The following is a 57,671-nucleotide window of genomic DNA, read 5'->3' as shown; positions in this document are numbered from 1 at the left end:
TTACTGAAATTCGTGCATTAATTATGGATGGATATATTCCAGATATAAGATGTGTAATGCTTAATAATGGATTAATATGGAATGCTGAAGGGGATCAACATATAAACGAAGTGAAAAATGATCAAATCGAGTTTATTCATTATAATCATCATGATATTGTCAAACAATTTCAACGAAAGAATCAAATTAACGAAAAACTATACTTGTCAGGTAAAAGTGTTATAGAAGATTTTAATTTCAAACGTGTTGTTGTTGGAAAAATGAACATTAAAGAAATAGCTGATTTATTAGATAGACATGGAGAAGGATTGTTAGAAAAAAACATAAGAAGACACTTGGGCATTCACAAAAACCGCGTAAATTCAGATATTCAGCAAACATTAATATCTGAAAAAAGGTCTAACTTCTATTTTTTTAATAATGGTATTACTATGGTTTGTAGCCAATTTAATTACAATAATTTTACAGAAGAGAATAGATTAATAAATGTTAAAGATTTACAAATTATAAATGGTGGTCAAACTAGTAAAACAATTCTACAAACTATAAATGATCATCCAGACATTGATTTTTCTCAAAGTTTTATTTTAGTACGATTATACGAATTGCCAGGAGAAGAACATGACGAAATGCTAGCAGATATTACATTTGCTACGAATAGTCAAAACCCAGTCGATTTGCGTGATCTAAGGGCAAATCAGAAATACCAGCAGCAACTTGAAATAGCAGTTGGGCAATTAGGCTATACGTATAAAAGGAAAAGAGATAGTGGTCTAGGTGACTCCATTCCATCTTCTGTAGCAGCAGAAGCTGTTTTTGCAATATGGAACAAAAAACCTCATATTGCAAAATATAAGCGTAATGAGTTGTTTGGTAAATTTTATCACGAAATATTTAGTGATCTTAATGCGGCTCAACTGCTCATAGCTGTTTTCATTTATAGGTATTGTGATAGTCAAAGAAAACGTAATACACTAATTCAAAAAATTCCGCATTTGCCCTATAGTAATTATTTCATGTCTACTATTATCGGAGATTTACTTTTGAAAGATCTTGGCATTACTCTAAAGCAATTGACGCATATCAACTTTGAGTTGGCTAAAAACCAATTTGAGTCCACAAAGGATGATTTATACAGACGAGCAAATGATAAAATGATTGCTGGGTTGAGAGAGATGTATCCGGAAGGGTATGAAGATATAGATCCACGAAGACTTTCTTCAACATTCAGAAGTAGTTTTTTACTAGAGAAAGTAACGTTATAAACTACAAAAAGTAAAATCCTTGACTATATTAATGTAGTCGAGGATTTTTGTTTACTATGTTTGGAAAAAAAGAATGTATAGCATACGATAAACTAGCTAATTTACATCCTGTCTTGTGATTTGGTGCGCGTATGAGTATCATTAGTGTGAGGTGAATTAACTATTATGGAACGATTGCAAAAAATATTAGCTCAGGCTGGCATTGCTTCACGCCGTAAAAGTGAGGAATTAATCCTTGCGGGTAAAGTAACCGTTAATGGTGAAGTGGTAACTGAGCTTGGAACAAAGGCTGATCCGACAGTGGATGAGATCACAGTGAACGGAAGATCGATTGCAGCCGAGAAAAAAGTATACTATATGTTGAACAAGCCAAAAGGTGTCATTACGAGTGCTTCCGATCCAGAAGGCCGTAAAATAGTACAGGATTATTTAAAAGGCGTCAAAGAACGCGTATATCCGGTTGGACGACTGGACTATGACTCTGAAGGATTGCTGATTTTAACGAATGATGGCGAGCTGGCGAATAAGCTGACGCATCCGAGACACCATGTACCGAAAACGTATCTCGTTACCGTTGAAGGCGTACCACATGGCGATGCGCTGGAGAAATTCCGTCGCGGCATTCAGCTGGAAGATGGAATGACCAAGCCGGCAGAAGCTGACTATTATGACGTGGACACGGATAAGAAACAAGCTACGATTCGTGTAACGATCTATGAAGGTAAAAACCGTCAGATTCGCCGTATGTTTGATGCGCTATCCCATAAGGTTATTAGATTGAAACGTATTTCGTTTGGCGAGCTGCTGATCGGCAATTTGAAGCGCGGTATTTATCGCCCGCTGACGAAGGAAGAAATCGATCAGCTGCATAAAGGAATTAAGCAATAATAAATGGGGTAAGCCAACTTGTATCGGTACAATCCTTCAAGTTGGCTTACGACCTGTTTAATCTATAACAGAACAGCTACATAGCTATGCGGATCACACACTTGCACCATCGTATGCGTATTATCATATCGTGTTAAAGCGGAGATCGCACAGCATTCTGCTTCTGTTTCCCTGTTTATTTTGATTAAAGACAATCCGATCTCAATCGGATATTTCGTCGCACAGCTAGGAGGCCTCATGTCATGAGTGAACCAATGAATCGTATTCTCGTAGTGGATGACGAAGAGCGTATTCGCCGTCTGCTGCGTATGTATTTGGAAAAAGAAGGCTATGAAATCGAAGAGGCTGAAGATGGCGAAACCGCGCTGCGTAAAGCGCTTGCCGATGACTACGGTCTGATTATGCTTGACTTGATGCTTCCAGGCATCGATGGCATTGAAGTGTGTAATCGGCTACGTCAGTCCAAATCAACACCTGTACTGATGCTAACTGCCAAAGGTGAAGAGGTCAACCGCGTCCAGGGCTTTGAAGTCGGTGCGGACGATTATGTCGTCAAACCGTTTAGCCCGCGTGAAGTGATTTACCGGGTGAAGGCGATTATGCGCCGTTCGTCAGCGACTGCCTATCTGTCCCAGGACAGCAATTCAAGCAACAATATCGTATTCCCGAACCTGATCATCGAGCATGATGCACACCGTGTGACGGCAAGTGGACATGAGATCAGCTTGACGCCGAAAGAATATGAGCTGCTGCATTTCCTGGCGACATCACCGGATAAAGTGTTTTCGCGTGAGGAATTGCTTAAAGACGTATGGAACTATGAATTTTTCGGCGATTTGCGTACAGTTGACACCCACGTAAAACGTTTGCGTGAAAAATTGAATAAAGTTTCTCCCGAGTCAGCCGCGATGATTACTACCGTCTGGGGCGTAGGCTACAAGCTTGAGGTACCGAAGTAACGTGGACTTTTGGAGAACACTTGTCGGTAAGCTATGGTTGACGATTATCGGGCTCGTTGCCTGTGTATTGCTGACACTGGGTCTATTTTTGCTGCCGTATATCGATACGAATTTTACCAATTCCGATGCGATCAAACGGCTATTTACGTACGTGTCGATTATCGGTTTTACGATGACGACGTTTTTTGCTCTGTTTTTGCTAACCAAAATTACACAGCCGATGCAGCAGCTCATTCAGGCGACCGACGCGATTCGTAAAGGAAAATACGATACGCGTGTTGCTCTGCATACGAGTGATGAGATCGGCCAGCTCGCCAGCGCCTTTAACCATATGGCAGAGGAGCTGGAGCGCAATATTCAAAGTTTGCAGCTGGAAAAAGAGCAGATGGCGAGCGTACTGCGCAGTATGGGCGACGCGGTCATTACGTTTGATAAGCAGGGCAATATGATTTTGCATAATCCGCTGGGCGAGATGATTATGGACAGCTGGCACAAAACAGGCTGGGAGCATGGAGAACAGGGTGAGGATGGGGCGGATGCGACAGCAGCATCACGTGTACCAGAGCCGCTTTATCCGCTGTTTGAGCGTGTCATTCGTGAGCGACAGGAAGAAAGCTCCAACATTCATGTGAAACAGCAGGTATGGGCAGTCAATATGACGCCACTCTATTCGGCTAACGATGTGCATGGCACCGTATCTGTACTGCGTAATGTGACCGAAGAAGTACGCACCGAGAAAATGCTGCGTGACTTCGTCGCGAATGCCTCGCACGAGATTCGTACCCCACTACAAATGATTCAAGGCTACAGTGAAGCATTGCTCGATGGCATGGCTTCTTCCAAAGAAGAGAGCGATGAGCTGGTACAGGTCATCTATGAAGAATCACTGCGGATGAGCCGCCTGGTGCAGGATCTACTGGATCTGTCGCGGATGGAAGCCGGGCATATGGATATGAGTTTTGGCGAAATGAAGCTGAATGAGTTAATTGAACGTATGTACCGCAAATTTTCCGTGCGAGCGAAGGAACGCGAGCTAAAGCTGGATGCAGGCTGTCAGCCGACACCGCTGCTGATTGAAGCAGATACGGATCGATTGGAGCAGGTATTTACGAATCTGCTTGATAATGCGTTTCGTCATACGCCGGCAGGCGGACAGGTGGCTGTACAGGCTGTATTGAAGGATGAACAGGTAAAGGTTACGTTTACCGATACTGGAGCCGGCATTCCACAGGAAGACTTGCCGCATATTTTCGAACGCTTTTACAAAGCGGACAAAGCACGGGTACGCGGTGAATCCGGCGGTACCGGACTCGGTCTTGCGATCGTGCGCAATATTGTCGAAGCGCATCATGGTACGATTCATGCGGATAGTGAGGTAGGGAAAGGTACAACCTTTACTTTAATGCTACCGCTGCGTCATACCGATCGTGTATAACGATTCGTTGAGAACTGGATTTGACTAGATGGATGGAGCTTCTATGGAAGTCTATTTAATCTATTTGAACGTTAAAGTGTATTGAATAAGCGTATGTTTGATGTAAAGTGAATTATATGTAAATTAAAATATAATGAAGAAGCCTCTGTCACAGCTTAGAGTGCCCTTTTAAAATGGACATTACAAACCCAAATGGGTCAATGAATGAACATTTAGGAAGGTACGCTAACTTTGTGACAGAGGCTTTTTGCTATGATATCCGTTTCGTTCAGATGTTCATGCTTATAAAATCATGCCCAGAATACCGCCTGCTATAAAAGCCAGCCCCATTTACACCGCTTGTAATGACGGCTTGTTGTGGACGCTGAGGATTGTACATAATGTCCATCCGCTTGCCGAGACGTTGAAAGGAAACACTGGTACTGTATGGATTCCAGAATGGAATGCGTTGACCGGAAGCGGTATAAAATTCAATCTTTAATTCACGTGTATACCGACTGTCAACCGGATCTTCACGATCAAATGGCGTAATGTCCACATCGATATCCAAATTTACATCGATCACTGTACCTGTCGTGCGTATCCAATGTTTTTTACGATACCGATGCTTTTTAAGCATATAAAAAGCGAGATACAGCATGAGCAAGCCTACACATGCAACTAAAGGTGCCAGTAAAGGCGAGCTGAAATGAAACCAGTATACATTAAAATCAATCGACATCGTTCTAAAACTCCTAGTATGTAGTGTGGGTAGGACTATAAGTATGCCATTTACATATGGGATTTCCATAACGTGCTTATTATATATATCGTTCACTGGTTTATACAACAATAGCCTGCTATCGCTACAAATCTGAAACGATGTTCGTCCCGTGCGATAGAGACGATACCATCTTGTTCCGATTTGAACGATAGCAGGCTTTGTTATAGCTAACGATAGCAAGTTTGTCATCGTTATGACTACACTCTCAATGGCTCGGTTCAAGCATGAGCCGCCATAACTTTAAAATACGAACTCCTCTATATTATACGAGTACAACAACCTTAGCAGTATTCAGGTTTGGCAGTTCAACCAATCCAACCAGTACATCCTTCGGTACATCTTTATCGACGGTCAGAATCATAATCGCTTCGCCGCCTTCGATTTTACGTCCGACTTGCATGGAGGCGATGTTGACGTTTTTCTGACCGAGCAGGGAACCGACATTACCGATAATCCCTGGTTTATCCGTATGCGATACGAGAATCTGGTGACCGGCTGGCAGTACGTCAACCGAGTAGTCGTTAATACGTACAATACGTTCGCCATAGCCGCTCAGCAATGTGCCGGCTACTTGCTGTGTGCTGCCGTCCTGTGCAGTCAATGTTACCGTGATCAGATTCGTAAAGCCGCGAGTGGAGGGAGCGCTCGTCACGATCACATTCAGATCACGCACCTTAGCCAGATGCAGGGAGTTCACGATATTCGCTTCCGAACCGAGATGACGGGACAGGATGCCTTTTAAAATGTAACGTGTCAGCGGCTGAGTATCCACCTCGGACAGCTCACCTGCATAGTCGATCCGAATTTCTTGAATCGCCTGCGCGGAAATTTGAGCCGCAAAGCTACCTAGCTTCTCGCCCAGACCGAAGTATGGCTGCAACTTGTTCATGACGCTGGCTGCCACTGGAGGCATGTTAACGGCATTTTTAAATGGCTCATCACGCAAAATGTGCAATACTTGCTCCGATACGTCAATCGCTACGTTTTCCTGTGCTTCGACAGTCGATGCACCCAGGTGAGGGGTAACGATAATGTGCGGATTGTGCAGGAAAGGGTGGTCTGCCTGTGGCGGTTCACTTTCAAATACGTCAAATGCCGCACCAGCTACGATACCGGCTTCAATCGCTTCGACCAGCGCCAGCTCATCCACAACGCCGCCACGCGCACAGTTGACGATCCGCATACCTTTTTTCATAATGGCAAATTGCGGCGTGGAGATCATATGCTTCGTTTCCGGTGTGAGTGGAGTATGCACAGTCATAAAGTCGGCATGTTGCAAAATATCATCAACGCTTGCCAGCTTCACGCCCATTTTCTCAGCGCGTTCTTGCGTCAGGAATGGATCATAACCGAGAATGTCCATACCGAACGCTTTAGCACGTTTGGCCACTTCGCTACCGATGCGACCCATACCGAGTACGCCGAGTGTTTTGTTACGCAGCTCCACGCCGAGGAATGATTTGCGATCCCATGTACCGCCAATCGTTTTCGCATATGCCTGTGGAATATGACGCGCCAGCGCCATCATCATCGCAAATGTATGCTCACACGTTGTAATCGTATTGCCGTCAGGAGCGTTAATAACGATAATGCCGCTCTGTGTAGCAGCTTCCAGATCAATATTATCAACACCGACGCCTGCGCGGCCAACAACTTTCAGCTTCGTTGCCGCTTGCATAATACGAGCGGTAACGGTCGTTTGACTGCGGACGAGCAGTGCATCATAATCGCCGATAATCGCAACAAGTTCATCTTCACTGAGACCTGTCTTTTTATCTACCTCAATATCGTTTGCTTCCACTAGCTGCTGAATTCCTAGATCGCTAATCGGATCGGATACCAGTACCTTAAACATGTTATTGTTCCTCCTCCAAAATGGTCATTCCTTCGTCATTGTACGTATCGTTGTCATCGTAACTTGCAAAGTGCAGCATAATTTATATGAACATCTGGTGCTGTCGCCAGCGCTGACACGCAGCAGCAAATGTTAATATTAAATCGGGTCTGTCTACAGCATGGAAGATCATTGTGTTGGGCGCATATGCCCTGTTCGAGGTTTTGATTAACTATGGTTGGTTAATGGATGAACGCAGTAACGCATCGAAGCAAAATTCATACAAAAAAAGCACTCACCCGCATACTACGATCGTAGCAAAGGGACGAGAGCTATCGTGGTACCACCCTAATTCGCTGCTCTCTCACAAGAGCAAGCCTTATGGTCAAGCTGAAACTTGACCGGATCGTTAACGGGATCATCCGACTGTACCTACTAATATGTTCAATACAGTGACTCCGGAGCGCTCAAAGCGACGACAGGCTTACCGGTTTGCACCAACCACCGGCTCTCTGAAAACCTGAACTGAAGCTTTTCTCCTTCATTGGCGTTCGTGTTGATTTAATTGTTTCATAATGTATCATGGGTTACATAGCATGTCAATAACGATTTTAAATTAAAAACACGAATATTAAACGACTAAAAACCCAATAACATACGTATTCGCTTCGTCTGGCTTTTATTGTAACGCAGGAATGTGAGATAATACAATCATAACTGCGTCGGATTGCAAAAATAGGCGTATCGGTCCCTGTTACATACTGCTCTTATGGGCACAGGGAACGATTTGCATCAAGGGGCTTCGACAGTTCAGGTGAACATGCTATAATACATGCTCGGAATGCTATATTGCTGTCTGGTTATCGGGTAACGTTTGTTGCTACTTATGTATACAACAGCATGACCGATAGGCGCGACTTCTTGCCATTCGGAGCGTAGTAGCCATCATTATCTCCAGACTAAACGGTCACCTCACCGTGTGCTCCGTCATCCAAAGGATCGTGATTATGAAAAAGAAGAAGTTCCGTTCATTCAAACTACAGCGGGTACAGCCCGGACAACTTACCGATCGGCTGTTGCTTGCTAATTTGTATTTAACACAGGGCATTACGTTAATTGCTGGCTTCATCTGGATCTGGTTGCAGGGACGTAATCCGTTTTCACTGCTCGTCTTACCGCCAGGTTTACAGTTTATCTGGTGGGGTCTTGGTCTGGCGGCTGCCATGCTGCTAGTCGATCTGTTAATTTCCCGTATCGTGCCGGAAAGCAGTATGGACGATGGCGGAATTAACGAGATGATTTTCAAAAATCGTCCGCTCTGGCATATTATCATCATCACGTTAATGGTTGGTATATGCGAGGAAATATTGTTCCGCGGTGCGATTCAATACGCCTTCGGACCGTATTGGACGAGCATTTTATTTGCGGCGATTCATTTTCGTTACTTGCGTCACTGGATTCCTACAGGCTGGGTGTTTGTCAGTAGTTACGCACTTGGGTATATTTATATTGAATCCGGTACATTATGGGCACCTATCTTATGTCATTTTATGATTGACCTGATATCCGGTCTGATTATTTCGTTGCGGAGGGAAAAATGAGCGAACGTCTAAGCCGGTTGAAACGCTATGGAACTCATCGAGATGAAGGTTTACTTACGAGCGGGCGAATTAAAATACCTGGAAGCCGTAGTAAACGGTCAACACGAACAGTAAGGAAAGCGTCGTATCAACCATTACAACCAAATGGGGAAGCAGCAGAACACGAGCTTGGGGAAGAGGGAGCAGAAGAGGACGATAAAGATTACGCACCTCGCAGTACCATCTATCCGTCTCGTAAAATTAAGCTGGCGAAGTTTTTCTACGGTTATTTGATTTTTATGTTTGTTGTGCTGACAGGGATGTTGCTCTGGTGGGGCTTTAAGCTGTCTGGCTTTACGCTCACGTGGAGCTGGTTCAAGCAGATTATGATGTGAGTGAGCATCGTTGTATGTGAACATAACCTATGAATGTAGCATTATGAACGCAGTATGTGAATGTAATATGTGAACGATAAACATAGCAAAAAGCGCAGAGTGCGGATGATCATCCGGCTCTGCGCTTTTTGTGTATTGTGCTTATTGGACTTGAGCATAAGGAGAGTATCTGCTCGTTACAGATATAGTTTTCTTTTATAAAAATCAAAGCGCCCGACTGCTTGTCTAGTTCAGAGCACTAGCAGTACGACTAAGGTCAATCATAGGATGAAGACCAACAGTATGAATACGGTCAACTGTAAGAATACTACAGTATGGACGAAACGACTTGTGATTTGTAAAACAATGTTTTATGGCGTTATGGCGTTTTCGTCGGATCAATTGCATTCGGATCGACGAAGCTATATCCTTTTTCCTCCAGTTTGGTCAGCAAGCGGTCAAGCGCTTCAACCGTCCACGGCAGCTCGTGCATCAAAATGATACTGCCGGAATGAAGCTGATCCATTACGTTAGTAATGACGGCATCTGGATCTTTCTGGTTTACCCAGTCCAGTGAGCCAACAGACCAGTTCATGTACAGCATATCATGCTTTTTGGCCAGTTCATGCACGGTATCGTTCGTAGCACCATTCGGTGCGCGCAAGAAGCGTGGAGACACGTTGATCGTTTTCTCGATCAATGTTTGTGTATCCTCGATTTGCTGCGTTACCTTCGCTTTGGATTCCTTTTTCAGCACGATATGATCGTAGGTATGATTGCCGATAATACCGCCGCGATCATGGATGAGCTTCAGCAGCTCTGGATGGCTTTTGATCCGATAGCCATTCACAAAGAAAATCGCTTTTGCATGGTGCTTATCGAGCGTATCCATCATACTGTTGATCATTTTCTCGTCTTTAGGACCATCGTCAAACGTAAGCAAAACGACTTTTTTCGGTGTTGCCTCGGATTCTTCGTTTGGCACGATGTTGTAGCTTTTGTTCATATGGTACGTATACGGTTGTTGAGTTTGCTCTGCATTCGTAGCTGTACTTTCAGCACTCGTGCCTGTCTGACCAGGGGAGGTTGCGGTTGCTTCACTAGCCCCTTCGCCGGTAGTTTCGCCCGTCGCAGCTGTATTCGTTTCCGTTGTTTCGGTGCCTGTGGATTCGGCAGATGGACTGCTTTCGCTCTGCTGACCTGTCGATTGTGCAGGCGCACTTCCATTCGTAGCGGGACTGCTACATGCGGACAGCATTAGCAGTGAAAGAAGCATGCAGGCTGCTGTTTTACTTTTCATCATATTCAGCTCTTTTCCGTTATGTATTGAGGTGCGTGTCGATCATCCTATACGCATCGCTATGTAAATTAAACCCATAAAAGGCACAGAAAATCAACCATTCCTCTTATTTTACATCTTGCGCACACACGGCATCCTATTAACCTTATGCCTTTCTAATTGAATCATCGAGTGGTTGATTTTCATGCGAATTGCGCGTCAAATCAACGAATTGCGACCGAAGCGTTTTATTACGTGCATTTACGGATAATAAATGGTAACATAGTGGATATAGCATCGCTATATTTATCATCAAATGAATAGGGAATAAATGACCGGTCATTCACCGTAGTCATAACCTATGTTTTTAAGGGGGATCCTATCATGAAAATAGAAAGATTAAGCTCAGACAAAATACGGATTTTCCTTACGTTTGACGATCTAACTGAGCGCGGGATTCAAAAGGAAGATATGTGGCAGGAGATTCCCAAGGTGCATGACCTGTTCACTGAAATGATGGATCAGGCCTATACAGAGCTTGGATTTGATGCTACTGGACCGCTTGCTGTTGAAGTATTTGCACTTCCAGCGCAGGGCATGGTAGTTATCGTTACTCGCGGTAAATATGATCAGCATCTCGGTACGATGAACGAAGATGATCTGGCAGATGAGATATACGAAATGGAAGTCACGCTGGAGGAAACGGATTTTATCGCTTATTCCTTCAAAGATTTTGAGACGTTAATCGAAGCAGCACATACATTATCGCAAAATGTAACCGAAGCAGGTCGACTGTATCATTACAGAGATCGGTGGGTATTCACGCTTGATCCCGCGGATGTGGATATGTCCAAGCATGCCGCGTTGATCGCCGTACTGGCAGAGTTTGGTGATGCGACATCGCTTACTGAAGCCGTGCTGGACGAATATGGAAAAGTCGTTATGTCTGAGAACGCCGTTCAGACGATTTGCGAACACTTTAAACGCAATGACTGATTGAAAAAGGCATCCAGGTAGTCCTTCACTCTAAATAGTCTTAGCTGACCGGAAGGAGTTCCTGTTCGCATGCTGCGGTTAGGTCTGCCGGTCGCGGGGCTATATTAATGAGGGGGTATACGGGTGTCTTTATTTTCGGTTCTCATGGCTGCAATTGCTCCAGGCATTGCGCTATTGATCTATTTTTACCTGAAGGATAAGTATGACACCGAGCCGCTGCATTTGGTCGCCCGCTTTTTTGTGTTTGGGATTGCAATCGTATTTCCGATCATGATTATTCAGCGTGCGCTTATTTTAGGACTGGGCGATAATCCATATGTGGATTCATTTATTATTTCCTCCGGTGTGGAGGAGACGATCAAATGGTTCATCCTGTATCATATTTTGTATAATCATACGGAGTTTGATGAACCGTATGACAGTATCGTGTATGCGGTAGCGATCGGGCTTGGTTTTGCTACTTTAGAAAATGTACTGTATGCCCTGTATAACTCGATGTCGATTATGTCGCTGCTCGGCCGCGGATTGCTACCTGTATCCGGACATGCCTTATTCGGCGTCATTATGGGTTATTATATGGGCAAAGCCAAATTCAACACCAATTCGCGTAAGCGGCGCTGGGTCATTATGCTTTCGCTCATCTTACCTATTTTCTGGCATGGTGTGTACGACTTTATTTTGAATACGGTCACCCAGAACTGGTTATGGTACATCGTACCATTGATGTTATTCCTATGGTACGGTGGTATGCTCAAAATCGCCCGTGCGAATAGCCGCTCACCGCTTCGTTTTGTAAAGCGTGAGGAAGAAATAAACACATGATACAGATCAGACGGATTTTACAGCCGATAACGGTATGTGAAATCCGTTTTTTTGTATAGAAGATGGGCAGTATAGATCATATGAAAGACTAGGCTAAGGAATCAAGTGTATAGGGATGATAGAATGGAATCAGCAAAAGCTCATCTGTTAGAGTCTGCTATTATATAATAAAGACAGTTGCATTTTTGAAATCCTTGAGTAATACGGGCTTTTGCATGTTAGTATCGACTGTGTTATAATTTGCTTGACGCAGGCCTTGCCTGTTTTTTTATTGAAATGGAGTATGAGGTTGAGGGGGAGTTCCCGCTTGGAACGCCAGGACTTACAAAACAACGGGAAGATCAACATTGCAATTGATGGACCCGCCGGCGCGGGGAAAAGTACAATTGCTCGGATGGTCGCTACGCGACTTGGCTACATTTATGTGGACACAGGGGCAATGTATCGCGCTGTAACATGGCATATGCTTCAATTAAATATTGAGCCTGAACATGCCGAAAACGTGCTTCAAGAAGCACAAAAACTGGTGATTGAATTAATACCCGATGAAAATGGGCAAAAAGTTCTGGTTAATGAGATCGATGTTACATCCGAGATCCGCACACTTGCGGTGAATCGTATTGTATCGCGATATGCACAAATTGAAGGCGTTCGCTCGCAGCTATCTACCATTCAGCGCCAACTTGCTACACGCAAAGGTGTTGTGATGGATGGACGCGATATCGGCTCTCATGTGCTTCCGGATGCCGAACTAAAAATATTTATGACGGCAACCGTTCAGGAGCGTGCAAGACGTCGTTTTGCCGAAATGGACGCTTCCGAAAGTATTACACTGGAGCAACTGGAACAGGAAATTGCACAGCGTGATCAGCTCGACGAGCAGCGTGAATTTTCACCGCTTGTATGTGCGGATGATGCGATTGTGCTGGATACAACGAAGATGGGCATTGAAGAGGTAGCAACGCGCATTTTGGAGCTTGCTCATACTGTAATGGTAGGGCAAACGAGATGACATTTTACCAATTCGCTTGCGCTGTCCTTCGTGTGATCTACAGGGTGTTATTCAGAGTCCGCATCATTGGAACCGAACATATTCCGGCTGAAGGTGGAGTGCTTCTGTGCTCTAACCATATCAGCAATCTGGACCCGCCGATTGTCGGTATTTTTATCAAGCGTCCGGTTCGCTTTATGGCGAAGGAAGAATTGTTCAACGTTCCTGTGCTCGGACCGATCATTAACAAGCTGGGTGCCTTTCCGGTGAAGCGTGGAGGAATCAGTAAAGATTCGATCCGTACAGCGCTAACCTTACTGCGTGAAGGAGGTATCATGGGGATTTTCCCTGAAGGTACTCGGAATTCGCAAAGTTCGGTCGCTAAAAAAGGTGCAGCGGTATTCGCTCTACGAAGCGATGCAGCAGTTATACCGGTCGCGATTATCGGACAGTATAAACTGTTCAGCAAAATCAAGGTTGTCTACGGACCACCTGTCGATCTGACTGCTTACAAAGGCAAGGAAGCGACAGGAACGGCTGAAGAAGCAACCGACAAAATCATGGCTGAGATTCGTCAGCTCATACAGCAACATCAATAATTAGTGTTTTGAACTCGGCAAATGCAGCATGGATTTGATTGCTATCATTTGTACAAGTTTAAATAAATGGGATTTGAATTGAGGAGGGTATTGACATGTCGGAAGAAAACAATAACCAAGAAACTACCGAAGTGACGAACCAGGAGGCACTGGAACAAGTGGTGTCTGTAAACAAAGGTGACACAGTTACTGGAACAATCGTCAAAATCGAAGATAATCAAGCTTATGTAAGTATTGGATATAAATATGACGGTATTATTCCAGTTCGCGAACTTTCCGCAGTACACGTAGACAGCGCTGCTGATGCGGTACAGGTTGGCCAAGAAGTAGAGTGCAAGGTTGTCAGCATCAACGACGACAAAGAAAGCCTCGTTCTGTCCAAACGTGCAATCGATAGCGAAAACGCTTGGGAAACACTGGAACAGCGCTTTGAAGCTGGCGAAGTATTCGAAGTTACCGTGTCTGACGTTGTAAAAGGCGGACTGGTAGCTGACGTGGGTGCGCGTGGATTCATTCCTGCATCGATGGTAGAGCGTCATTTTGTAGAAGATTTCAGCGATTACAAAGGCCGCACACTGCGCGTTAAAGTAAAAGAGCTGGATCGTGAAAACAACAAAGTGATCCTGTCCCAAAAAGACGTGCTGGAAGCTGAATACGAAACTAACAAACAATCCATCATGGAAAACCTGAAAGAAGGTCAAGAGCTGACTGGTACAGTACAGCGCCTGACTCAATTCGGTGCTTTTGTTGATGTAGGTGGCGTAGATGGTCTGGTACACGTATCCGAGATCGCTTGGACACATGTAGACAAACCAGCTGATGTACTGTCCGAAGGCGACGAAGTGAAAGTAAAAGTACTTCGCGTTGATCCGGAAAAAGGCAAAATCAGCCTGAGCATCAAAGCAGCTCAACCAGGTCCGTGGGAAAGTGCTGCTGACAAATTCCACACAGGCGATGTGGTGACTGGCGAAGTAAAACGCCTTGTAACTTTCGGTGCCTTCGTTGAGATTGCTCCAGGTGTAGAAGGTCTGGTTCACATTTCCCAGATCTCCCACAAACACATCGGTACTCCGCAAGAAGTGCTGGAAGAAGGTCAAACCGTTACTGTAAAAGTATTGGACGTGAACCCTTCCGAAAAACGTGTAAGCCTGAGCATCAAAGAAACCGAAGAAGCACCAGCTGAAGAGCAAAAAGCACCAAGAGAAAACAAATCCAGAGCGCCGAAGCAAGAAGAACTGAACAACCCTAACGTTTCCCTGAGCAATCAAGGCATGAACGTAACACTGGGCGACCTATTCGGCGACAAACTGAGCAAATTTAAGTAAGAAAGAGCAAGCGTATTCCTTGCTCGCCGCGAACCGAAGTGCTTTAATCCGGTTTGCCTTCTTTTAAGAGCAAGCGCAATCCTTGCTCGCCGTAAACCGGAACGCTTCAACCGGTTTACCAATCTTTTAAGAGCAAGCGATCTCCTTGCTCGACGCAAACCGGAGCGTTTTAATCCGGTTTGCCTTCTTTTAAGAGCAAGCGCAATCCTTGCTCGCCGTAAACCGGAACGCTTCAACTGGTTTACCATCTTTTAAAAGTCAGCAAGCGAAATCCCTGCTCACTCTTTCAAACAAACTGAGCAAGGAACCAACGCATCCCAGCTCAACAATCACAACCACACACCCTGCAATAATCGTCCACGCTCATCCGAGCACAGACTATCATTACAGGTGTTCAGCGTAATCGGCGAATCCGAAAATGGGTTCGCCGATTATGCGTTTATAAGCATATATTTCGGCAAAATATACGAATATCGCGATAAAACAGTAGATTTGTTAGCCAACACAGGCGTTTTTTGCTATGATGGTTAACGGAAAGAACGAACAGGAGGAATTATACCTATGGCAAGACCCGTAGTGGCAATCGTTGGCCGTCCCAATGTTGGGAAATCAACGATCTTTAACCGGATGATCGGTGACCGGTTGGCAATTGTAGAGGATCGACCGGGAGTGACCCGTGACCGGATATATGGTACATCCGAATGGAACGGTAAAGCGTTCAGCGTGATTGATACCGGCGGTATTGAAGTAGACGGAGAAGATACGATGCTTCAGTCGATTCGTGTACAGGCAGAACTGGCGATTGAAGAAGCTGATGTGATCGTATTTATGTGTGATGTAAAGTCCGGACTGACGCAGTCGGATGAAGAAGTAGCACAAATTTTGTATCGTTCAGGTAAACCCGTTATTGTCGCTGTGAACAAAGTCGACAATATGGATCGTATGAATGATATTTATGAATTTTACAATGTAGGTTTTGGCGATCCGATCGGTATTTCCGGTAGTCATGGTAGTGGTATGGGCGATCTGCTGGATGAGATTGTGAATAAGCTGCCTGAACTGGAAGACGATGAATACGACGAAGATGTGATCAAAGTAGCTTTGATCGGTCGTCCCAATGTTGGGAAATCGTCGCTCGTTAACGCCATTTTGGGTGAAGAACGCGTTATTGTAAGCAATGTAGCAGGTACGACCCGTGATGCGATTGATACCCCGTTTGAAAAAGACGGTCAGCGTTATGTTCTGATCGACACGGCGGGTATGCGTAAACGTGGTAAAGTGTATGAAAACACAGAAAAATACAGTGTAATGCGTGCGATGAAAGCGATCGAACGAGCTGACGTTGTATTGACAGTGATCAACGGTGAAGAAGGCATTATCGATCAGGATAAGCACATTGCCGGTTATGCGCATGAAGCGGGTAAAGCTGCTATTTTTGTTGTGAACAAATGGGATGTTGTTGAAAAAGATGATAAAACGATGCAGCGTTTCGAAACGACGATTCGCGATCATTTCCTCTTTATGTCCTATGCACCGATCGTATTCCTGTCTGCACTGACCAAACAGCGTATTCATAAGCTGTTGCCGGTTGTGAAGCAAGTCGCTGAACAGCACGCATTGCGTATTCCAACGCATTTGCTGAATGATGTAGTATCGGATGCGATTGCTATTAACCCACCACCAACAGATAAAGGGAAGCGTCTGCGCATCAACTATGTAACTCAGGTTGCCGTGAAGCCGCCAACCATTATCGTCTTCGTAAACGAGCCGGAAATGATGCACTTTTCCTATGAGCGTTATTTGGACAACAAAATCCGTGCTGCGTTTGACTTCACGGGTACACCGATTCGACTCTTTACTCGACGCAAATCCTCGGAGGAATAAGGAGAGAAGCTCGTGATCTTATCTGTGTTGGCTATCGTTATCAGTTATTTGCTCGGCTCGATTAGCTTTAGTGTTTTGATTGCTAAAGGTATCAAAGGGATCGATATTCGCGATCATGGCAGCGGTAATGCAGGTGCTACCAATACACTGCGCGTACTCGGTAAAGGCCCTGCCATTTGCGTACTGCTGCTGGATGCATTGAAAGGTGTAGCAGCAGTATGGATTGGTGTCGCACTGAATGCGTCGCCAGAGTACTGGGTGCCAGCGCTGTGTGGATTGGCAGCGATTTTGGGACATAACTGGCCGATTTATTTTAATTTCCGCGGTGGTAAAGGAATTGCAACGACCATTGGCGTACTGGCGACGTTATGTATCGTGCCAGCTTTGCTTGCGGGTGTGTTTGCGATTTTGTCGATCGTGTTCACGCGCTATGTATCGCTTGGTTCATTGATCTTTGTTACATTAACACCGATTGTGCTGTTAATTATGGGCTATACGACACCGATTGTTGTCGTTAGTATCGTGATCTGGGCACTCGGCGTATGGCGTCATCGCACGAATATTGGGCGTATTATGAATGGCACAGAAAGCAAACTCGGCTCCAAAGGGAGCAAGGGAGGAACTGGCGTTGTCTGATAAGGTGACTGTTCTGGTAGCTGGAAGTTGGGGAACCGCACTTGCCTGTGTGCTAGCGGATAACGGATTTCAGGTATCGCTATGGACACGTACATCCGAACAGGCGGCAGAGATCAATACGAATCATCGTAATGATCGTTACTTGCCGGATGCAATATTGCCTGAAACTATTACGGCGACCTCTGATCTGGAGGAAGCGATGAAAGGAACAGCTGCGGTCATTATCGTCGCGCCATCCAAAGCGATGCGTGACGTATGTAAGCAGTTGAAACCTCATTATCAGCATGACATGTTATGTGTGCATGCGACGAAGGGCTTTGAAGTAGGCACGCTGAAGCGTATGTCTACAGTCATTAGTGAAGAACTGGAAATGCCTGAGCAGGATGTGGTGGTATTATCCGGTCCAAGTCATGCGGAGGAAGTTGTCAAACGTATGCCAACGACAGTCGTTGTTGCTGCTGCGAATGAAAAAGCTGCTGCCGCTGCACAGACTCTATTTATGAATGAAGAGTATTTCCGTGTGTACACGAATCGCGATACGACTGGAGTCGAGCTTGCCGGTGCTCTGAAAAATATTATTGCACTGGGAGCAGGCCTGTCAGACGGTCTCGGCTTTGGCGATAATGCAAAGGCAGCGCTATTAACGCGCGGTCTTGCCGAAATGGTGCGTGTTGGTACGGTTTTAGGTGCGAATCCGTTGACGTTTTCCGGACTGGCAGGGATCGGCGATCTGGTCGTGACGGGTACGAGTAAGCATAGCCGTAACTGGCGTGCTGGTTATATGCTCGGTCAGGGCAAGTCGCTTGATGAGGTGATGAACTCGATGAATATGGTCGTGGAGGGTGTGCGCAGTACACAAGCCGCGCACGATATGTCACGTCATCATCATGTGCAAATGCCAATTGCTGAGCAATTGTATCGTGTACTATTCGAGCAGGCAGACCCGCGTACTGCCGTAGAAGCACTGATGGGACGCGATCCCAAAAATGAAATGGAATCCATGAAGCTTGAAACCTGGAAGCAGTGGCATGCTTAATTAAGTACACTGTTAACGGCTGCGGAAGGAGAGAGTATAATGACAGAGCCTCGTCATTCGCTGGCATTGCCATCATCATTGCAGCAGGCGCTGGAAAAGTTGACCACTGCACTCCATCAGTCTGCTCCGCAGACAGACTGGCTACTTGGTGGTAGCTGTAGCTTGTTGCTGCAAGGAATTGAACTGGAGCAATCGCCACGTGATATTGATCTGTATGCTGATGGCGCTGCTGTTACACTGTTACACGGCTCATTACAGCAGACGTTAAAGGTGCTGGATGCTCCTGAGCTGAATGAAACACGGATGTACCGTTCGACACTTGCCCATTATGAAGCATATGGTTGTACGGTTGAGCTGGTGGGTGACTTTGAAGTGAGAGCGCGCGAATCCTATTATCGTGTGCATGTGGACAAGTTGCTATATCCGGCTTCCATCGCTGTAGAGGTAGGTTCAGCATCGATTCGGCTCATGCCACTTCCGCACGAGCTTATGTTTAATTTACTACGTGATCGTCCTGACCGCTATCAAGCGATTGCCGGGCATATTCAGCAGCAGCCGGATGTGCATGAAGCGCTCATACGGCAATTAATCGATCACAATGGCTTCCATCCTAACATGACTCAGCGTATTTTACGTTTGAGCGGTTTGGAGTAAGGAGGAAGCATGAGTTCGACATCGAAGCAACAAGTTGTATTTTTGCCGGCGAACAAAACCGTTCTCGTTACCCGTGGAACAACAGTATTGCAAGCGGTTCGTATGGCAGGCTTATCTTTGCCTGTACGCTGTGATGGACGTGCAGCCTGTCTGATGTGCAAAGTACAGGTAGAACAGCCGCAAGCAGGACAGCAGGATGGTCTATCTGACCCTGGTGAAACGGAGTGTCGTAAACTGGGACTCCATGATGAACGTACACTACGACTCGGTTGTCAGGCACGGATCGTCGGCCCGGCGGTCATTCATTTACCAGAAGATCGGCTTAAACAGGCGATTCGGCGTCAATTGCAACAACAAGATGATGATTTGAGCGATTGGTAAGGGAAAATACGGCAAAACGCTTGAAATTAAAGGGTGGCTGTATTACTATAGTTTTGTTCTGTTTGCCGCAGTCTGTGGCACTTGAACTTTACTCGTACAATCCGCAACGGTTACGTATATTTTCGTATTCACGAAAACCATAGTCGTACGTGGCATTCGTTAACTTTACTTCAGGAGGTGACAACAAGATGAACAAAACGGATCTGATCACACAGGTTGTTGAAAAAACAGACCTGCAAAAGAAAGATGCAACAAAAGCAGTTGAAGCTGTTTTTGAAGCAATCTCCGATGCGCTGCAAAGCGGTGATAAAGTGCAACTGGTAGGTTTCGGTAACTTCGAAGTTCGTGAGCGTTCCGCTCGTAAAGGACGTAACCCACAAACAGGTGAAGAAATCGAAATCCCAGCAAGCAAAATCCCGGCTTTCAAGCCTGGTAAAGCGTTGAAAGATGGAATTAAATAAGTTTTACATATTCCATGTTGAAGAGAGGGACCGTGATCATATTGTTCACGGTCTTTTTGCATGTACTTTTTCATCGATCTTGCCTTGTATTTGCCGGAAATGGAAGCCGGCTGTATGATAGAAGGGAAGCAATAGACGATTACCAATCCCGCTACAGGCGGAAGGAGGAACATCATGGAGCCAACGAATAACTATACAAATAGCGAATATGTTGTGATCAAAGCAAAAGATAATGGCGTACAAGTGATCGGTCTCACTCGCGGACGCGACACACGCTTTCATCATACCGAAAAGCTAGATAAAGGCGAGATCTTAATCGTACAATTTACCGAAAACACATCCGCCATCAAAATCCGCGGCGATGCCGAAGTTCAGACGAAGCATGGCATCGTTAAGACAGAGGATTGAGTTCATATACAATATAGCAAGTGATTTCAACTAGCCACTGTTCGGCATGGATTGTTGAAAAAACGGTAAGTTTACCGATTGAGTCTACGTATGGATGATAAGAAGACTCCTAATACTGAAGGCTGGCTCCTATTTTTCGCTGTATCATACAGTTAAAGGTTGGGTAGCTAGTCTTTTGTTTGTGATGAAAATGAAAGCTCTAGCATCGTCTGAGCTGACATTTAGATTCAAACTACAATGCTAAAGTTGCTATACCAAAAAACTGAATATTATTTATGGTGTACGTGCATGTAAGTAGATTCCCGCGGCTCCACCCGAGTCTGTCGCCTTATTCTTTGACGGAATGGTGTTAGCTTCAAACATACAAGAACGTTACTCCACCCAGTCATTTACCATAGTGCCCTGTCTTGTGTCGACAACATATGATATAATGAACCGAAGTGGTTTAAATCTGAAGTATTTTCGTAGTTTGAAGTTTGTGAAAATAAAGACTTGCCTGGATAAGGCACGGAGGCTGAAATGAAACCGTATCGCTTGCTGGAAACATCCAAAAAATACACCGAATACGATATGATTCAAAAGCATACAGAGGTCGCTCCGTTTCCGGATGTACGTGCTCGCCTGTTGTTTCTGTTTTTAAGTCAGGCAGGCGATAGCCGATTGCAGGAAAATCGCGAAGAACTGTTTCCCCTTGTTACCGGGCTTGTACAAATGGCGCTGGATACGCATGATCGTATCGATACATCGTCTGCCTATCAACGGGAAGAACAAATGCGCTCACGCCAATTAAATGTACTTGCTGGCGATTACTTTAGTAGTCGATTTTATGAATTGCTGGCAAAAGCAGGCGAGATCGGAATGGTCGCACGGTTAAGCGAAGCGATCTGCGAAAATAATCGTCTCAAAATGGATTTGTATGTACAGTCGAACGAATCAGATGTAACGGCAGCGCACTATATGGAAGCAAGTATACAGCTGAAGATGCAGCTGTTTCTTTCGTTTACATCGTATATTGATCCATCTGCGCATCAGCTATGGGAGCAGATGCTATATTGGTTTAGTCGCTGCGAATGGCTCGCTACCGAGCTAAAAGCTGGTTCAAATGTACAGCCTTTCGGTGAATACGGACTGTACTATGTACTTGGGCAGTCGGCTCCAGCAGATCATAGCCGTTTGAAAATGGAAGCAAGTTCAGAAGATGTTGCTCGTTATCGTGGAGAATGGGAAGCGCGTTATGGCATTCAGGCTCATCTGGAGCAATTGCTTCAACATTCGCTTGTGGCGATTAACGAACGTTTGCAGCAGGAGAATCATACCGAGCTGGCTGCGGCAGTATCGGAGTTGACGAGCAGCTATGCTGCGCTTGTGCATCAGGTGTAAGATCATCAGAAGAGGTGAAGTTGCTTATGAGCAAACCGGAAATAGTAAAACCGGAAGGTGCAAAACCGAAGGAACAATTCGTGCAATCCGTATTTGAATCGATTGCGCCTAAATACGATATGATGAACGATCTGCTCAGTTTTCGTATGCACAAAACATGGCGGAAGTTTACGATGCAAAAAATGAATGTGCAGCAGGGTAATTCTGCGCTTGATGTATGTTGCGGCACCTGCGACTGGACGATTAGCATCGCAGAGGCGAGCCAAACTGGTTCGGTATATGGACTCGACTTTAGCCCAAATATGCTCAGTGTAGGTCAGACGAAGATTGATCGGGATGGCTGGCAGGACAATATTACACTCACGCAGGGTAATGCGATGGACTTGCCGTTTGAAGACAATACGTTTGATTATGCGACGATTGGCTTCGGACTGCGCAATGTGCCTGATCTGGAAAAAACGTTGCGCGAAATGCAGCGTGTCGTCAAGCCAGGCGGCATGGTCGTTTGTTTGGAACTGTCCAAACCGACATGGCAGCCGTTTAAAGGTATTTACTATTTTTATTTCCAAAACCTGCTTCCATTAATGGGCAGAGTTGTAGCCAAAAGCTATGAACAGTACAAATGGCTGCCGGATTCGTTGATCGCTTTCCCTGGTCGGGAAGAGCTTGCCGGTATTTTCCGGAACATCGGACTACAGCAAGTGCAGGCTTATCCATTAACAGGTGGTATTGCCGCACTTCATATTGGAATCAAGGAGAAGCAGCATGTTTAACAAAATCAAAATTTTTCTCGAAATGATCAAGGTCGAGCATACGCTCTTTGCCTTACCTTTTGCTTTTATGGGAGCGATGCTCGGCTCTTATGTTATATTTGGACATTTGCCAACATGGCAACAGATCGTCTGGATTCTAGTCGCGATGGTAGGCGCACGTAGTGCAGCGATGGGATTGAATCGTCTGATTGACCGGACATTTGATGGCAAAAATCCGCGCACGATGATGCGTGCGATCCCAGCGGGTCTGCTTCGTTCTGGCGAAGTGGTCATCTTTATTATTATCTCGCTGATCGTCTTTTTCTGGGCGGTATTGGAGTTGTCTCCGCTGGCGCTGCGTTTGTTGCCTGTAGCGGTATTTATGCTTATTTTTTATTCGTTCACGAAGCGGTTCACCTGGCTCTGTCATGTGGTGCTCGGCATGACGATCGCACTGGCTCCACTCGGCGGCTGGGTTGCGGTAACCGGCACGGTAACCTGGACGGCTATCGTGTTCTTTGTGGCGATTACGTTCTGGACTGCCGGTTTTGATGTGATCTATGCGTGTGATGATGCGGAGTTTGACCGTAAGGAAGGTCTGCATTCGATTCCGAGTCGCTTCGGTGTACCACGTGCGCTTAAAATCGCGCAAGGCTTCCATGTGATCACAGCGATTGGACTGATCAGCCTGTTCTTTATAGCCGACCTCGGCTGGTGGTATGCGGCTGGTGTTATTATCGCGATTGCAATTTTATTTTATGAGCATTATATCGTAACACCAAAGGATTTGAGCCGTTTGCAAACTGCCTTTTTCACGATGAATGGGGCACTTAGTATTATTATGTTTGCGTTCACGCTGGTTGATCTGGCGGTGAAGCAATGGTGGTAAACGAATCGTCTACAGATCCGCTGAACACTTCGGCCTCAGCCGAGGTGTTTGGCTTTCATCCGAATCATGCTGCTAAGCGCTATGTGATCGGCATTACCGGAGCAAGCGGTTCGATCTATGGGATTCGATTGGCCGAAGTATTGCTGTCGTATGGCTATACGGTTCATCTGGTCATTTCTAACGCAGGTTGGCGTGTGCTCAAGGAGGAGCTGGATTGGTCGGCATCTGGACGCGAAGAGATGCTGCAAGCTCAATTTGGGGCATTACCGGGTAAATATGTGTATCATTCCTTTTCCGATATTGGTGCATCGATTGCGAGCGGTTCGTTTCGGGTGGAAGCGATGATCATTATTCCGTGTTCAATGGGGACGCTGGCGAATATTGCTGGCGGCATCTCTGCGAATTTGATGACAAGGGCTGCCGATGTGATGCTGAAAGAGCAGCGTAAGCTAATTATTGTACCCCGTGAAACACCACTGCATGCGATCCATCTGGAGAACATGCTCAAGCTGGCTCGAATGGGCGTCAGCATTATTCCGGCGATGCCGGCTTTTTATTATCGTCCACAAACACTGCAGGATGCCATTGATTTTATAGTAGGTAAGGTGCTGGATATTCTCGGTATCGAGCATGATTTATTTGAACGCTGGGGGAGTAATGATGACAACATTTGAATTGCCGATTCAGATTGGTAAAATTGAATATACGAACGACTGGCCCATCTATCAGCATTTTGATCCACAGGAGCTGTCCCAGCCGGCTGTGATCCATAGTGATTTGCCGGCCAATTTGAATCGTGCGCTACTTGAGGATCGGCTGTATATTACGCCTGTATCCTCTTTTGCTTATGCGACACGTTCGGATGATTTCTGGCTGCTGCCGGGTCTGTCGGTCAGTGCGAAAAATGCCGTCGGATCAATTCTTCTGTTTTCCAGAAAGCCTATTGCCGAACTGGGAGATGGAACGATTGCACTGACGAACACTTCAGCGACTTCGGTCAATCTATTGAAAATTATTTTACAAAAGCGATATGGCTTTAAGCCAGAGTATGTATCGATGAATCCGAATCTGGATGAGATGATGGAACGATGTGATGCAGCACTGCTAATCGGAGATCATGCGATTGAAGCTGCACGTACCGATAGTGGCTACATCGTGACCGATCTGGGGCAGGCGTGGAAAGAATGGACAGGCTATGGGATGACATTTGCTGTATTTGCAGTCAATCGCAAATTTGCTGAAGTTCACGCTGAGCTGGTGAGTGAAGTTGCCGAGCGTCTGCGTGCCAGTAAAGTACGCAGTTTGCATGATCTAACACCGGTCATTGCGGATGCTCAGCACAAAATGGGTGGCGATTCCGCTTACTGGGAGCATTACTTCCGTCAATTATGGTATGATTTTGGAGAGCAGGAACAGCAGGGGCTTGGGCTGTATTTTCAGTATGCTCATGAGCTTGGCCTGCTGGATCATAAAGTGCACATGCAATTATGGACTGACAATACGATGACACGGGTGAACGAATGAAACTACTGGATATTTTCGGGACACTAAGAAAAGACATGAACATGATTGAACGCGAGCTTAGCCGCAGCATCGATACCGACCATGCGCTGCTGAACGAAGCGTCCTTGCATTTGCTCAAAGCGGGCGGAAAAAGGCTTCGTCCTGCTTTTGTGCTGCTTGGTGGCAAGTACGGTAATTATGATCTGGAGCGTCTAAGTCATGTCGCTGTGCCGCTGGAGCTGATTCATATGGCTTCACTAGTACATGACGATGTGATCGACAATGCCGATACCCGGCGTGGACAGCTTACCGTAAAGTCCAAATGGGACAACCGCATCGCGATGTATACAGGCGATTACATTTATGCGAAAGCGCTCGTCATCGTAGCCAATTTGCAAAATCCCGAAATTCATCGTGTACTCGCTAAAGCGATGGTACAGATGTCGATCGGCGAAATGGAGCAAATTCGCGACTTTTTCAATACAGAGCAAACGATTCGTCGTTATTTGCTACGCATTCGCCGCAAAACGGCATTATTGATCGCGATTAGCTGTCAGCTTGGTGGTCTGGCTGCGGATGCGCCAGCTGCGTATACACGCCAGCTGTATCGTTATGGCTACAATGTAGGCATGGCTTTCCAAATTCGTGACGATGTGCTTGATCTGTGTGGTACAGAGAAGCAGATTGGTAAGCCGCCTGGTAGTGATTTGCGTCAGGGGAATATTACACTGCCTGTATTGTATGCTCTGCAAGAACAGGAGATGCAGCGTACGCTGTTGCCGGAAATTCAGCGTATTCACGAGGCTGATGGCGTGACCGACGTCACGCGCGCGGTAGAGATGGTCAAACAGAGTGGAGGCATCGAGCGTGCCGAACAGCTGGCCGATCGTTACATTCAAAAAGCGATGGATGCATTACAGCAATTGCCGGAAGGCAAAACACGCAAACATTTGCAAGAAATCGCTCATTTCGTAGCGAAACGTTCTCACTAAGCGATATCGTGCTGAAATAACTAGTACAGCTCCAGTTAGGCGTATGATGGAGTGAATAGTGAATAACAGGCGCAAAATGACACAATCATGTCTTCACGTTAACGAACCCGGTGCGGGAAAAGCGCCGGGTTTATTTGATTTGATCAAACATTTATAAAATAGGACTAAACGACCAGCCATCTGCTGTCGATATATACATTACAGTATATGTGTATCCTTCGTAAAACCTGACCTAACATCGGATTTACGAGCAAAAGAACGCATAACCAGTAACCTACTCCACACAGCCGCGATATTATATCAAAAATATCCTTATGTTGATATAACGACATTTCTTTCTGTACTTCAAGGTTTCTGTTAGAATACACAAGTGGGCATACATACATTGCTCCGATAGCAGATTACTTTGTAGATAACAGGAGAGTGAGTCAATGGAACGGACATTTTTGATGATTAAGCCTGACGGAGTACAGCGGGGGCTAATCGGACGCATTATCAGTCGCTTGGAAGACAAAGGATTCAAATTGATCGGAGGCAAGTTCCTCATCCCTACAAAGGAACAGGCCGAGCGCCATTATGCCGAGCATGTTGGCAAAGCATTTTATGGTGAGCTAATTGACTTTATTACTTCGGGTCCCGTATTCGCAATGGTATGGGAAGGCGATGATGTGATCACGCTGTCCCGTATGGTAATGGGCAAAACACAGGTCAAAGAAGCACTGCCTGGCACCATTCGTGGTGACTTTGCTGCTCACACACCGTTCAACCTGATTCACGGCTCCGATTCGCCGGAAAGTGCAGAACGTGAAATCGCGAATTTCTTTGCGCCAGACGAGTTAAGCGTTTACGAAAAAAATATTTCTGCCTGGCTTTAAAACTGCCCCCGCATGGACTGAACTCATAATGATATCAAGGAAGTGATGCCATGCTTACGAATGACGCCATTCAACCAGACTCGGACTATACAGGCTTCATCAAAAAAGTGAAGGATAGTACGGGCATTGACTTAGCACAGTATAAGGAAGCACAAATGAAACGTCGTCTGACTACCCTGCGTACGAAAAACGGCTATTCAACCTTTACTTCATTTTTCGATGCAATGCAAAAGGATAAAGCATTATTTTATGAGTTTCTCGATCGTATGACGATCAACGTCTCCGAATTTTGGCGCAACCCGAATCGCTGGGAAGTGCTGCGAGATACGATCCTGCCTGCTTTAAATCGTCAGAGCAAAAATCTGAAGATCTGGAGTGCAGCTTGCTCGACAGGCGAGGAGCCTTATACGATTGCAACTATTCTGGCTGACAAAAATTTGTTGTCATCAGCTACTCTGCATGCGACGGATATTGATGATGGTGCCCTGGAAAAAGCGAAAAAAGGTGCTTATCTGGAACGTTCGCTCAAGGACGTACCACCCGATGTCGCTAAACGTCATTTTACCGCAGACGGGATGATGTACAGCGTTAATGATACGCTGAAAAAAGCGGTGCAATTCCGTAAAGGCAATTTGCTAACAGACAAGTTTGAAACCGGCTATGACCTGATCGTGTGCCGTAACGTCATGATCTATTTCACTGAAGAAGCGAAGCATATGCTGTATCACAAGTTTGCAGCAAGTCTGCGCCCTGGTGGTGTGTTATTTGTAGGGAGCACGGAGCAGATTTTCTCTCCGGCACAGTATGGCTTTGATTCATCAGAGACGTTCTTTTATCACAAAAAGGGCTGAGTCTTATGCGGGAGCAGCGTAACAAAAGCAATAATGAAATAAAATCAATATAATCCTGGAGCATACCAGCGCACGTATTTACACGAGCAATGGTATGCTCTTTGTGCTGGAATATATTGTTCCGGCAACGATAAAGCGCGAAATTATAAGGATAAATGTGGCGTTCTGCCTTCCTTGTCAAATGGTTAAACCATGTACTATAATAAGCGAAGGTAAATACGGATTTTAGCGATGCACAGTTTAACAGTTTAAAGGGGGAACGCAAAGATGAGTATACGTTACTTAACAGCAGGGGAGACGCATGGTCCCCAGTTGACTGCGATTATTGAAGGATTACCGAGCGGATTGGAGCTTGATTTTGAAGCATTGAATTTCCAACTGGCTCGTCGTCAAAAAGGATACGGACGTGGGCGCCGGATGCAGATCGAGAAAGACACAGCGGATATCGTCGGCGGTGTGCGTCATGGTTATACAACCGGAGCGCCAGTAGCAATGGTCGTTGCCAACAACGACTGGAAGCACTGGACGAAAATTATGAATATTGAGCCGATGGAAGGTACGGACGAAGAAAAGCGTCGTGTACATCGTCCTCGTCCAGGTCATGCTGACCTGAATGGCGGTTTGAAATATAATCACAAGGATCTGCGTAACGTACTGGAACGCTCCAGCGCTCGTGAAACCGCGATTCGTGTTGGGGTGGGTGCGTTAGCACGTCAGTTTTTAGCTCAGTTTGGTATTAAGATCGGCGGTCAGGTCATTCGGATCGGTGAGATCGAAGCGCCAGCCAATGATCTGCCACTGGATGAACTGATTGCTCGTACAGAGGAATCTTCCGTACGTGTCGTCGACAAAGAAACCGAGCAAAAGATGGAAGCGTACATCGATCAGATCAAAAAAGAAGGCGACTCCATCGGTGGCATTGTGGAATGTATCGTGGAAGGCGTTCCGATAGGTTTGGGCACCTTTGTTCAATATGATCGTAAGCTGGATGCACGTATCGCACAGGCAGTCATGTCGATCAATGCATTCAAAGGTGTAGAGATCGGGATCGGCTTTGAAGCAGGCCATATTCGTGGTTCTCAGGTTCATGACGAGATTCTGTACACACCAGAGCGTGGATACCATCGTGCTACGAATCGTCTGGGTGGATTTGAAGGCGGTATGACCAATGGCATGCCAATCGTCGTACGCGGCGTGATGAAGCCGATTCCTACGCTCTACAAACCGCTGCAAAGTGTAGATATCGATACGAAAGAGCCGTTTACCGCACAGGTGGAACGCTCGGATGCTTGTGCCGTTCCGGCAGCAAGCGTAGTGATGGAAAGTGTGGTTGCATGGGAAGTAGCCAAGGCGTTTCTGGAGAAATTCGGCGGTGACTCGATGACGGAAATCCGCAAAAACTACGACAATTACAAAGCACAGCTGGAGGACTATTAATGTCTGATGTGCGTGTAGTGGACGTTCAACTTGGCGATCGTTCCTACCCGATTTACATTGGCGAGCAGCTGCTGGAGCAGGCAGGACGTTATTTGGAGCAGCATGGATTATCCAAGCAAAGTCCGCTGCTGATCGTTACGGACGAGCAAGTCGCACCTCTGCATCTGGGCAAGCTAGAGCAATCACTCCAAGCAGCTGGATTTCGGTTTGTGACTGCTGTTGTCGGTTCGGGTGAGACGTCCAAGTCGGTTGCTGTATTTGAGGAGGTGATGACCCGTGCCATCGAGGGCGGGCTTGACCGTAAATCTGCTGTTATTGCGCTTGGCGGTGGGGTAGTTGGCGATTTGGCGGGTTTTGTTGCAGGCACGTATATGCGCGGAATTCGCTTTATCCAGATGCCAACGACTGTACTTGCTCATGATAGTAGCGTAGGCGGCAAGGTAGCGATCAACCACCGCTTGGCCAAAAATATGATCGGTGTATTCCATCAGCCGGAGCTTGTATTGTATGATCTGTCGACACTCCAGAGCCTTCCGGCACGTGAGGTTAGTGCAGGCTTAGCTGAAATGGTGAAGCATGGACTGATCTGGGATGCTGAATTTGCTTACTGGTGTCTGGAGAACGCAGAGCGACTGAAAGCACTCGACATGGAAGCGATGGGCTACGGCCTTGAAAAAGGTTGCTCGATCAAAGCGATTGTCGTTTCTCGCGATGAGCGTGAAAATGATCTGCGCGCCATTCTCAACCTCGGTCATACGATCGGTCATGCGATCGAGGCGGTGGCAGGATATGGTGAGATCATTCATGGTGAAGCGATCTCGATCGGCATGGTCGGATCGGCGATGATCGGTGAAGCGCTTGGTGCGAAGCCGGGACTGAAGGATACAACAAGTCAGATGTTGCAAGCACTTGGATTGCCAACGGTTTTGCCAGCACATCTGGATACCGATCGTATTATGGGGGCTATGATGCACGATAAGAAATTTCAGGAAGGCCGGATGACGTTTATTGTCCCATCAGCGATAGGTGTTGTAGCGATTGATCACAATGTCGATTATGATCTGGTGCGCCAGACGGTTGAGCAGTTAAAGAAGGAGGCGTAACATGTATACACGAGGTATTCGCGGAGCGACGACAGTCACCCGCAATGATCGTCAGGAGATTCTGGGTGAAACATTGGTGTTGCTCAGAGAGATTGTAGAGCGGAATCAATTCGACCCTGAGGATGTGAGCAGCATCTGGATTACGATGACTGCTGATCTTGATGCGGCATTTCCTGCACTTGCCATTCGCGAAATGGATGGCTGGGGGATGGTGCCATTGATGTGCGCAGTGGAAGCATCGGTGCAGAACAGTTTGCCCCAGTGTATTCGACTGATGATCCACATCAATACGACCAAAACACAGCAGGAAATTAGGCACGTGTATTTGAACGAGGCAACTCGCCTTCGTCCCGACCTGGCAACTTCCTGAACGTGAATCTGAGCGTAAGGGTTGCGTCAGCTGTAAGTTATAGAGTATAGTAGAGAACAAGATAAACAAGTAAACAGAATCGTGTATTGAGATGAGATGCAGGTAGCACAGTTTAGTATAGATGAGAAAGAAGTGTAGGTCTTGTCGGCGGACAGGGCGGAAGGTAAGAATGGATAGCCTTCCGGGTCGTGTGTACGCAGGAAGACAGGAGCCATGTCACTTCAGAGCAGAGCCTTTTGAATGAAAGTACCCATACAGCATCAAACGAGTGATGAGCGTACAGGCATACTATACTTATCAGTATAGTACAGGCCAACGTATAGCTGCATGACCGTTTTCGCTAGTATCCATGTGATGATGGGAGGGAGCTTACGTTTTCATTAGGTAAAGCGGGCAGCAGACGATGTGCTGTCTACATTTGTACAATTATGCAGCCTTCATGCGTCCATCCGCATGAAGGCTTTTTGTTTATCATTAGGATGAACTGATGACAGCAGTCCAAGCGTGCCGATTCCTTATTTCAACGAACAGTGAATGAATTGATCAGCCAAAGGAGCGAGTATAATGATCCAACCTCATGTAGAACAAGTGATTGCCATGTCCGGCCAGTATAATCTGATTCCTATCGTAAAGCGATTGCTGGGTGATATGGAAACACCGATTCGTATTTTCCAGCGTTATGCACAGCGGCGACACGCCTTTTTGCTGGAAAGTGTCGAGGGAGGCAGCAAATGGGCACGATACTCGTTTATCGGTAGTGATCCATTCCTGCTCATTTCCGGTAAGCAGGGCAAAATTGAAGTCGATCTGGACGGTGAGATTAGCGAGCTGTCTGGTAAGCCGGTAGAACAGCTGAAAGCTCTACTGCGCCGCTATCGTAGTCCTAAAGTGGACGGATTGCCACCATTTACCGGTGGGGCGATCGGATTTTTCGGTTACGATCTGTTGCAGTATTATGAGAAGCTGCCTGCTCATCGTATCGATGATATGAATATGGACGATATTCGCTTTATGTTCTGTGATCAGATCGTCGTATTTGACCATGTGAAGCAGCATATTTTGCTGGTCAGCAATGTGCATGTGCCGGAAGGTGCAAGCGATGACGATATCCGCCAAGCATACGGCGAAGCTGCTGCAAAGCTTGATAGTATGGAAGAATTGCTGCATACACAGCCACCGATCAGCAGCGCAGGACGCGCCCCGGTATCCGACGATATCGAAATGGGCGAAATTCAGTCTAATATGACGAAGGAACAATATTTGGATGGCGTGAATCGGGCGAAAGAATATATTCGTGCAGGTGACATTTTCCAGGTCGTATTGTCTCAGCGTTTCCATATTGAAACTGAAGTCGCACCGCTGGAAGTGTATCGTGTACTACGAACGATGAACCCGTCGCCATATATGTATTATTTGAAACTTGATGATGAGATTATCGTCGGTACATCGCCTGAGGCACTGGTGAAAGTAGAAGGTGACCGATTGCAAACACGTCCGATTGCTGGAACGCGTCCAAGAGGACAGAATGAAGCGGAAGATCAGGCGCTTGCCGAAGAATTACTGCAAGATGAGAAAGAACGCGCCGAGCATCTGATGCTGGTCGATCTGGGACGTAATGATCTGGGGCGTGTCGCTGAATACGGTACGGTCAAAACGGATTCTTTTATGCAGATTGAGCGTTATTCACATGTGATGCATATCGTCTCCAACGTATCCGGTAAATTGCGCAAAGATCGCGATTTCTTCGATGCTTTCCTTTCCTGTCTGCCAGCGGGTACTGTCTCCGGTGCGCCGAAGCTGAGAGCGATGGAAATTATCGCGGAGATTGAAAATGAAGCACGTGGTGCTTACGCGGGTGCGATCGGTTATCTAGGATTTTCCGGTAATATGGATGCGTGTATTACGATTCGGACGATCATTTTCAAACATGGCAAAGCCTATGTACAGGCTGGAGCAGGCATCGTCTGGGATTCGGTACCGGAGAAGGAATACGAAGAGACCGTCAACAAGGCCAAAGGAATGCTGAAATCGATCCGTGTTGCGGAAGCGATGTTTCCTCGTAAAGGAGCAGAAGCACAAGTAGCCAATCCAGACTATCTGTACGGATATGAGCCGGTAAAGCTGGGCGAGTGAGCGAAACAATAACAAAAATGTGTAGATAACATACACATGAATATAGTGATCGATAACGAAAGCGGCACACAGTATATTTTACAGTTCGGGAGGAAACGGGTATGCACACAGCGGAAACGATACAACAGGCGATTATGAACGTGATCGAAGGTAAACATCTGACGCGGGAGCAGTCTTATGCGGTAATGAGCGCAATTATGAATGGTGAAGCTACACCTTCTCAAATTGGCGGTCTACTCACATCCCTGCGGATGAAGGGAGAGACGGTGGAAGAGATTACCGGATTCGCGGAAGCGATGCGCAGCAGTGGCGGACGTGTACCTGTGATGTCAGCAGGCTTGCTCGACACATGCGGTACGGGCGGATCGGGTATTCATAAATTCAATATTTCCACCGTATCAGCGATCATTGCAGCGTCGGTATCTGTTCGTGTCGCCAAACATGGTAACCGTTCTGCTTCCGGTAAAGCAGGTAGCGCTGATGTACTGGAGGCGCTTGGCGTGAATATCGGGCTAAATGCGGTGCAAGCAGCAAGCTGTCTGAATGAAATCGGCATCTGCTTTCTATTTGCACAGGTGTTCCATCCTTCGATGAAGCATGCGGCGGCTACTCGTCGTGAACTCGGTGTACGCACCGTATTCAATATGCTTGGACCGCTGACCAATCCGGCAGGAGCGGACCGACAATTGATTGGACTGTACGATGGCGGTAAAATTGAAACAGTAGCACATACTTTAAAGCTGCTTGGTCTGGAGCGCGCAATGGTTGTAGCTAGTGAAGATGGACTTGATGAGATTAGCATCGCTGCACCAACACGCATCGCTGAGCTGCGAGAGGGCGAGGTGCATACGTATGAAGTGACACCGCAGGATTTTGGTTTGAACAGTCATCCATTGGAGCATATGCTGGGTGGTAACGCAGACGAAAATGCATCGATTATCCGGCGTGTACTTCAAGGCGAACGAGGCGCATATCGTGATGTGGTGCTTGCCAATAGTGCAGCATGCATTTATCTGGCAGGCAAAGCAAACAGTTTGGCAGAAGGTGCTGCGATTGCGGCACAGGCGATTGATTCAGGCGCGGCAGCTAACAAGCTGCAACAACTAATTCAAACTACGGAGGCATTCAGCTATGTATCTTGATCGTATTGTCGTTACGAAGAAGCAGGAAGTTGAACAGTTGTCCCAAAGCTTATCTATTTCCGAAGCAGAACGCACCATTGCAACGATGCCAGCAACACGCGGATTCCGTGATGCGTTAACTAAGCGTGCAAATCGCCGTGTTGGTCTGATCGCTGAGGTGAAAAAGGCATCCCCATCTAAAGGGCTAATTCGTCCTGATTTCCATCCGGTTACCATCGCACAGGCGTATGAGCAAGCAGGCGCGGACTGCATTTCGGTACTAACCGATGTACAATATTTCCAGGGCAATAATTCGTTTTTGACAGATATTCGAGCAGCAGTAAATTTGCCGCTATTGCGTAAAGATTTTATTATCGATGAGCATCAGATTTATGAAGCACGTCTGATTGGTGCAGATGCGATTTTGCTTATTGCGGCAATTCTGACTAAAGAACAAATTGATCGTTATATTAAGACAGCAGTATCGCTCGGTCTGGATATTTTGATCGAAGTGCATGATCGTGCCGAATTGGAAACGGTACTAGCGATCGAGGGCAGTGTAGAACATGGTTTGATCGGCGTGAACAACCGTGATTTGAAAACATTCGAAACATCGCTGTCCACGACAGCGGACTTGATTCGTCTATTACCAGCAGGTGTACCGTTAATTAGTGAGAGTGGAATCATGTCGCCAGACGATATTCGCTACGTTTCTGATGCTGGAGCAGCCGGCGTACTCGTTGGTGAATACTTTATGCGGCAAGCGGATATTGCAGCAGCCGTACACACATTAATGGCTCCTGCCAATCGTGAAGCAGGCGCTTCTCATGAGTGAAAAGGAAGTTATTGTTAACGAACAGCAGGTAACAGGAGGCTCTGGCATGACGCCAGAGCCGTCTGTTAAACAGATAAAAATCTGTGGACTTCAAGACGTTGAAGTGCTAAAATCTATGATACTATTACCAATTGATTATATCGGATTTGTCTTCGCACGCAGCAAGCGGCAAATTGACCGCGAACGCGCAGCAGAGCTACTGGATGTAGTAAAGCAGTGGCACGGAGTGCCTCCTCAAAGTGTTGGTGTATTTGTAAATCCAACATTGGAACAATTAATTCATATTACTGAAGTAGCGCCGCTGGATGTGATTCAGCTGCATGGTCGTGAGACGCCTGCATTTTGTCAGGAAGTACGAACAAAATTACAGGTGAAGGTGATCAAGGTCATCTCCATTCAAGCGCAATCAGAACATCAGGCAGCAGAACCTATACAAGCTGCTGACATGATACAGACGGACGATCATCATCAAGCGGATGACATCGTTGCTGCAAAGCTAGCGCCGTATGGAGAAGCGGTTGACGCATTTTTACTGGATACGCATGATCCGCTGTATGGTGGTGGCTCAGGGAAAACTTTTGCCTGGGATGGTATTGCACCGTATCACCGCTGGACAGCATCACATAAAATTCCATTACTCGTAGCAGGCGGCTTATCGCCTGACAATGTGAGTGAACTAGTTCGTGGCTATCCGCTGGAAGGGATTGACGTATCCAGTGGAGTCGAAACGGATGGAATCAAAGATATCGATAAAATCAAACGGTTTGTGGAAAGGGCGAGAACATAATGACAATACTACCTGATGCAAAAGGAAGATTTGGCGATTTTGGTGGACGTTATGTACCGGAAACGCTAATGAATGCACTGATCGAGCTTGAAGATGCTTACCGCCAGTATGCGGAGGACCCGGAATTTCAAGAAGAACTGAACTATTTGCTTAAAGAATATTCTGGCCGTGAGACGCCGCTCTACTATGCAGAGCGACTGACGAAGCAGCTTGGCGGCCCTAAAATATATTTGAAACGTGAAGACTTAAACCATACCGGTGCACATAAAATTAACAATGCGATCGGTCAGGGATTGCTCGCCAAACGTACAGGTAAGCAAAAAGTTATCGCTGAAACGGGCGCAGGTCAGCATGGTGTTGCTACGGCGACAGTTGCTGCATTGCTCGGACTGGAATGTAAAGTGTTCATGGGCGAAGAGGATATTAAGCGTCAGCAATTAAACGTATTCCGGATGAATATGCTTGGTGCTGAGGTTGTACCGGTTACTTCTGGTACGCGTACACTCAAAGATGCAGGCAACGAAGCGCTTCGTTACTGGGTTAGCAATGTAGACGACACGTTCTACATTCTCGGCTCCGCTGTAGGCCCGCATCCATATCCGATGATGGTGCGCAACTTCCAGCGTATTATCGGTGACGAAACGAGACGCCAGATTTTGGAAAAGGAAAATCGTTTGCCGCATACAGTCGTTGCCGCTATTGGCGGTGGTAGTAATGCAATCGGTATGTTTTATCCATTTATCGGGGACGAAGCGGTTCGTCTGATCGGTGTTGAAGCGGCTGGACGTGGTATTGATACACCGCTGCATGCAGCAACGATGAGTCTCGGTACAAAAGGGGTATTCCAGGGTTCAATGAGCTATCTGCTACAGGATGAATATGGTCAGGTGCAAGAGGCGCATTCGATCTCTGCGGGACTGGATTATCCGGGTGTTGGCCCAGAGCATTCATATTTAAAAGATATTGAGCGTGCTGAATATGTGCCGATTACCGACGCGGAAGCGATTGACGCACTCAAGCTGCTCTGTCGTACAGAAGGAATCATTCCAGCACTGGAATCCGCTCATGCGATTGCACACACTGTAAAACTGGCGAAAGAAATGACATCAGATCAGCTGCTCGTCGTCTGCCTGTCCGGTCGTGGAGACAAGGACGTGGAGTCGATTATGAGATACGAAAAGGAGGGATCGCTGTGAGCATCACTGGACAAAGTCAAAACCGTATGGATGTTACCTTCGCTGCATTGAAGGAAAAGGGCGAAACGGCATTGATTCCGTTCCTGACTGTAGGCGATCCTGATCCGCAAACGACGGTTGATGTGATTATAGAACTTGAAGCAGCTGGAGCGAATATTTTAGAATTAGGTGTACCTTATTCTGATCCGCTTGCAGATGGCCCTGTCATTCAGCGCGCATCCCAGCGTGCACTGACGCATCGTGTGACGATTGATACCTGTCTCCATGTGGCAAAACAGGCACGTGAACGTGGTTCTCAGTTGCCATTTGTATTGTTCACGTATTACAATCCCATTTTGCAATATGGGCTGGATCGCTTTTTCGAAGCATTACAGCATCATGATATTAGCGGCATGATCATTCCTGATCTACCGATCGAAGAATCGGAAGAAATGCGTGCGCGTTCGCGTGAAGCAGGTGTGAGTCTGGTGCCGCTGGTGGCGCCAACGTCACATGAGCGTATCGCCTCGATTTTGAACGGTGCACAGGGCTTTGTATACTGTGTATCCTCGCTCGGTGTGACGGGTGAACGTACATCGTTCCACTCCAATGTAGAGCAGTTTATTAAAAGTGTGCAGGCGAGTACGGATCTTCCGGTAGCGGTTGGCTTTGGTATTTCGAGCCATGAGCAGGTGAAGCAGTTTTCGGCATTTTGTGATGGCGTCGTTGTCGGTAGTGCGATCGTGCGCCAGATCGAATCGCAAATTCCACTGCTGACCGATCCAGCGCGTAAAGCAGATGGTTTGCAGCAAATTCATCAATTTGTCGCTGAGCTAAAAGGTACACATTAATTATTAATAATCGTTAAAAGATCATACAAGCCGATCAAGCAAGCATATCGTTATGGTCGTTTGAACGATAACATGCTAACAGCAAGATGTATTGGCGCAGAAAATGATATAAAATAAAGCATAGACGCTCATCTACAGAACGGATCGGTAGAAAGCGATGGGTAGGAAGTTATTAGACTGATCCACAGGTGCCTTTTACACAAAAGGCGCCTTCCTTACATCCAGCGAATCGCTAGCTAGCGTTAGATGCTAGCATGAGATAAAAGAAGCGAGCGAATAGATTTCTGTTCATTAAGTCGATAAGGAGTTGTTCCGATTGAAACCAAAATCACGTATTGTTAATATTCCTGTCTATCAGCCAGGCAAGCCAATTGAAGAGGTGAAACGCGAGCTGGGACTGGAGCAAGTGATCAAGCTTGCATCCAATGAAAATCCCTATGGCTCAGCACCATCTGTACAGCAGGCGATTATCGATGAGCTATCTCAGCTCTATTTATATCCAGACGGCGGTGCGGTGGAACTGACAGCTCAGCTTGCCGCGCATATCGGTGTACAGCCGAATCAGATCGTATTTGGCTGCGGCTCAGATGAAGTCATTGCGTTAATCTCTCGTTCTTTTCTGGAGCCAGGAGACGAGACGATTATGGCGGATCAGACATTTTCGGTATATAAAAGCAATGCGGATATTGAAGGAGCAACGGTAGTGGAAGTACCACTGCAACAAGGTAAGCATGATCTGCCAGCGATGCTTGCTGCGGTAACCGATCATACGAAAATTATCTGGGTATGTAATCCGAACAACCCGACCGGAACGATTGTAACGGAAGATGAGCTGGTTACTTTTCTCGATGCAGTTCCCTCTAACGTAATGGTTGTGCTGGATGAAGCGTATTATGAGTATGTCGTTGCCGGCGACTATCCACGCAGTGTGGAGCTGTTAGAGCGTTACAATAACATCGTGATTTTGCGTACATTTTCCAAAATTTACGGTCTGGCTGCGCTACGGATCGGATACGGCGTCGGTCATGCCGACACGATTCGTCTGATCAATCAGGTGCGCGAGCCGTTTAATACGTCACGTATCGCTCAGGCAGCGGCACGTCAGGCGATTAGTGATCAGGCGTTTGTCGATGATTGCCGGATCAAAAATCGCGAAGGCATGGAGTATTTGATCGCTGCCTTTGATCGTCTTGGACTGACACATTTCCCAAGCGAAACGAACTTTATTATGGTGGATACCGGACATCCGGGTATGGAAATTTTCCAGGCGCTATTGCAGCGTGGAATTATTATCCGTTCCGGTCATAGCAAGTATCCAACCTGGATTCGCGTGACGATCGGTAGACCAGAGCAAAACGAAGCGTTCGTGCAAGCGCTGGAGCAAACATTGCAGGAGCGTCAGGCGACGGTGTAAGAATGGTCTGAACAAACAGGTAAGATGACTATCGTCTGATCAAATGTAACAAGGGAAAAATATAGCAAAGAAAAGATGATCTGAACCGCTCTATTCGTGAATGTCCACGAAAAAAAGGTTGAGATCATCCCGATTTGCCATATCATTAAGCAAGCAGCAAGCAGCAAGCAGCAAGCAGCAAGCAGCAAGCAGCAAGCAGCAAGCAGCAAGCAGCAAGCAGCAAGCAGCAAGCAGCAAGCAGCAAGCAGCAAGCAGGTTGCGTTTTGCGTAATCGAAAATTTCCATGTACAATACAGGGATGGCAGTAGAGCAACATAACGGAAAACAGACGGCACCTTATCCAGACACAGCCCGAATGGCTGGAAGGAGCGGAGCGTCTGTTTGTCAGTTATTCGCAATGTACCGCTTTAACGCAGCAGGAAAGACAATCGATAAAGAATGAGTGGGATACTAATGACGACAAAAATTGCAATTTTCGGTGTAGGGTTAATCGGCGGTTCGCTTGCCCTGTGCTTTAAAGGAAAACCGGGACTTCACGTAACCGGATATACGCACCTGCCGGAATTGATACATACGTTTCAAGAAAGGCAGGTCGTTGACTATGCCACCCTATCGGTGGAGGAAGCAGCGCTGGATGCAGATTTTATTTTCCTCTGTGTGCCGGTCAGTTTGCTCAATACGTATTTGGAACAGCTTAGCCGTCTACCCTTAAAAAAAGGCTGTATCATTAGCGATGTAGGCAGTACAAAAGCATCGATTATCGCCTGTGCCGAGCAGCTTCATTTCCAGACGGATGTGCATTTTATCGGGGGTCATCCGATGGCAGGCTCCGAGCGCTCCGGTGTAGGCGCTGCTTCTGCGCTATTATTTGAAAATGCTTATTATGTGCTCACACCGCCAGCAGGCGTGCCGGCTGATGCGTATGACAGCCTTGCAACGCTTCTATCGCAGCATACACGTGCTCAGATGGTGCGTGTAGAGCCGGTGCTACATGATGAGATCGTAGGTGCAATCAGTCATTTGCCGCATGTGATCGCTGTTGCGCTGGTGAATCAGATTCGTGAGTACAATGAGCATAACCCGCTTTATCGCATGCTTGCTGCTGGTGGTTTCCGCGATATTACGCGCATTGCTTCCAGCGATCCGATCGTCTGGCGTGATATTTTGCTTGGTAATCGGCATGTGGTGCTGAATTTGCTGGAAGATTGGAATCAAGGGGTACAGCAATTTATTGAGCTGTTACAAACGCAGGATGCACGTGGGATCGAACAGCAGTTTGAATATGCTGGCGCATTCCGTGATGAGCTACCTGAACGCCGTAAAGGTATGATTGTCAACCTGTATGATCTGTATTTGGACGTACCTGATCATCCCGGTATTATCGGCAAAATTACGACCGAAATCGGTAATCGTGGCATTAACATTAGCAATGTGCAGATTATTGAAAGCCGTGAGGATGTGCCGGGCGTAATGCGCTTGTCGTTCCGCAATGAGAACGATATGGAGCAGGCAAAGGCGATGTTATTGGATAGTGAATATAGTGTATTTGCACGGGTTTAAGGGGTTATATGTTAATGAAGTTGGTTTAAATCGTACCCGTTTCGTACACAGATGACTAGTATTAGCATGAAAGCAAATTGTGATCCATACGTATCAAGCGATACCCAAATATAAATGATTAGCAATGCACCTTATTCATAAAAACGGAGACTATGCTCGTCATCCGTTCATATGAAAAGGTGCATTTTTATTGGAGTCAATGTACCGCATTCACCCATAGTCTGTACTTGATCTGTAGTTGTAATCTTTTATAAAATAATGCAAATGGTTTGACACCCAGATTTAAATTAGCATCCTCACTAATAGGAACTGTCAAAAGCTATTTTCACTTTCAACCCGTCTTATTATTACATATTTAAGCGTTTGAGCATCCAAGCGAAATACAGTTCAACGATGTACTGATGTCATAAGGGGGAGCAGGCAGTGTTCAAACATAAACGTACAAAAGCTAAACAATTACAATTTACTGCACAAATAACCGCTGAATCCGATCAGATTTATCGACTTGCCTACTGTTATGTCAAAAACGAACAGGAAGCGCTGGATATCGTATCGGAGGCTACATATAAAGGTTGTATAGCTTTTATGAAGGCGAACGTGGTCACTTCTTTTGAGCTATGGATGTTGGGCATCGTTATTAACAAGGCAATAGATCATATGTATCGTAAAGAGCCGATGCTCTTTTTAGATGATTTTATGCAGGGTGGTGAATCTCCTGTGGTGAATGGATCGATTGAAGAAAAGATGAATTTGTATAAAGCGCTGGACCAATTGCGCCCGGGAGAGAAGGCATATATTATTTTAAAATATTTTATTGGACTTTCATTCATAGAAATGACCGAGGTATTATCGGTGCCAGAACATATAGTCGAATCCAGATTTTATCGCATTATGGAGCAAATTAGTGTGCACCTGATCGACGGGGAGGTCGAATCGATATGATTGGAAAACAACAGTATGACCATATTAGAATTCCTGAGCAATTAGCCGATACGATAATTAAGGCTCAGCGAAAAGCAGCCCAAAAGCAGGAGCAACGAAGACGCCAAATTTGTTGTCTTTCCATGATTGCGGTATGTATCGTCTTGCTAGTGCTGATGGTGAATGTACCGACGGTCGCTAAAGCGATAGATGCTATTCGTATACTCGGTAGCATGGTCAACGTATTGCAATTTGAATAGGGTGGAGTTTGACTGCGAATTTCATAGAAATGCGGGTTTTTGTCTGCAACACACTCGCCAAATGAGCAAATAGTAAAAAACTTCAAAAATATTACCTAAAAGGGTTGACGAAATGAAAGCGCATACAGTATACTTTAACTACAGTATGGTTTCTCTCCACTCCTATCCAATAACTGGAGCACCTGAAATAGGGTACTCAGCCGCTAACAAATGTTAGCGGTTTCTTTTTTTGTTTGCCAGCTTTTTTGGGTGCGTTTATTTTAAATAGCGGAGATCCGTGAATAGTCTAAAAGATAATTCGGATCGATTTTGTGCTCCGTATTGTTTTATGGTATAAAGGAAAAGTAGCGCGCATTGCTATCTTGCTAAATACGCTATAACGTACTTGCACCATAGTGCCAGACGTGCTAGTTATACATAATATTGAGGTTTGAATTTCGTTTCCATTATCGCCCATGATGCAGGTGATCGAGACGACGTATGGTATGAATCCGGCAGCATTCAGAGATGAAATGGAAGGATACGGCAACCTTTTGACTTTGCTTTGCGTCTAAAAGTCAGGTATGATGATAAGGTTGTGCGTGAACGGGTCGCTCTGACGAGCAGCGGCAAATGAGACGCTATAGATGATGGTCGGTATTTTTTAAGGCATGGTTGTACGGATTTCGCATGGATATAAATACATTTCGACATAGATGAAATAAGGAGCAACAATAGCTCGCTTTCGGTTACAAGGCGCCTGGGAAAGCATCGTTTGGACAAGCGAAACATCATCGCTTTGCTCAAAGGCAGGTGCTTCAATCGCGATTCGCAGTCATATCGCTGTAAATCGTGGAATTTCAATGATTAACCGCAACTTTTGCCGTCCTGTTCAGTATTAATGACTACATAAGGAACGGGAAGATGCGGCGGCAACAACGAGGAGGGTCGCATTTCAATGACAGATTCCCTGATTATTCAGGAAATAAAAAATGGCGATGTGGAGCTGTATTCTGAGCTTATGCGTCGTTATCAGCGCAAAATTCTGGCATTCATTTATCATATGCTGAAAAGTGCCAATCTGGAAATGATGGCAGAGGACCTTTGTTCCGAAACCTTTTACAAGGCGTACAAAAGTCTTCATTCATTTCGCGAGGTGGATGCATCGTTTTCCACCTGGCTTTACACGATCGCACGCAATACCGTACTAAGTGAGCTACGTAAGCAAAAAGCTGGTCATGTACCGCTGGAAGAAAGCGGCTATACACCGGTTGCTCCAAGTACGATGGTGCCGGAACATGCGGTACTGCGTGGCGAACGCGTACAGATGGTACGTGATGCTATCGATCAGCTGCCGGAAAAGCAGCGGTCTGCTTTGATCCTCCGCGAATATGATCAGCTGGATTATCAGGAAATTGCTGATATCCTCTGTCAAAGTGTAAGCTCCGTCAAGTCTCTTTTGTTTCGGGCGAGGGCGAGTGTGAAAACACGGTTAGAGCCGTATTTTCACGATTCGGTCTACGATGAGCCTATTGAAGGGATGAAGGGAAAATGAATTGCAGAGAGGCCGAGTTAATATTCGGAATCTATTGGGATATGAAGCCGGACGACCCGCGTCGTCAGGAACTCCATCAGCATCTTAGCGAATGCGAGGACTGTGCAGCAGAGTTTGCCATCTGGCAGGAAAGTCACGAGCTAATGGAAGCTGAGGCAGCTACACTATCGCTCGATCCAGCGCTGGAGCTGCGAGCGGAGCAAGTGAATCGTAATGTGATGGAACGTATCTATGCAGAGACGCCGTGGGTGCTGCAAAATGGTGCCAAACGAGGCCCGATTTCTCGCATGTTCCGCCGCCGGCTGTCCTTATGGATTGCGGCTGTAATCGGCATCTTCTTATGCAGTTTTGTTTATTTGACGCTGGATGTATCCAATAGCTTTCGTCGAGAAACGGTGCAGGAGCCTGTATCCGGCATTGTACCGACCGGAGTGGCAACAAGTGATGCAACGACGGTGATTCATTCATCGTTGCATTTTGCAGGCTCACAGCGCGGATTAATTGATCCGCTTGTCATTCAAATGGACCCGACTCATCCACAATACTGGATGGTTTTGTCTGTAGTCGGTATGCTGCTTGCATTCGTATCGCTGCGTTTTCTGGCAAGACCACGACATCAGTAAGATGTTGGAATGGGTTGAGATTATGTTAAATCAGTACAGTAATGGTCACGATAAACAATCGCAATATAAATAGAGATACACGATAGGAGTATGACCTATCATAATCAGCCCGTTCTGCTGCTTTGCTGCGACAGATCGGGTTGATTTTTTATATTCAGCTCCTTTATACTTTGGTCTATGTGTAGGGAGGGATCATATTGGCTATTACAAGAACGTGGCATGGGCTTGTACCGATTGAGCAACAACAGGCATTTGAGCTGCATTTGCAGAAAACGGGAATCGAACATTCAAGTAGCATTCAGGGGAACGTTGGCGCTTATGTACAAATTGTACAACAGGGTGATTATGCTCATTTCTTTTTGTGCACGGTCTGGTCATCGTGGGATGCTATCTACCGGTTTGCTGGAGCGCAACCCAGCATTGCGGTAACTTATCCTGATGATGAGCAGTATGGACTTATTTCAGACCCGTTAGTTATTCATCAGGAAGTGATTCATACGGGTAACCCATTCGTTTGAGCAATACAATAGGTAAGCTGATATACATTATGGACAAGCTGATATACATACGGAAAGGAAGGCAATATATTATATGCGAATTGGATTAATCCGACATGGTCAGACCGATTGGAATGCGCTGGGACGTATTCAGGGACAGAGTGATATTCCTTTGAATGAGGAAGGAAGAGCGCAGGCGCATAAGCTCGCAGAGCGACTGGCGATTGAGCATATCGAGTGGAGTCATATCGTTTCCAGCAGTTTGCAACGCGCGCATGAGACGGCACAGATTATTGCGAATCGTTTGCATATTCCGCTACTTGAAGCGGATGAGCGACTCAAAGAACGCGGTTTCGGACAGATTGAAGGTATGACATGGGAAGAACGTGAAGCAAAATGGGGTGCCGATTGGGAAACGGTCGAGCTTGGACAGGAACCGCTCGATGTATTACAAAGCCGAGCGTTGGACTTTTTGGAAGCGTCCTGGCAGCAGTTTCCAAACCATAATATACTCGTTGTCAGTCATGGCGGCTTGTTGTCACAACTGTTTAAACTACTGATGCAAGAGCGTCATACCGAACGTGTAGGCAATCTGTCACTCACCGTATTGGAGCGCGAAGCAGACGTATGGAATACGGTGCTGTATAACAATAGCGACCATTTGCGATAAATATTTTGAAAGATAGCCTAGCTTATGCTAGGCTATTTGGTTATAATTGGAATAAATAGCCTGTTATTGCTTGTAAATGAACGCTCAGGGCTATTTATACGTGTATAGGTCGTTTCAGACGTTTTGGTATCCGGTTGGAGAAAGGTCGCTCTGTCGTTAAAGATGACAATATTTTTATCGAATCTGCCGCCCTTTTTACAAAATTGTTGATGCGCTTACATGGATTTTGGTTAAAATGCAGATAAGGAGCGGATGACATGTTAATTCCCTACAAAAATCGAATGCCGAGCGTGGAGGAACTCACCTTTATCGCTGAAGGCGCGAAGCTAATCGGTGATGTGAGCATCGGAGCATATAGCAGTGTATGGTTTAATGCCGTACTACGTGGCGATCTGGCTCCCGTCCGAATCGGACAACGGTGCAACATTCAAGATTTAGCTGTAGGACATGTGCATGAAATTCATCCATTACTTATCGAAGATGACGTTTCTGTCGGACACTCGGCTATCGTTCACGGCTGTCGGATTGGCAAAGGTTCGCTAATCGGCATGGGTGCAATCGTACTGAACGGTGCGAATATCGGAGAATATTCGCTTATCGGTGCAGGCTCCATTGTAACGGAGAACAAAACGATTCCCCCTTATACTCTCGCTCTAGGCTCACCTGCACGTGTTATTCGTGAACTCACGGAAGAAGACTTGCAACGGATGGCCAAAACGACGCAAAGTTATGTGGATAAAGGAGCAGAGTTCAGAAATCCCTGAATAGCATATGGAGGTGCGCCCTATGTACAAGATGAAGGTAACCTACGAAGTGATGTTGGGTCTGGCTGCTGAAATGGTATGGGATCAAATCCTACGCGAACATCGCGTAGAAGAACTGAACACACTCATTGACCGGGCGCTTGCGGATCGGGACGAACAGGCTTTTCAGCAATGGACTAGCGAACTACGCTTATTAACACCGGCGATCAACACGACATTGCCAGAAGTGGAGCGTTATGAACGCAAATCGCTGTCACACTGATCATCAAGGAAGCGCAATAGAACATATACGCACTATATTTCGCATACACAGTACATTTCGATAAAAGTCCACCTGTATCCAGGGTGGACTTTTTAGTTGTTTACAGGTGTCGTTTGTACTTTTACAATGATAAAGATTGAGTTCAATGTAGTCACCGTCGCATACAAGACGGCTGATACCCAATAGAGATAAAGGAGAATGGGCATGCCGATTTCTTATTTTTGGAGCAGAGCCTTTTTGACCAGTCGCTGGCTGTTATGGCTACTGCTCATCTGTAATGTACTGGGTACGATTTATGGATATTACTGGTATGCGCTGCAATTGGAGTATACGCTGCTGCACTGGCCAGCATGGATGGTCGTATTTGTACCCGATAGCCCGACCGCAAGTTTATTTTTCAGCATAGCAATTGCCTTTTTAATATTCCCGCCACGCAGCCGCTGGTTAAAAGGCATCCGTGCTCTATTCGAAGCACTAGCTGTCGTCACTTCTGTCAAATACGGGGTATGGGCAGTAACGATGATCTTCTGGGGAGCCGCATTGGGCGATACGCTTATATGGCAGGACTGGATGCTTACCGCGTCGCACTTAACGATGGCAATCGAAGCGCTGATCTATGTTCGTTTCTTCATTTTCCGTCATACGACATTGGTACTGGCACTGGGCTGGACACTGCTGAATGACTACATGGATTATAGCCAGGGCATCTATCCGTGGTTGACTGAACAGCTCGTATTGCGATTAAACCAGGTGCGTAACTTTACCGTAGCGCTAACGCTGGCATCTGCACTTGCAGGGGCATGGGCGCTGTGGCAAGCGCGTGAGGAGCGTAAGTGGAATAGTTGAAGCAAACCATTAAAGTGATAACAGTATAAAAAGAATGCTGATATTCAGCATTCTTTTTATATATTTAAATAGTATTATTGAGTTCTTGCTTTATTGCTTTTAATATATCCGCAACTTGGGAATACTTATTTGCTTTCGAGAGGAGTGTACGTTCTAGAAGAATATTAATATAAACGCAAACCATTGCTAAAATGATGGCTATAATAAATAAAAGTAATCTTACTCCCCAACCTTTAGACATATTAATCGCTATAAATTCATTCCACATTGGAAAAAGTATAGCTGTAGTAATTAATATAGGTTTCCATAGTGACAATTTTAACCGTTCAGATTTATTCTCAAAATGTTCTATCCAGTTATCAATGTTTGAAGAATCTATACTGTAAGTTGATAAGTCATTAAGTAATGTGTCCATTCTATATCCAAATAGAAATTTATCTTGAGAAGATCCAAAATCTTGCTCATAATTATAAGCTACATATTTAAGTTTAATATGTTTTTTTATAATATTAGGAAGCCATTTTAGGAGAGAAATAGCTACTAATATCTCGCCTGCTATACCTACTATACCCAAAATAAGTTGAAGCTTAGAATGAGTAGGCAATTGTAGAGATATACCAAGCACAACCAAAACAGTAATTATAACAAACAACATAAAGCCCAACAACCAATATGCAGATGAATTTAATAGTACTTTTGAATAGGATAATTTCTTGAAAAGTAATCCCATAATGTCGTTTTCAATTTTCATGAATTTTTTTGATGGTAGATTCATACTAAGTACTCCTCTCCTATTAATTTTATTATTTACGGATAATGTTATTTTTTGTTTCATTAATTAGGAGAAGAGAATATTGGTGAATTTATTTCAAAAAAATAACTTAATGCGACTGCTCCTCACGAAACCCTTCACCATGCACATCATTCACTTCATTAATAATTACAAACGCCCGCGGATCAATCGCCTTCACGATCATATGGATACGGCGAATTTCCTGCCGCGCCACAACACAGTAGGCCATCTGTTTCGCCTGTCCGGAATAGGCGCCAATCGCAGGAATGAGCGTGACCCCGCGATCCATCTCTTTCATAATCTGCGCCGCGATTTTATCCGCATGATCGCTAATAATCGTAAAAGCTTTACCGGAATACGCGCCTTCCTGAATAAAATCAATAATCTTCGTCGCGATAAACACGGTCACTAGCGTATACAACACCAGCTCTTTTGAAATAAAAAAGAGCGAGGCGCCGATGATCGCAATATCGAGTCCAAGCATGACCTGACCGATACTCCAGCCAAAGCTACGATTCAAAATCGTCGCAATAATATCCGAGCCTCCCGTTGTGCCCCCGAATCGAAACACAATGCCAAGCCCGATTCCGAGCGTCACACCTGCATACAGCACAGCCAAAATATAGTCGTGCTCGGTTTGAAACGGGGTGATCCAGCCCTGCTTAATCAGCCATTCAAATAGCCAGAGGAAGAACGATAACGAGCCGATGCCGACACCCGTATAGATCATTCTGCGCCAGCCGAGCATTTTCAGCCCGATCAAAAACAGTGGAATATTCAATAACAGTGTCGATAAGGCAGGCGCCAGCCCAAATGAATAATTGAGCAAAATGGTTATCCCAGTTACGCCACCTTCCATAAGCTTGTTCGGGATAATAAAGTAAAGCAAGCCAAATGCATAAATGGCGGCACCACATATAATCGGTAAAATAACGCGAAGCTGCTTTAAGAACGGATGTACCATAAACGAAAACCTCCATAAATGTGATCGCCAGGAATGAGTATGTCATTATGAACAAAAAAGCATTTGTTTTCAAAATCGCTTTAGGATAACATGGTAATGATAACTTGCACGAATGGAAGGATACGGAACTATGGGGTTGCACTTTTATAGGCTAGAAGGCAATCATCATTTTGTCCGTCGATGACCACTCCATCCTAACTATAGGAGGAAGTCACGCATTCGGCAATAGGGCAGGAAAAGCCTGCAATGACTGGGCTGCATATGTATACAGCAATCGCTTTTTTTATGCTATGGATCGCCTGGGGTCACTTGATGAATTTGGTGGATGGAGGGAATACAAATGACAGAGAAAACGCTCGTAACGATGCAAAAAGAAGTTGATGCTTACATTTCACAATTCAAGGAAGGCTACTTCTCACCGCTGGCGATGCTGGCACGCATGTCCGAAGAAGTGGGCGAATTGGCGCGTGAAGTGAATCATTCGTATGGGGAGAAGCCGAAAAAGAATGATGAAGCTGACAACTCGATCGAGCTGGAGCTGGGCGATATTTTGTTCATTACGATCTGTTTTGCGAATTCGCTCGGGATCGATCTGACCGAAGCGCATAATAAGGTTATGCATAAATTTAATACACGTGATAAAGATCGCTGGACACGGATCGAGGACAGCAGTTCCAATGAATCCGAGCAAGGGGATAAAGGAGAATAATATGAGCGAACAGATTAAAGTCATTGTAGCAGGAGCAGGCGGACGTATGGGCCGTGAAGTCGTGAAGCTGGTACTGGGTGATGAGCAACTGGAACTGGCAGCTGCGATTGGTCGTTCCGATGCTGGACGCGATGCAGGTGAGCTGGTTGGTATGCAAACAGCCGGGATTGCGCTCGTGTCCAGTTTAGAAGAAGCGCTGACATCAGTGCAGGCTGATGTACTGGTTGATTTTACAACGCCGGAATTTGCTTATGAACATGCACGTCTGGCTATTCAACATGGCGTTCGTCCGGTGATGGGCACGACCGGTTATACACCAGAGCAGATTGATGAACTGGATCATTTGTGTAAAGACGCTGGCATTGGCGGCTTGATCGCGCCTAACTTCTCGATCGGTGTCATTCTGATGATGCGTTTTGCCGCTCAAGCGGCGAAGCATTTTCCACATCTGGAAATCATCGAAACGCATGGTGACCACAAGCTGGATGCGCCTTCAGGTACGGCGGTGAAGACGGCTGAAATGGTACGCGAAGTACGGAAGTCGTTCAAGCAAGGCAATCCGAATGAAAAAGAAACGATTGCCGGCTCGCGAGGTGGCGAATTTGATGGTTTCCGTATTCACAGCGTGCGTTTGCCAGGCGTGTTTGCTCAGCAGGAAGTTATTTTTGGCGCCTTTGGACAGTCGCTCAAAATTCGTCATGATTCCTATGAACGTGCTGGCTATATGCCAGGCGTGAAGATCGGCGTGCAAAAGGTAATGGAATATACCGGTATGGTATACGGATTTGAACGCTTTGTTGATTAATACGATATCAGTATCATCGATATAGACTATAGGATTAGGGGAGATTGCCATGTTCCAGATAGCTTTTGTCGCGCACGACCGCAAAAAAGATGAAATGGTTAACTTTGTGACTGCCTATGAGCACGTATTTCACGGTCATAAACTATATTCGACCGGAACGACCGGACAGCGCATTATGGCGCAAACGAAGCTGGATATTCATCGTTTTATGTCCGGCCCACTCGGTGGCGACCAGCAGATCGGTGCATTAGTTGCGCAAAATGAGCTGGATCTGATCATTTTCCTGCGTGATCCGCTGATGGCGCAGCCGCACGAGCCGGACATTACCGCTTTACTGCGTATTTGCGATGTGCAGGGGATTCCGGTTGCTACCAATATCGCAACTGCGGAAATTCTCGTTAAAGCACTGGATCGGGGCGATTTTGCCTGGCGTGAGCTTGCCCATAAGTACAAGCCTGCTGGAGAGGAACTAAAATGAGTACAAAGCTAGATATCCTTATTTTCGGTGCTCATGCCGACGATGCGGAGATCGGTATGGCTGGAACGATCATCAAGCACACCTCTGCCGGCCTTCGAGTCGGCATCTGTGACCTAACATATGCAGAAATGTCTTCCAATGGTACGGTCGAGCTGCGTCAACAAGAAGCCGCTGCGGCAGCTGATGTGCTGGGCCTGTCCTACCGCAGTAATCTCGGCTTACCGGATCGTGGACTGGAGCGCAACGCCGAACAGCTGGCAGCGATTACAGCAGAAATTCGCCGCTGTGCTCCACGTATCGTATTTGCACCCTACTGGGAAGACCGTCATCCTGATCACACATGGTGCAGCCGCTTAGTCGAAGAGGCGGTATTTAATGCCAAACTACGCCGCTACATGCCAGAACTCGCGCCCGTACAAGTAGAGCAAGTATATTATTACTTCATCAACGACACCGCACCTGCAAGCGTGCTCGTCGATGTAACCGCTCAATACGAACGCAAAGTCGCTGCTTTATCCTGCTACGCATCCCAATTCGGCCTAGCACCCGGCAACGACGCAGTCGCTACACCACTAACCCAGGGCTACGTCGACCGCGTCCGCTACCGTGACGCCATCGCCGGCCAACGCAACCTCATCCCCTACGCCGAAGGCTTCGTCACCAAGACCCCTTTCGTAGCGGAGATGTTGTTATAAAGATGCTTAGTACAAACACGAAGTGAAAACAAAATAGCAGCGATGCTGCGCTAAATCTGTAAAGTAATAAATTGATCCACAAAAGTAATTAGAATGCTATCCAGCCAGGTCTCCTTAGGGAATTATTATTCCGCTCCTACATCTTCATGATGCAAGTATTGTAGAGGATTTTGGGGTTTAGTTCCTTTTAAAAGGATCGACTGGCATAAAAGCAATTAGTGCACATAAGAAGTGAATATGTGTATAGAAGGATTTTTATAGAAACGTTGCTATATAAACATGATGTATATGTATATGTATATGTATATGTATATGTGTATGGGTGCACGTCAAATTTGTATGTAAGCAGTACAGAACGGAGGGAAGGAAATAAGGGAAAAGGACGATTTTGGAGGGGCGGGAATCTTCATTCCTTCCTAATCTAAAAGATTCCCGCGGCTCCACTGAGTCCGTTCCCTTATTCCTTGCCAGAGTGGTGTACGCTTTATCAAGCAATCTGCAAGCAAGACCACATGCTTTAAAGTAAATTATCAAACAATCTTTTTCAAACCATAATAAAACGCATTTGATCGAATGAAATGCAATATAAACGTACTATAAATGCAAATGCACGATAGCATCTCATAAAAAGCACCATCCCAGCACCACATGGAAAACAATACCCACACTCAAAATGAAAGGGAGATTGCCCTTATGGACACGATGCTTAAAATAGGCATCACTTGTTATCCTTCACTTGGCGGATCGGGCGTCGTGGCTACCGAACTTGGCAAGCTGCTTGCTGAAAAAGGGCATGAAGTTCACTTTATTTCGCATAGCGTACCTTTTCGCCTGGGAACTTTTCATAAAAATATTTTTTACCACGAAGTGGAAGTCAATGACTATTATGTCTTTAAATATCCACCGTATGACCTGACACTTGCCAACAAAATGGCACAGGTTGCCAAAATGCAGCAACTGGACGTACTGCATGTCCATTATGCGGTTCCGCACGCAGTCTGCGCTTTTCTGGCGAAGCAGATGGTCGGGGAGCATCTGAAAGTCGTCACCACATTGCACGGCACCGATATTACCGTGCTCGCTCAAGATGAATCGCTTAAAGATCTGATTCGCCTGGCAATCAACGAAAGTGATGCGGTTACTGCCGTATCACGCGATTTGATTCGGGAGACACGCGAGTTGCTAGATATTACACGCGATATTGACCTGACGTATAATTTTGTCGACAAGCGTGTGTATTATCCACGCGAAATTCAGCAACTTTGTGATGATTTTGGATTTGGCGATGATCGGATCATTATGCATATTTCCAATTTCCGTCCAGTCAAGCGTGTGGGCGATGTGGTCGAAGCATTTGCTCGTATTAACAGTGAAGTGCCATCCCGACTTGTGTTTGTGGGGGAAGGGCCAGATTTGCCCAAAATACAGTGGCGCATTCAGGAACTTGGCTTGACGGAACGCGTACATTTTCTCGGTAAACAGGATGATATTCCACAGGTGATCTCGATGGCGGATATTCTTATGTTACCATCGGAAAAAGAAAGCTTCGGTCTGGTTGCGCTTGAAGCGATGGCATGTGGAGTACCGACGATTGGCTCGCGTACAGGAGGGATTCCAGAGCTAATCGTACATGGTGAAACAGGCTATCTGTCATCGATTGGCGATACCGAGGATATGGCGCAACATGCGATTCAGCTACTGACCAATCCAGCGCTGATGGAGCAAATGCGTCAAAATTGCATCACACGTGCCACGCAGGAGTTTGGCAATGATACGATGATGGAAAAGTACGAACAAATTTACTACCGGGTGCTGGGACGGCCGATGCCAACCCCTTCACCGGTGCGGGGTTGAGTAGACGATATGATGCAATGGAAATGGGTGGAAGCGCACACGGCGGAACGGGGCATGTCCCTGCTCCGCCGTCTCGCTGACCACGGATATGAAGGTTATTTTGTCGGTGGCTGTGTACGCGATGAGTTGATGGGTAGACCGATTAACGATATGGACATCGCCACTAACGCAACGCCAGAACAGGTGCTGGAGCTGTTTGAGCATACCGTTCCAACCGGTATAGCTCATGGTACGGTGACGGTCATTTTAGAGGGCGAGCATTTTGAATTGACGACATATCGTACAGAAGGACAGTATGTCGATCATCGTCGTCCCGAGCAGGTCGAATTTGTTAGCGATCTGTACGAAGATTTGCGTCGGCGCGATTTTACGATGAATGCGATTGCACGTGGACTGGATGGCGAGTATGTCGATCCGTTTCATGGACGAGACGATTTGCAAAAGGGTATCATTCGCTGTGTCGGTGTACCGGGCGAGCGCTTTGATGAAGATGCGTTGCGGATGGTGCGCGGTTTGCGTTTTGCATCGGTATTTGATTTTGAATTGGAAGCAGACACATGGGCGGCACTGGTGGAGCGGCGCGAGCTGATCCGCTATATTGCAACCGAGCGTATTCGCGTGGAAATGGAGAAAATGATCGCTGGACCGCATCCGGTGAAAGGTATTCATTTGCTTCAGAAGAGTGAACTGGTCGGTTCGATGAAAGTACATGTACCTTGTCCTGTAGCAAGACCAGAACTACTGGAGCGTCTCGAAAGGGTAGCAGGCGAACCGTGGGTGCTGCGCTGGACGCTCATTATGCTGGCGCTTGGTTTTAATGATGAGGCAGCACGGCAGGCGCTCAAACAATGGACATTTTCCAATGCGGCTGTCGATCGTGTCGTTCGCTTATTACGTTTGCACCAGCAGCTGCTAACTGTGGCTATTACAGACACCACAGATACAAATAACGATCAGCAAATCAATGATGATGAGCAGACCAACAGGAACAACGGTCAGCAGACTAACAACGATATGCAGACCGACAGCAACAGCGCGCGGTTGACGTTAATCTCGGGTGTAATCCACTATGGACAGGATACGGCAGCACTCTGGCGCCAGCTGTATCCTGCTTTGCCGGAACAGGATCGTACACATGTGCTTCGTCAACTGTATGAACAAGCGCCTGCATGGATCGATCAAATGTATGCGTACAGTCTGGCGGATCTGTGTGTGAACGGTCAGGACGTGTTGTCTGCACTGGATACACGTGGAGGTCCGTGGCTGGGCAAGCTGATGCAGCAGCTCTTGCTGGCGGTGGCAAGTGGACAATTAAGTAATGAGCGTCATACGGTGCTGCAATATGCACGTACACATGCGGAGACAGGAGGGGAGACAGATGCGTGATGAACAATTGCTGGAGCTATTGACCGAGCGCCCAGGCGAGTACATTTCCGGTGAGGAAATTAGCCGCCGTCTGTCTGTGAGCCGTACTGCGGTATGGAAGGGCATTAATCGGTTGAAGGAGCAAGGGTATGAGTTCGATTCGGTTACACGCCGCGGCTATCGAATCGTGCGCTTTCCCGATCGATTTGACGGAGTATCGCTTCGTTTACAACTGAGTAAGCTCACCTCATGGGGACAACCGCTGCATCTGCTGGACACGATTGGTTCTACGCAGGATAAGGCGCGCGAGCTGGCGGAGAATGGAGCACCGGAAGGAACGCTGGTCATTGCGGAGCAGCAAACGGCTGGACGCGGTCGTCAGGGCAGAACGTTTCATTCACCTGCCGGCCGCGGCGTATGGATGACGATTGTATTGCGACCCCAGCAACCTTTACAATATACATCGCAGTTAACATTACTTGCCGCCGTAGCTATTTGCCGGGCGCTGCGCAGTGTGAGCGGACTGGATATCGGTATCAAATGGCCGAATGATCTGTTGATCGGAAGTCGCAAAGTATGCGGTATTCTGGTAGAATCAGCTGCCGAAGACGGTCGTGTACGTTATGCACTGGGCGGATTCGGGATTGATGTGAATGTGGCATTGGACGATCTGCCAGAGGAAGTAAGGCCGCTGGCGACTTCGTTACGGATTGAACGCGGCGAGCCGGTTGATCGTACAGCGGTTGTTGCTGCTGTGATCAGTGAGCTGGAATCGCTGTATAGTCTGTACAATCGCGAAGGTTTTGCTCCAATTGCAGCGTTGTGGGAAGCTTCAGCGCTGGCGATCGGGAAAGCGGTCACGGTAAAAACAGTCCAAAGCACGATGGTAGGTATTGCCCGGGGACTCGGTGAAAACGGTGAGCTGCTATTGGAGCAGCCGGATGGCAGTATTGTTCCTGTATACTCAGGCGAAGTTGGTTTTTAAATGGAATTATACATTTTATGTAGCAGTCTAATTAACTTTTGTGTTTAATTTAGGACGAATTACGAATTACGAATTACGAATTACGAATTACGAATTACGAATTACGAATAGCGAATAGCGAAAAATGAACAACCTACTTGGTAAGCTGACTGTGCAGAAGCAGGAAGGGTCAGATGATTCAGAAAATCCAGTGATTGCAAGTACAGCAACAGAAGGTAAAAGTACAAAGTACGATAAATAACGATGACAAGTTTTGCATTTTAAAGGGCGTATTGTGATTTCTAACTAATGAACTAAGCAGGTTGCTGTACAGTCGTGTAGTCGATAACAGAGCGCTACAGGTACAGCAGCCTGTTTGAGCGTAAGTAGCTACATTCTGCTCGTTCATTTGCTCATTAATATCGGACAATTCCGAGTGATTCAATGGGTTATTCACACTATTCGTAAACAGCTATATTTTTTATGGCAAAATGAGTGTAATTTTGAATACACTCTGCTATACTATGCTGGAAGACGGTATCGGCATGACCGAGCCGTACTTTATCATGTTATATTGGTGTGAGCTGGCAGGCAAGCACCGTTCGACTGAATATGTTACGACGCCTGGCAGATGATGGAATAGACCGTATGAACGGCTCATATTCGCAATCTGACCGTAATGGGCGAACAGCAACCTATGCAGCATAGACGCAGACAAGAGAACGGCATCCTCTGGAGCCGAATCCTCCCTATCTGCTACGCATGATCATAGGCGACAGAGAGCAGTCTGCGACTCCTCTCGCTGATATGTAGATCCAGTCCGACTATGCTGGACAGGCTGGAGTGTGAACTCCATACGTCCGGTAACCCTGCCCTACCTAATAATGATTCGTATCGACCACAAGATACGCTGATGAAGCGAGGTGTTGGCACCATTCAATTCTGCTCTGAGCCGTTACAGGACCGAGACAGGAGAGATGATCGCAAAGTGACTCTTTTTTGGACTCTGGACCTTTTTCGTATGAGACGAAAAGGTTTTTTATTTTGTCCAAAAACAATATTGAATACAAAGGAGCTTGATGTCACATGGCAGCCAAAACGCCGCTGAATATTGTCAAAATGAAAAAAATGAAATCTGAGCGCAATCCGCTCACAATGGTAACCGCGTATGATTATCCGACAGCACGTCTGGCTGAAGAAGCTGGTATCGATATGCTGCTGATCGGGGATTCACTTGGCAATGTTGTGCTGGGCTATGATTCCACCATTCCGGTTACGGTCGACGATATCGTGTACCATTCCCGCGCTGTTGCGCGTGGTGCCCAATCGACTTTTATTGTCGCGGATTTGCCTTTTATGACCTATCACGGAAGTCTGGACGAGACACTGCGTACAGTGAAGCGCATTATGCAGGAAGGACATGCACATGCGGTGAAGCTGGAAGGTGGCGCTGAAATTGCCGATACGGTAGCTGCGATTACACGTGCAGGTGTACCTGTACTGGCGCATATCGGTCTGACACCACAGTCGGTGCATCAGATTGGCGGTTATCGCATTCAGGGCAAAGATCAGCAGGATGCACAGCGTTTGCTGGATGATGCCAAAGCACTGGAAGCAGCTGGCGCATTTGGCGTCGTGTTGGAGCTAGTAACCGAAGATACCGCTGCGCGCATTACCGGAGAGCTGTCCATTCCAACGATCGGCATCGGAGCTGGTCGCGGCTGTGACGGTCAGGTACTCGTATTCCATGATGTGGTTCAATATACCGATAATTATCGTGAGAAACGATTTGTAAAAACATACGCCGACATCGGTACAACGATTCGCACGGCGTTAGAACAATATGTAAATGAAGTGAAGACACGCGCCTTTCCAGCGGAGCAGCACGTATTTAATCCGGATGAAAAAGCACTCGATTCACTGTATGGACAACAACGGAAGGTGGAGAATTTATCGTGAAGGTCGCACGCAACATTGCTGAAGTCAGACAATGGATCAAACAGCTTCGTCAGCAGCACAGTCAAGCTGGAGGGGAGGCAACGGTTGGTCTGGTGCCAACGATGGGCTTT

62 protein-coding genes and 1 other annotated feature (2 of these 63 cut by a window edge) are annotated in these 57,671 nt (G+C 46.3%); of the genes, 57 read left to right on the top strand and 5 right to left on the bottom strand.

Annotated features, from left to right (window positions below):
- From AAHF22_RS15670 to AAHF22_RS15655, 4 genes are all read left to right on the top strand, one after another.
- Positions 1-1,265 carry the 3' portion of an AIPR family protein gene (locus AAHF22_RS15670; RefSeq protein WP_347325966.1) on the top strand. The gene continues 394 nt to the left of window position 1, outside the view, so 1,265 of the gene's 1,659 nt are visible here — the last part of the coding sequence; the start codon falls outside the window, past its left edge; it ends in the stop codon at positions 1,263-1,265.
- Between the two features lie 165 nt (positions 1,266-1,430).
- Positions 1,431-2,153 carry a pseudouridine synthase gene (locus tag AAHF22_RS15665; protein ID WP_347325965.1) on the top strand — a complete coding sequence of 241 codons (723 nt, stop codon included), beginning with the start codon at positions 1,431-1,433 and terminating at the stop codon, positions 2,151-2,153.
- Between the two features lie 242 nt (positions 2,154-2,395).
- Complete coding sequence (locus AAHF22_RS15660; protein WP_347325964.1) at positions 2,396-3,112, top strand: response regulator transcription factor; 717 nt, start codon at positions 2,396-2,398, stop codon at positions 3,110-3,112.
- A 1-nt stretch (position 3,113) separates the two neighbouring features.
- The gene (locus AAHF22_RS15655) at positions 3,114-4,547 is read left to right on the top strand and encodes a HAMP domain-containing sensor histidine kinase (RefSeq protein WP_347325963.1); all 1,434 of its coding nucleotides are present in this window, start codon (positions 3,114-3,116) and stop codon (positions 4,545-4,547) included.
- 268 nt (positions 4,548-4,815) lie between these two features.
- On the opposite strand, the gene AAHF22_RS15650 is transcribed toward AAHF22_RS15655, so the two are convergent.
- Together AAHF22_RS15650 and serA are read right to left on the bottom strand one after the other, a co-directional pair.
- Positions 4,816-5,268 (bottom strand): DUF3592 domain-containing protein, encoded by a 453-nt coding sequence (locus AAHF22_RS15650; protein WP_347325962.1) that lies wholly within the window; start codon positions 5,266-5,268, stop codon positions 4,816-4,818.
- 304 nt (positions 5,269-5,572) lie between these two features.
- A complete protein-coding gene (gene serA, locus AAHF22_RS15645) occupies positions 5,573-7,165 on the bottom strand; it encodes a phosphoglycerate dehydrogenase (RefSeq protein WP_347325961.1) in 1,593 nt (530 codons plus the stop codon).
- Positions 7,166-7,462: 297 nt separating this feature from the next.
- Positions 7,463-7,698, bottom strand: a binding site (T-box leader).
- A gap of 453 nt (positions 7,699-8,151) precedes the next feature.
- Here serA and AAHF22_RS15640 point away from each other — a divergent pair.
- Together AAHF22_RS15640 and AAHF22_RS15635 are read left to right on the top strand one after the other, a co-directional pair.
- The gene (locus tag AAHF22_RS15640; protein WP_347325960.1) at positions 8,152-8,745 is read left to right on the top strand and encodes a CPBP family intramembrane glutamic endopeptidase; all 594 of its coding nucleotides are present in this window, start codon (positions 8,152-8,154) and stop codon (positions 8,743-8,745) included.
- Entirely contained in the window at positions 8,742-9,119 is a 378-nt protein-coding gene (locus AAHF22_RS15635; protein WP_347325959.1) for a hypothetical protein, read from the top strand. The genes AAHF22_RS15640 and AAHF22_RS15635 overlap by 4 nt, the downstream gene beginning before the upstream one ends.
- A 358-nt stretch (positions 9,120-9,477) precedes the next feature.
- Here AAHF22_RS15635 and AAHF22_RS15630 read toward each other — a convergent pair whose 3' ends face one another.
- The gene (locus tag AAHF22_RS15630; RefSeq protein ID WP_347325958.1) at positions 9,478-10,398 is read right to left on the bottom strand and encodes a polysaccharide deacetylase family protein; all 921 of its coding nucleotides are present in this window, start codon (positions 10,396-10,398) and stop codon (positions 9,478-9,480) included.
- Positions 10,399-10,761: 363 nt separating this feature from the next.
- Here AAHF22_RS15630 and AAHF22_RS15625 point away from each other — a divergent pair, with 363 nt between their 5' ends.
- The 41 genes from AAHF22_RS15625 to AAHF22_RS15425 all read left to right on the top strand — a co-directional run bounded on the left by AAHF22_RS15625 (position 10,762) and on the right by AAHF22_RS15425 (position 46,975).
- The gene (locus AAHF22_RS15625; RefSeq protein ID WP_347325957.1) at positions 10,762-11,373 is read left to right on the top strand and encodes a genetic competence negative regulator; all 612 of its coding nucleotides are present in this window, start codon (positions 10,762-10,764) and stop codon (positions 11,371-11,373) included.
- A 123-nt stretch (positions 11,374-11,496) separates the two neighbouring features.
- A complete protein-coding gene (prsW, locus tag AAHF22_RS15620; protein ID WP_347325956.1) occupies positions 11,497-12,195 on the top strand; it encodes a glutamic-type intramembrane protease PrsW in 699 nt (232 codons plus the stop codon).
- Positions 12,196-12,502: 307 nt separating this feature from the next.
- Positions 12,503-13,207 (top strand): (d)CMP kinase, encoded by a 705-nt coding sequence (gene cmk / locus AAHF22_RS15615; protein ID WP_347325955.1) that lies wholly within the window; start codon positions 12,503-12,505, stop codon positions 13,205-13,207.
- On the top strand, positions 13,204-13,785 hold the full coding sequence (locus tag AAHF22_RS15610) for a lysophospholipid acyltransferase family protein (RefSeq protein WP_347325954.1): 582 nt from the start codon (positions 13,204-13,206) through the stop codon (positions 13,783-13,785). Before cmk ends, AAHF22_RS15610 begins: the two co-directional genes overlap by 4 nt.
- 95 nt (positions 13,786-13,880) lie before the next feature.
- Positions 13,881-15,110, top strand: a complete 1,230-nt coding sequence (gene rpsA, locus AAHF22_RS15605) for a 30S ribosomal protein S1 (protein WP_347325953.1) — start codon at positions 13,881-13,883, stop codon at positions 15,108-15,110.
- A gap of 561 nt (positions 15,111-15,671) precedes the next feature.
- Positions 15,672-16,994 (top strand): ribosome biogenesis GTPase Der, encoded by a 1,323-nt coding sequence (der, locus tag AAHF22_RS15600; protein ID WP_347325952.1) that lies wholly within the window; start codon positions 15,672-15,674, stop codon positions 16,992-16,994.
- Positions 16,995-17,006: 12 nt separating this feature from the next.
- Positions 17,007-17,630: a glycerol-3-phosphate 1-O-acyltransferase PlsY gene (gene plsY, locus AAHF22_RS15595; protein ID WP_347325951.1), complete on the top strand. Its 624-nt coding sequence runs from the start codon at positions 17,007-17,009 to the stop codon at positions 17,628-17,630.
- Entirely contained in the window at positions 17,623-18,666 is a 1,044-nt protein-coding gene (locus AAHF22_RS15590; RefSeq protein ID WP_347326066.1) for an NAD(P)H-dependent glycerol-3-phosphate dehydrogenase, read from the top strand. Before plsY ends, AAHF22_RS15590 begins: the two co-directional genes overlap by 8 nt.
- Before the next feature lie 39 nt (positions 18,667-18,705).
- Entirely contained in the window at positions 18,706-19,320 is a 615-nt protein-coding gene (locus tag AAHF22_RS15585; RefSeq protein WP_347325950.1) for a hypothetical protein, read from the top strand.
- 9 nt (positions 19,321-19,329) lie between these two features.
- Positions 19,330-19,701 carry a 2Fe-2S iron-sulfur cluster-binding protein gene (locus tag AAHF22_RS15580; protein WP_347325949.1) on the top strand — a complete coding sequence of 124 codons (372 nt, stop codon included), beginning with the start codon at positions 19,330-19,332 and terminating at the stop codon, positions 19,699-19,701.
- A gap of 188 nt (positions 19,702-19,889) precedes the next feature.
- Entirely contained in the window at positions 19,890-20,162 is a 273-nt protein-coding gene (hbs, locus tag AAHF22_RS15575) for a non-specific DNA-binding protein Hbs (RefSeq protein WP_347325948.1), read from the top strand.
- Positions 20,163-20,336: 174 nt separating this feature from the next.
- Positions 20,337-20,570, top strand: a complete 234-nt coding sequence (gene mtrB, locus AAHF22_RS15570) for a trp RNA-binding attenuation protein MtrB (protein WP_347325947.1) — start codon at positions 20,337-20,339, stop codon at positions 20,568-20,570.
- 519 nt (positions 20,571-21,089) lie between these two features.
- A complete protein-coding gene (locus tag AAHF22_RS15565) occupies positions 21,090-21,950 on the top strand; it encodes a heptaprenyl diphosphate synthase component 1 (RefSeq protein WP_347325946.1) in 861 nt (286 codons plus the stop codon).
- 26 nt (positions 21,951-21,976) lie between these two features.
- Complete coding sequence (locus tag AAHF22_RS15560) at positions 21,977-22,723, top strand: demethylmenaquinone methyltransferase (protein WP_347325945.1); 747 nt, start codon at positions 21,977-21,979, stop codon at positions 22,721-22,723.
- Positions 22,716-23,591, top strand: coding sequence for a UbiA-like polyprenyltransferase (locus AAHF22_RS15555; RefSeq protein WP_347325944.1), 876 nt, complete (start codon positions 22,716-22,718; stop codon positions 23,589-23,591). The genes AAHF22_RS15560 and AAHF22_RS15555 overlap by 8 nt, the downstream gene beginning before the upstream one ends.
- Entirely contained in the window at positions 23,582-24,265 is a 684-nt protein-coding gene (locus AAHF22_RS15550; protein WP_347325943.1) for a UbiX family flavin prenyltransferase, read from the top strand. The genes AAHF22_RS15555 and AAHF22_RS15550 overlap by 10 nt, the downstream gene beginning before the upstream one ends.
- On the top strand, positions 24,252-25,115 hold the full coding sequence (locus AAHF22_RS15545; RefSeq protein ID WP_347325942.1) for a menaquinone biosynthesis protein: 864 nt from the start codon (positions 24,252-24,254) through the stop codon (positions 25,113-25,115). The genes AAHF22_RS15550 and AAHF22_RS15545 overlap by 14 nt, the downstream gene beginning before the upstream one ends.
- The gene (gene hepT / locus AAHF22_RS15540; protein ID WP_347325941.1) at positions 25,112-26,086 is read left to right on the top strand and encodes a heptaprenyl diphosphate synthase component II; all 975 of its coding nucleotides are present in this window, start codon (positions 25,112-25,114) and stop codon (positions 26,084-26,086) included. The genes AAHF22_RS15545 and hepT overlap by 4 nt, the downstream gene beginning before the upstream one ends.
- A gap of 431 nt (positions 26,087-26,517) precedes the next feature.
- Positions 26,518-26,961, top strand: coding sequence for a nucleoside-diphosphate kinase (gene ndk, locus AAHF22_RS15535; protein ID WP_188775297.1), 444 nt, complete (start codon positions 26,518-26,520; stop codon positions 26,959-26,961).
- Positions 26,962-27,011: 50 nt separating this feature from the next.
- Positions 27,012-27,812, top strand: a complete 801-nt coding sequence (locus AAHF22_RS15530) for a CheR family methyltransferase (protein WP_347325940.1) — start codon at positions 27,012-27,014, stop codon at positions 27,810-27,812.
- A 267-nt stretch (positions 27,813-28,079) separates the two neighbouring features.
- Complete coding sequence (gene aroC / locus AAHF22_RS15525) at positions 28,080-29,249, top strand: chorismate synthase (RefSeq protein WP_347325939.1); 1,170 nt, start codon at positions 28,080-28,082, stop codon at positions 29,247-29,249.
- Between the two features lie 8 nt (positions 29,250-29,257).
- On the top strand, positions 29,258-30,352 hold the full coding sequence (gene aroB, locus AAHF22_RS15520; RefSeq protein ID WP_347326065.1) for a 3-dehydroquinate synthase: 1,095 nt from the start codon (positions 29,258-29,260) through the stop codon (positions 30,350-30,352).
- A 1-nt stretch (position 30,353) separates the two neighbouring features.
- On the top strand, positions 30,354-30,722 hold the full coding sequence (aroH, locus tag AAHF22_RS15515; protein ID WP_347325938.1) for a chorismate mutase: 369 nt from the start codon (positions 30,354-30,356) through the stop codon (positions 30,720-30,722).
- A 564-nt stretch (positions 30,723-31,286) separates the two neighbouring features.
- Entirely contained in the window at positions 31,287-32,855 is a 1,569-nt protein-coding gene (gene trpE / locus AAHF22_RS15510) for an anthranilate synthase component I (protein ID WP_347325937.1), read from the top strand.
- 101 nt (positions 32,856-32,956) lie between these two features.
- The gene (gene trpD / locus AAHF22_RS15505) at positions 32,957-33,997 is read left to right on the top strand and encodes an anthranilate phosphoribosyltransferase (RefSeq protein WP_347325936.1); all 1,041 of its coding nucleotides are present in this window, start codon (positions 32,957-32,959) and stop codon (positions 33,995-33,997) included.
- Positions 33,987-34,811 carry an indole-3-glycerol phosphate synthase TrpC gene (trpC, locus tag AAHF22_RS15500; protein ID WP_347325935.1) on the top strand — a complete coding sequence of 275 codons (825 nt, stop codon included), beginning with the start codon at positions 33,987-33,989 and terminating at the stop codon, positions 34,809-34,811. Before trpD ends, trpC begins: the two co-directional genes overlap by 11 nt.
- Positions 34,812-34,857: 46 nt before the next feature.
- Positions 34,858-35,598, top strand: a complete 741-nt coding sequence (locus tag AAHF22_RS15495; RefSeq protein WP_347326064.1) for a phosphoribosylanthranilate isomerase — start codon at positions 34,858-34,860, stop codon at positions 35,596-35,598.
- A complete protein-coding gene (gene trpB / locus AAHF22_RS15490) occupies positions 35,598-36,794 on the top strand; it encodes a tryptophan synthase subunit beta (RefSeq protein WP_347325934.1) in 1,197 nt (398 codons plus the stop codon). The genes AAHF22_RS15495 and trpB overlap by 1 nt, the downstream gene beginning before the upstream one ends.
- A gap of 26 nt (positions 36,795-36,820) precedes the next feature.
- Entirely contained in the window at positions 36,821-37,624 is an 804-nt protein-coding gene (gene trpA / locus AAHF22_RS15485; RefSeq protein WP_347326063.1) for a tryptophan synthase subunit alpha, read from the top strand.
- A 316-nt stretch (positions 37,625-37,940) separates the two neighbouring features.
- A complete protein-coding gene (hisC, locus tag AAHF22_RS15480) occupies positions 37,941-39,038 on the top strand; it encodes a histidinol-phosphate transaminase (protein WP_347325933.1) in 1,098 nt (365 codons plus the stop codon).
- Between the two features lie 96 nt (positions 39,039-39,134).
- Positions 39,135-39,356 (top strand): hypothetical protein, encoded by a 222-nt coding sequence (locus AAHF22_RS15475; RefSeq protein ID WP_347325932.1) that lies wholly within the window; start codon positions 39,135-39,137, stop codon positions 39,354-39,356.
- 135 nt (positions 39,357-39,491) lie between these two features.
- Positions 39,492-40,598 (top strand): prephenate dehydrogenase, encoded by a 1,107-nt coding sequence (locus tag AAHF22_RS15470; protein WP_347325931.1) that lies wholly within the window; start codon positions 39,492-39,494, stop codon positions 40,596-40,598.
- Between the two features lie 423 nt (positions 40,599-41,021).
- On the top strand, positions 41,022-41,540 hold the full coding sequence (locus AAHF22_RS15465) for an RNA polymerase sigma factor (protein ID WP_347325930.1): 519 nt from the start codon (positions 41,022-41,024) through the stop codon (positions 41,538-41,540).
- Positions 41,537-41,779 carry a hypothetical protein gene (locus AAHF22_RS15460; RefSeq protein WP_347325929.1) on the top strand — a complete coding sequence of 81 codons (243 nt, stop codon included), beginning with the start codon at positions 41,537-41,539 and terminating at the stop codon, positions 41,777-41,779. The genes AAHF22_RS15465 and AAHF22_RS15460 overlap by 4 nt, the downstream gene beginning before the upstream one ends.
- A gap of 937 nt (positions 41,780-42,716) precedes the next feature.
- Positions 42,717-43,313, top strand: a complete 597-nt coding sequence (locus AAHF22_RS15455; protein WP_188775420.1) for an RNA polymerase sigma factor — start codon at positions 42,717-42,719, stop codon at positions 43,311-43,313.
- Complete coding sequence (locus AAHF22_RS15450) at positions 43,310-43,936, top strand: anti-sigma factor family protein (RefSeq protein WP_347325928.1); 627 nt, start codon at positions 43,310-43,312, stop codon at positions 43,934-43,936. The genes AAHF22_RS15455 and AAHF22_RS15450 overlap by 4 nt, the downstream gene beginning before the upstream one ends.
- Positions 43,937-44,133: 197 nt before the next feature.
- Positions 44,134-44,454 carry a hypothetical protein gene (locus AAHF22_RS15445; RefSeq protein ID WP_347325927.1) on the top strand — a complete coding sequence of 107 codons (321 nt, stop codon included), beginning with the start codon at positions 44,134-44,136 and terminating at the stop codon, positions 44,452-44,454.
- Positions 44,455-44,527: 73 nt separating this feature from the next.
- Complete coding sequence (locus AAHF22_RS15440; protein WP_347325926.1) at positions 44,528-45,103, top strand: histidine phosphatase family protein; 576 nt, start codon at positions 44,528-44,530, stop codon at positions 45,101-45,103.
- Between the two features lie 257 nt (positions 45,104-45,360).
- A complete protein-coding gene (locus AAHF22_RS15435) occupies positions 45,361-45,867 on the top strand; it encodes a gamma carbonic anhydrase family protein (protein ID WP_347325925.1) in 507 nt (168 codons plus the stop codon).
- 22 nt (positions 45,868-45,889) lie between these two features.
- Positions 45,890-46,129: an IDEAL domain-containing protein gene (locus AAHF22_RS15430; RefSeq protein ID WP_347325924.1), complete on the top strand. Its 240-nt coding sequence runs from the start codon at positions 45,890-45,892 to the stop codon at positions 46,127-46,129.
- Between the two features lie 204 nt (positions 46,130-46,333).
- Positions 46,334-46,975, top strand: coding sequence for a DUF1405 domain-containing protein (locus tag AAHF22_RS15425; RefSeq protein ID WP_347325923.1), 642 nt, complete (start codon positions 46,334-46,336; stop codon positions 46,973-46,975).
- A 64-nt stretch (positions 46,976-47,039) separates the two neighbouring features.
- Here AAHF22_RS15425 and AAHF22_RS15420 read toward each other — a convergent pair whose 3' ends face one another.
- On the bottom strand, positions 47,040-47,750 hold the full coding sequence (locus AAHF22_RS15420) for a hypothetical protein (RefSeq protein WP_347325922.1): 711 nt from the start codon (positions 47,748-47,750) through the stop codon (positions 47,040-47,042).
- Between the two features lie 106 nt (positions 47,751-47,856).
- Positions 47,857-48,732 carry a YitT family protein gene (locus AAHF22_RS15415; RefSeq protein ID WP_347325921.1) on the bottom strand — a complete coding sequence of 292 codons (876 nt, stop codon included), beginning with the start codon at positions 48,730-48,732 and terminating at the stop codon, positions 47,857-47,859.
- A gap of 340 nt (positions 48,733-49,072) precedes the next feature.
- Here AAHF22_RS15415 and AAHF22_RS15410 point away from each other — a divergent pair, with 340 nt between their 5' ends.
- The 10 genes from AAHF22_RS15410 to panC all read left to right on the top strand — a co-directional run.
- Positions 49,073-49,441: a nucleotide pyrophosphohydrolase gene (locus AAHF22_RS15410; protein WP_347325920.1), complete on the top strand. Its 369-nt coding sequence runs from the start codon at positions 49,073-49,075 to the stop codon at positions 49,439-49,441.
- A 1-nt stretch (position 49,442) separates the two neighbouring features.
- Positions 49,443-50,246, top strand: a complete 804-nt coding sequence (gene dapB, locus AAHF22_RS15405; protein WP_347325919.1) for a 4-hydroxy-tetrahydrodipicolinate reductase — start codon at positions 49,443-49,445, stop codon at positions 50,244-50,246.
- 49 nt (positions 50,247-50,295) lie between these two features.
- The gene (locus tag AAHF22_RS15400; protein WP_188775440.1) at positions 50,296-50,724 is read left to right on the top strand and encodes a methylglyoxal synthase; all 429 of its coding nucleotides are present in this window, start codon (positions 50,296-50,298) and stop codon (positions 50,722-50,724) included.
- A complete protein-coding gene (bshB1, locus tag AAHF22_RS15395) occupies positions 50,721-51,419 on the top strand; it encodes a bacillithiol biosynthesis deacetylase BshB1 (RefSeq protein ID WP_347325918.1) in 699 nt (232 codons plus the stop codon). Before AAHF22_RS15400 ends, bshB1 begins: the two co-directional genes overlap by 4 nt.
- Positions 51,420-52,112: 693 nt before the next feature.
- Positions 52,113-53,273, top strand: a complete 1,161-nt coding sequence (bshA, locus tag AAHF22_RS15390) for an N-acetyl-alpha-D-glucosaminyl L-malate synthase BshA (protein ID WP_347325917.1) — start codon at positions 52,113-52,115, stop codon at positions 53,271-53,273.
- A gap of 9 nt (positions 53,274-53,282) precedes the next feature.
- Positions 53,283-54,659 (top strand): CCA tRNA nucleotidyltransferase, encoded by a 1,377-nt coding sequence (locus AAHF22_RS15385; protein ID WP_347325916.1) that lies wholly within the window; start codon positions 53,283-53,285, stop codon positions 54,657-54,659.
- Positions 54,652-55,623, top strand: coding sequence for a biotin--[acetyl-CoA-carboxylase] ligase (locus tag AAHF22_RS15380; RefSeq protein WP_347325915.1), 972 nt, complete (start codon positions 54,652-54,654; stop codon positions 55,621-55,623). Before AAHF22_RS15385 ends, AAHF22_RS15380 begins: the two co-directional genes overlap by 8 nt.
- 482 nt (positions 55,624-56,105) lie before the next feature.
- The gene (locus AAHF22_RS15375) at positions 56,106-56,237 is read left to right on the top strand and encodes a hypothetical protein (protein ID WP_347325914.1); all 132 of its coding nucleotides are present in this window, start codon (positions 56,106-56,108) and stop codon (positions 56,235-56,237) included.
- A gap of 451 nt (positions 56,238-56,688) precedes the next feature.
- The gene (gene panB, locus AAHF22_RS15370; protein WP_347325913.1) at positions 56,689-57,561 is read left to right on the top strand and encodes a 3-methyl-2-oxobutanoate hydroxymethyltransferase; all 873 of its coding nucleotides are present in this window, start codon (positions 56,689-56,691) and stop codon (positions 57,559-57,561) included.
- Positions 57,558-57,671 carry the start of a pantoate--beta-alanine ligase gene (gene panC / locus AAHF22_RS15365; protein ID WP_347325912.1) on the top strand. It continues 801 nt past the right edge of the window, so the window shows 114 of its 915 coding nt (coding positions 1-114); its start codon is at positions 57,558-57,560; its stop codon lies off the right edge, out of view. The genes panB and panC overlap by 4 nt, the downstream gene beginning before the upstream one ends.

Source organism: Paenibacillus wenxiniae (assembly GCF_039822605.1).
Lineage (GTDB): Bacteria > Bacillota > Bacilli > Paenibacillales > Paenibacillaceae > Saccharibacillus > Saccharibacillus wenxiniae.
Note: the sequence above shows the minus strand (reverse complement) of the source record. Positions and strands in the feature narration are given on the sequence as shown.

Bases quoted from the DNA above. Each gene is read 5' to 3' on its own strand.
- AAHF22_RS15665 (WP_347325965.1), top strand. From the start codon at position 1,431: ATGGAACGATTGCAAAAAATATTAGCTCAGGCTGGCATTGCTTCACGC.
- AAHF22_RS15660 (WP_347325964.1), top strand. From the start codon at position 2,396: ATGAGTGAACCAATGAATCGTATTCTCGTAGTGGATGACGAAGAGCGT.
- AAHF22_RS15650 (WP_347325962.1), bottom strand. From the start codon at position 5,268: ATGTCGATTGATTTTAATGTATACTGGTTTCATTTCAGCTCGCCTTTA.
- serA (WP_347325961.1), bottom strand. From the start codon at position 7,165: ATGTTTAAGGTACTGGTATCCGATCCGATTAGCGATCTAGGAATTCAG.
- AAHF22_RS15640 (WP_347325960.1), top strand. From the start codon at position 8,152: ATGAAAAAGAAGAAGTTCCGTTCATTCAAACTACAGCGGGTACAGCCC.
- AAHF22_RS15635 (WP_347325959.1), top strand. From the start codon at position 8,742: ATGAGCGAACGTCTAAGCCGGTTGAAACGCTATGGAACTCATCGAGAT.
- AAHF22_RS15630 (WP_347325958.1), bottom strand. From the start codon at position 10,398: ATGAAAAGTAAAACAGCAGCCTGCATGCTTCTTTCACTGCTAATGCTG.
- AAHF22_RS15625 (WP_347325957.1), top strand. From the start codon at position 10,762: ATGAAAATAGAAAGATTAAGCTCAGACAAAATACGGATTTTCCTTACG.
- AAHF22_RS15610 (WP_347325954.1), top strand. From the start codon at position 13,204: ATGACATTTTACCAATTCGCTTGCGCTGTCCTTCGTGTGATCTACAGG.
- rpsA (WP_347325953.1), top strand. From the start codon at position 13,881: ATGTCGGAAGAAAACAATAACCAAGAAACTACCGAAGTGACGAACCAG.
- der (WP_347325952.1), top strand. From the start codon at position 15,672: ATGGCAAGACCCGTAGTGGCAATCGTTGGCCGTCCCAATGTTGGGAAA.
- AAHF22_RS15585 (WP_347325950.1), top strand. From the start codon at position 18,706: ATGACAGAGCCTCGTCATTCGCTGGCATTGCCATCATCATTGCAGCAG.
- AAHF22_RS15580 (WP_347325949.1), top strand. From the start codon at position 19,330: ATGAGTTCGACATCGAAGCAACAAGTTGTATTTTTGCCGGCGAACAAA.
- hbs (WP_347325948.1), top strand. From the start codon at position 19,890: ATGAACAAAACGGATCTGATCACACAGGTTGTTGAAAAAACAGACCTG.
- mtrB (WP_347325947.1), top strand. From the start codon at position 20,337: ATGGAGCCAACGAATAACTATACAAATAGCGAATATGTTGTGATCAAA.
- AAHF22_RS15565 (WP_347325946.1), top strand. From the start codon at position 21,090: ATGAAACCGTATCGCTTGCTGGAAACATCCAAAAAATACACCGAATAC.
- AAHF22_RS15560 (WP_347325945.1), top strand. From the start codon at position 21,977: ATGAGCAAACCGGAAATAGTAAAACCGGAAGGTGCAAAACCGAAGGAA.
- AAHF22_RS15555 (WP_347325944.1), top strand. From the start codon at position 22,716: ATGTTTAACAAAATCAAAATTTTTCTCGAAATGATCAAGGTCGAGCAT.
- AAHF22_RS15550 (WP_347325943.1), top strand. From the start codon at position 23,582: ATGGTGGTAAACGAATCGTCTACAGATCCGCTGAACACTTCGGCCTCA.
- AAHF22_RS15545 (WP_347325942.1), top strand. From the start codon at position 24,252: ATGACAACATTTGAATTGCCGATTCAGATTGGTAAAATTGAATATACG.
- hepT (WP_347325941.1), top strand. From the start codon at position 25,112: ATGAAACTACTGGATATTTTCGGGACACTAAGAAAAGACATGAACATG.
- ndk (WP_188775297.1), top strand. From the start codon at position 26,518: ATGGAACGGACATTTTTGATGATTAAGCCTGACGGAGTACAGCGGGGG.
- AAHF22_RS15530 (WP_347325940.1), top strand. From the start codon at position 27,012: ATGCTTACGAATGACGCCATTCAACCAGACTCGGACTATACAGGCTTC.
- aroC (WP_347325939.1), top strand. From the start codon at position 28,080: ATGAGTATACGTTACTTAACAGCAGGGGAGACGCATGGTCCCCAGTTG.
- aroH (WP_347325938.1), top strand. From the start codon at position 30,354: ATGTATACACGAGGTATTCGCGGAGCGACGACAGTCACCCGCAATGAT.
- trpE (WP_347325937.1), top strand. From the start codon at position 31,287: ATGATCCAACCTCATGTAGAACAAGTGATTGCCATGTCCGGCCAGTAT.
- trpD (WP_347325936.1), top strand. From the start codon at position 32,957: ATGCACACAGCGGAAACGATACAACAGGCGATTATGAACGTGATCGAA.
- trpC (WP_347325935.1), top strand. From the start codon at position 33,987: ATGTATCTTGATCGTATTGTCGTTACGAAGAAGCAGGAAGTTGAACAG.
- AAHF22_RS15495 (WP_347326064.1), top strand. From the start codon at position 34,858: ATGACGCCAGAGCCGTCTGTTAAACAGATAAAAATCTGTGGACTTCAA.
- trpB (WP_347325934.1), top strand. From the start codon at position 35,598: ATGACAATACTACCTGATGCAAAAGGAAGATTTGGCGATTTTGGTGGA.
- trpA (WP_347326063.1), top strand. From the start codon at position 36,821: ATGGATGTTACCTTCGCTGCATTGAAGGAAAAGGGCGAAACGGCATTG.
- AAHF22_RS15470 (WP_347325931.1), top strand. From the start codon at position 39,492: ATGACGACAAAAATTGCAATTTTCGGTGTAGGGTTAATCGGCGGTTCG.
- AAHF22_RS15460 (WP_347325929.1), top strand. From the start codon at position 41,537: ATGATTGGAAAACAACAGTATGACCATATTAGAATTCCTGAGCAATTA.
- AAHF22_RS15455 (WP_188775420.1), top strand. From the start codon at position 42,717: ATGACAGATTCCCTGATTATTCAGGAAATAAAAAATGGCGATGTGGAG.
- AAHF22_RS15450 (WP_347325928.1), top strand. From the start codon at position 43,310: ATGAATTGCAGAGAGGCCGAGTTAATATTCGGAATCTATTGGGATATG.
- AAHF22_RS15440 (WP_347325926.1), top strand. From the start codon at position 44,528: ATGCGAATTGGATTAATCCGACATGGTCAGACCGATTGGAATGCGCTG.
- AAHF22_RS15435 (WP_347325925.1), top strand. From the start codon at position 45,361: ATGTTAATTCCCTACAAAAATCGAATGCCGAGCGTGGAGGAACTCACC.
- AAHF22_RS15430 (WP_347325924.1), top strand. From the start codon at position 45,890: ATGTACAAGATGAAGGTAACCTACGAAGTGATGTTGGGTCTGGCTGCT.
- AAHF22_RS15425 (WP_347325923.1), top strand. From the start codon at position 46,334: ATGCCGATTTCTTATTTTTGGAGCAGAGCCTTTTTGACCAGTCGCTGG.
- AAHF22_RS15420 (WP_347325922.1), bottom strand. From the start codon at position 47,750: ATGAATCTACCATCAAAAAAATTCATGAAAATTGAAAACGACATTATG.
- AAHF22_RS15415 (WP_347325921.1), bottom strand. From the start codon at position 48,732: ATGGTACATCCGTTCTTAAAGCAGCTTCGCGTTATTTTACCGATTATA.
- AAHF22_RS15410 (WP_347325920.1), top strand. From the start codon at position 49,073: ATGACAGAGAAAACGCTCGTAACGATGCAAAAAGAAGTTGATGCTTAC.
- dapB (WP_347325919.1), top strand. From the start codon at position 49,443: ATGAGCGAACAGATTAAAGTCATTGTAGCAGGAGCAGGCGGACGTATG.
- AAHF22_RS15400 (WP_188775440.1), top strand. From the start codon at position 50,296: ATGTTCCAGATAGCTTTTGTCGCGCACGACCGCAAAAAAGATGAAATG.
- bshB1 (WP_347325918.1), top strand. From the start codon at position 50,721: ATGAGTACAAAGCTAGATATCCTTATTTTCGGTGCTCATGCCGACGAT.
- bshA (WP_347325917.1), top strand. From the start codon at position 52,113: ATGGACACGATGCTTAAAATAGGCATCACTTGTTATCCTTCACTTGGC.
- AAHF22_RS15385 (WP_347325916.1), top strand. From the start codon at position 53,283: ATGATGCAATGGAAATGGGTGGAAGCGCACACGGCGGAACGGGGCATG.
- AAHF22_RS15380 (WP_347325915.1), top strand. From the start codon at position 54,652: ATGCGTGATGAACAATTGCTGGAGCTATTGACCGAGCGCCCAGGCGAG.
- panB (WP_347325913.1), top strand. From the start codon at position 56,689: ATGGCAGCCAAAACGCCGCTGAATATTGTCAAAATGAAAAAAATGAAA.